The following is a 45,683-nucleotide window of genomic DNA, read 5'->3' on the forward strand; positions in this document are numbered from 1 at the left end:
AAATGGTCAAAACCGATCCATAGTTGGAGAGCTGCCATGAATCGGTTTATAATAGAGTTTGAAGACCGCTTGAAAAAACATCTGTAAAAATGGTAATTACACAGAATTATTTACAGGGTCTTGAAAATAAATGGTGTTACTTGAGTTTTAATAACCAATTCATTGCATTAGCGCTTTAGCGATAATATCTTTAGCCACATTGAATGTTGGTGTTTCATCCAGTTCAAAAATCCTTTTCATATGTTTAGCAACATCTTGTAACTCAGTATCAGTGGCTTCTATTAACTCTTTTTCAGAAAAGCTTTTGCCAAAAATCGCAATAAGCATTTCGTAACTATCTTGGTGACGGCATTCTATTTCTTCATCAAAATCTGCAATGGCTGTGTTATTCCATTTGCTATACTTTCTAAAAAGTAATTATTATTTGTCATTACTACACGCATCAAATTTGTAATTAAAGGTTAAAAATATCTGCTTCAATTAGGAGTTAAAATAAGAGCTAAGTGATAGGTTAAGTTTTATACTCTGTTGGTTTTGTCGATATTAAGCTATATTTCGTTCATAATATTAAAATCATACCCCATTTGATTGGTTAAATCGGTTTAGATTTAACGCAAATAGATTTAAAAACGGAGAAATAAAAATGCATATATTTAAACTAGCTGGTGGTTTATTAGCTATTGCACTTTTGAATGGTTGTTCAGATGCGTCAATTGCATCAAATAACTTATCAAAAGCTGCAGACCAATTTGAAATTGATAGACGTGTTGTGTTTTACAACGGTATTAATGGTGAATACATGCTTGAGCTAGTTGGTAAATGTTCTATTAGTGATTTAAATAGACAGCTTGAAGTCACTTGTAAAACAGGTCCAAAGGAATATAAAAAACATTTCCTTGGGTTATCTGACAACGTAACTTATTTTGCTGAGCAAATTGATGGTGTTGGTGTGAGTACTTACCACAACCGAATCATTTGGAAGCCACAAACAATTATTCCTAATATCGACGTTGAAGGTTCAGCAAAAGATTTAACAGAAACATTAACAAAATAGATACTGTTGAAGGTAAGCTTCTTTGATAAGAAATAAGCCTTTGAGATAAATACCCAAGCAGTTAAATGCTTGGGTATTTTTTATAGATTGGAATACTTATTTAGAAACGTTATTACGGCCTTTGTTTTTCGCTCGATATAACGCTTGATCGGCACCTTTTAGCACCTCACTAAACTCTTGTTTGTTTTTTCTACTCGCAACACCAATAGAGATGGTAACTCTTACTTGTTTGGTGCCCATTCTTACTGAATCTTTACGATCTTGTTTGTTACTTCGTACCGGGTTTCTGATCGTAACCGCATAATCAGCGATGGTTTGACGAACGGTTTCCAGCGCTTCTATTACTTGGTCATGATTTTTACGAGGGAATACCACTGTGAACTCTTCTCCACCGTAACGGAAAGCTTTACCACCACCTTTTACTTCACCTATACGTGCTGCGACTAATTTAAGTACTTGGTCACCTATATCATGTCCAAAAGTATCATTAAATTTTTTGAAGTGATCAATATCTAACATGGCTACTGTGTATTTTCGACCTAAAGATAATGCTAATTGGTTGAGTGCTCTACGTGAAGGTAAGCCTGTTAAATCATCACGGTAAGCTAAGAAATAAGAGTCAACAATCACTACTAATAAATAATATAAAGCAAAAATAAAGTAATTAATTTCCCATGGAAAACTGATGTAGTAATAATGCTCAGCGATAAACAATAAACAAGTGTTCAGTAATGCAGCAGAAAAACTTGAAGCTTGTGTAATACTTCTACAGAACAAAATGAGCAAAACAACAGAGCAGGGGATGACGGTTAATAAATAATGTAACCAAGGCGCTAAAAATTGAAAACTTCCTAATTCACCTTGTTTAGTAAGATTTAATACCCAAGCATCAAAGTGTAACCAGCCGTAAGCTAAACCTGCGATAACCGCTAAAACAACTAGCCTATGTAATCCATGTATAGATAATAAACCACGATCTTTAAGAAAAGAGAGCCCAACCAATAGAAATAAGTTATTTAAGACAACCCACGTTTCATTTTGAACAAGCCATTGTGACCAAGGTAAGGCAAATTTTTCACTGAGAGAAAGAACAAGAAGCACGCCTGCTAAAAGAGTGATACGGCTATGATTGAAATAAGCGGCAAAGATAGCGGTGACGACTAGTGTGATAGGTAATAGCATATCAATCACAGAAAGCCATGGCGTCCATACTTGAGGGAAGTAATTTAATAAAGTAAAACAGAGGCTTGCCATTAACAAACTAAATGTTGTGGTCTTGACCCCTTTAAAAAATTGCAACAAATTCTATCCCACCTAATCAATATTTAACTAACTTTTGAATGAGCCATTTATTTGCTTCAATTCGTTAACTTGTTGCCTAATATACCTTATTTTAAAAATAAATAAGGAGTATTTTTAAGTACTCTGATTTATATCATAAGTACAACAAGGCTTTTATAGAGAGGTTACTTTATTAAACCTCTTGCTAATAATTCCTGCTCAAAGGCGAATGCATTTTTAACATCATCTAAGAATACATCGTAATGACTCTTCTGATTAAAGTTAAATAAAATATAATATTCCGAAGGACCTAGTTGCACATTCGTGTTAAATCCAAAACAATTGTGTTGGCTTTCATAAGTAATCCATAATTTTTGTCCTTCCTCTTCAAAAGGTGGTGGTGTCCATTGCTCAGGCTTTTGTGTATAGAGAGTATACTTGACACCTAATTCATCCAAGAGGCTAAGGTAGTCTTGTTTATTGGTACGTTTAAGTACACAGAGTAACTCATAGCCATCATTATAATGTCCACCTCTGGGATCTTTAATATAGAAAACTTTGCATTTTTTCATTGTATTGATGAACTCGGGGTTATCGTAATCAGTTTTTTCTGACATGTTTATTCCTTTAATATTACTGGTGAAATTATGTGCTTATTGATTTGTTTCTTGATTAGCTAAATACAAATAAGGCGCATAGAGAAGGCTAATAATAAAACAATAAAAAAGAGGCAATAAAGAAACGGCAATGCTTGGTAATATTATTTGAAGGTCATTTCCTACATAGCTAAAAGTTAAAATGATGCCGTATAGAAAAGTTAAGCCTCCACTAAACCAACAAACTTTTAAGCTTACCGCTAACGTTTGATTTACTGCTATATTTTTATGCATAAATAAAACGCCAATAGTAGGTAGCAATACACTTATTAGTGATACTGGGTCGATAAAAATCAAGAAGTCATCTAACACTAATAAATTGAAAATAATATAAAGACAAATGAATGGATAAACAAATAAAGTTAATTTTTTCAAAGGTGATCCTTATTTTTAATTACAATTTTTTTCTAGCGTTAAAGTCATAAACAGGCTATTCGGATCTTCTTTGTAATCGGAAAAAGGACCACAAAAGCTGAACCCGTGTTTTTGATATAAAGCATGAGCAGGTTCGAAATAAGCCATCGAACCTGTTTCTAAACTTAATGTTTGATAACCACTTAAAGTGGCATTTTCAATGAGATATTTAAGTAGCCTAGAAGCAACGCCTTGCTTTTTATAGTTGCTAGCGGTTCGCATTGATTTTATTTCTGCGTGGGCTTTATTTAACGCTTTATAAGCGGCACATCCAGCTAACTGATTACCTTCCCAAATTGTCCAAAATTTAACGCTAGGATCTTTTAGGGCAGTTAAATCAAGTGCATGTTTACTTTCTGGTGGCGAGGTGGCTTGCATATCACTTAAATGCTCTTCTAATAGAGCGATGATTTCTGGGCCTGATAAATCATCTAATTTAATGGTAAACATGACACTTTCCTTATTAAAGCCCATTAAAGGCATTCGCTTGCAGGTGATGAATAATAACTGAGTGTAAGTCATTCATTAAATTGATAACAGGGCTATTTTTTTGATCTAATAATACCCAGCCATCAGTACCCATCATCTCAATGGAAGTGATTTCAACAGTAAAATTTTTTTCCTTTGTTGGTTCGAATAAGCCTACAATTTTGAATATACCTTGCGCGCAATTAAGGCGGCTAATAGTAAATGGTTTCATTATTTCTCACTATTAAATTGAGCTTTCCCATTCCAAAAGCATTTCTTTCTTACGTGAAGCTATCTTTGGCCATAAGGTGAGTAGACTGTCATGAGTGTAATAAAGGGCGACGAGTTCTTGAGAAGACAAGGCTTTATAAGATTTACTAATGGCATTGCTTGATGAAACAAAGTAAACCACAATTTCGTCGGGTTCTCCTTCATATTGTTCCATAATGGCTTTCATTTTTTGATTGATTTCTACAAGGGGAAATATTGATAAGTCATCGCATACAACATACATTTCATCTGTATCTTCATAACCTTCTGCAACTTGTTGGCAGTTGTCATTGGCAAAAGCAGAAAAAGAAAAGCTTAATAAAATAAATAAGAAAATAGTCTTCATACTGGTTTCCTTGTGATTTATTTGTGCATTTTTAGCAATATGTTTTTTTATTATTATTTTGTAGTAATAAGATAGTCGCTCAAATTAGGGAAATAATAAAGTACTTCTACACCAGCTATTTTAGCTTGATCAAATAATGCTGCATATTTTTTATCAATGAAATCAGCTGGCTGAACAGATTTTATGCCAGAGTGTAACACGGCAAATAAAAGCACGCTGCGATGGCCTTGTTGTTTCATTTCAATTAATTCGCGTAAATGTTTTTGTCCGCGAGTGGTCACTGCATCAGGGAAATAGCCGTTGTTTGCCTGTTCTCGCTCATCTAATAAAGTGCAACTTTTTACTTCAATATAGCAATCAACTTTATGTTCATCTGTTAATAAAAAATCGATTCGACTGTTTTCTTCTCCGTATTTCACTTCCGCTTTACAGTGTTCATAACCTAATAATTCAGGGATTTGTTGTTGTGCAATAGCTTCTGCCACCAGTGAGTTTGCCTTGGCTGTATTCACACAAATCCAGTGTCCTTGCTGTGTGATTGTGAATTCCCAAGTATATTGATATTTGCGTTTTTTATTGTCAGAAGTACTGTAAAGGACTGTATCACCAGCTTCTGCACAGCCAGTCATTGCGCCTGTATTTGCACAATAGATAGTGGTCTCTGTGCCATCTTCTAATACAACATCGGCTAAAAATCGTTTATAACGCTTAATCAATACTGCTTTTTTTAAGGGAGTTTGGAATATCATCTTTCACTTCTTATTGGTGATTAACTATTTGGCAACACTTTAGTAACAATTTGCTCTTTACTATTTAAATGATAACCATTATCATTAATTGGGTTGGATAAATGGAGAACAAAATGACTATTCAAATTGAAATAGACCAAGATAAATTAACGCATTTATTTGAGCAAGGTGTTTTATGTGCCGCTGATTTTCGCTGTTTGAATAGCGAGTCAAAAAAGCAAGTGACTCAACTTTGTTTAACAAATTGCTCTAAGCATTTACAAACGATACCTTGTGCTGTTCCTATTGCGATTTATAAACAAGCACATTAATTTATCTCGTATTAAAGTGAGATTTTTCCTGAAAAATTTTCAATTAGAAAATCTACAAATGAACGTGTTTTTTGCGCGAGATATTTACGGTGCGGATACACTGCATACATAGAGAATGATTGCATTCGATATTCAGGCAATACAAGTTGTAATGAGCCGTTGTTCAGCGCATCTTCAACAATATATTTAGGCACTAACGCAATTCCTACTCCCGCTAAGGCAAACTCTTTTACAGAACGAGGGCTGTTTACAGAAACATTTGAGTTGATACTCATCACCCCTTGCAAACCTCTTTCATCCATAAATGGCCATTGTTTACCTATTTTAAAATTACTATCCACGATACAGTTATGTTGCTTTATATCATCGGGATATTTCGGCATACCATGTTGAGCGAGATAATCTGGTGATGCGCATAGAACAAGTGGAAAAGTATTAATTTTTTTAGAAACTAACGTTGAATCATCAACTGTGCCAATGCGAATAACAAGGTCAATACCTTCTTCTAACATATCTACTTTACGATCGGAAAGTTGCAATTCAACTTGCAAATTTGGATAGTGAGCTAAAAACTCTGGTAACGCTTTTGCAAGGCAAGTGTCACCAAAGGTTAAAGAAGCGCTAACACGTAACAAACCACTAGGATCGGCTTCCGCGCCTGAGACTTTATCAGTTAGTTGTGTAATACTTTCAACTAATGGCATCGCATCTTGGTAATAAATGTTACCCGCTTCGGTTAATGCCAAGCGTCTTGTCGAACGGTTAAACAATCGGACGCCTAATTGCTTTTCTACTTGAGCAACATACTTGCTGACTAGGGCTTTAGAGAGTCCTAAACGCTCACCCGCAGCAGTGAAAGAGCCAGTCTGTACAACGGCTATCACCGCTTTTAAGCCATCAAAGGTATCCATTTCATTTAATCCATTGTCAATACATTGTTGATAATGTCTCTATATTACCTCTATTTATCGACTATGCAATACGCATAATTATTAAGTTTTTAGGTGTTCAGTATCCTGTTGTTTTAAAATAACTTTTTATTTTCGCTATTATTAGCGTTTTAGCGTGGAATTGTCTGTTTAAATTTCGAACTATTTGTGTGTTGTGTATTTAATCAAACTTTAAAAAGTAATGCTGCTTAGGAATGAATAATCTACTGAGTAACTGCATGCTATTTATACTGCATTTCAAATACAAATCACGTAAACTACGCGCTTATTTTTTAAGCCACATACTAGGTGAATCATGATACGTCTTAACCAAGTTAAATTACCACTGGATCACGAACAAAGTGAACTGCAGCAGTCTGTATTAACAAAGCTTAATATTACTGAACAGCAATTGGTTAATATTCATATATTCAAACGTGGTTATGATGCGCGTAAGAAAAATAATATTACGTTAATTTATACATTAGATGTGACCTTAACGGATGTAGATGAAGCTGCATTGTTAAAAAGCTTAGAAGCCGATCAAAACGTACGAGTTTCTCCAGATACTGACTATCAATATGTCGCAACGGCTCCTGAAAACTTAACTGAACGCCCGATTGTGATTGGAATGGGGCCTTGTGGTTTGTTTGTCGCATTGATTTTAGCGCAAATGGGATTCAAGCCTATTGTATTAGAGCGTGGTAAATCGGTACATGAGCGTGCAAAAGATACCTTCCGTTTTTGGCGAACTAGTGAGTTAAATACAGAATCTAATGTGCAATTTGGTGAAGGTGGCGCAGGGACTTTCTCCGACGGTAAATTATATAGCCAAGTGAAAGATCCTGGTTTTAAAGGCTTAAAAGTAAAACAAGAATTTGTTGCTGCGGGTGCGCCAGCTGAAATCATTTACGTAAGTAAACCGCATATTGGTACTTATAAGCTAGTGACCATGGTTGAGAAAATGCGTCGTAAAATTATTGAACTTGGCGGTGAGATCCGTTTTGAAACGCGCGTTGAAGAAATTAATATGGAAGAGGTTGATGGTCATAAACAAGTGACAGGCGTAACCTTAAAAGGTGGCGAAGTGATTAACTCTCGTTACGTAACCGCAGCTATCGGTCACAGTGCGCGTGATACTTTCCAAATGTTATATGACAAAGGCGTACATATGGACGCACAATCATTCTCTATTGGTTTCCGTATTGAACATAAACAAGAGATGATTGACCAAGCGCGTTTTGGTAAAAATGCAGGGCATCCCATTTTAGGTGCAGCGGATTATAAACTGGTACATCATTGTGAGAATGGCCGTAGTGTTTATAGTTTCTGTATGTGTCCAGGTGGTGTGGTGGTGGCTGCAACGTCGGAAGAGCATGCGGTGGTAACAAACGGAATGAGCCAATATTCACGTAGCGAACGTAATGCAAACAGTGCAATTGTTGTTGGTATTTCACCTGAAGATTTTAACAATGACCCAATGCAAGGCGTTGCGTTACAACGTAAATTAGAGCGTAATGCTTATGTGATGGGCGGTAGTAACTATGATGCTCCTGCGCAAATGGTGGGAGACTTCTTAGCTGCAGGCCAAGGCAAGCCTTATGAGAATGTTGAACCTTCTTACAAACCTAACGTTAAAATGACTGACTTAAGTGATGCGTTACCACAATTTGCTATTGATGCGATTCGTGAAGCGCTCCCTGCTTTTGCCAAGAAAATTCGTGGGTTTGATAGCAAAGATGCCATGCTAACGGGTGTTGAAACGCGTACATCTTCGCCAATTCAAATTAAACGTGGTGCAGATTTCCAAAGTATCAACACCAAAGGTTTATATCCAGGTGGTGAAGGTGCGGGTTATGCAGGGGGGATTTTATCCGCTGGTATTGACGGTATTAAAATCGCAGAAGCAGTTGCGTTAAAAATGTTGGCTGATTATACCAATCACGATAAATAGCTTATCTATTTTACTGGCTAAAACAGCCCACTTCTTCGTTATAAATTTCGTAAAGGGAACAGCCATTTACGTCAATTTATACCTTGAATTGAACTGTTTTTTCTTCGCAAAATTTAGATAACATATTTAACGCAATTGGTATTAAACGCTTAACTTTTAGCTGTTATATAGATATATAAAATAAAAAAGGTGATCATTGCTTAAAAGCATTATCACCTTTTTTATTATCTGTTTTTTGGAATTAAAACTTAAACTTCAAGAATAGGGATCGGGCTTGTATTTTGTGAAGCGGCAAAGTCGATCAATTCTAATAATTTATCTTGAATTACCACTAGGTTTCTAGAGGCCACTGCTTCTTCTAACGGCTCATTGAGTGATAAACCATAACTGCGAAATCCTGATTTTGTAGGAATGGATAACGACATTGGAATGCCTTGCGCAACGCCTCCGCCAATTAACTCAATCGCTCTGTCTCTGATTAATACTTCTCTAGGGTTTTGGATAGGTTGAAAAATAATGCCATTTTCATCGGAACGCAGCATAATACCTGAACGGTCAGGTCGCCAGCTTTCATCTAATTGTCCCATAAAGCGCCATGCACAATACCATTCTTGGCAAACCGATGGTCTATGTTGATAAATTTTACAACCACCAGTTTCCATTAGATTTTCACAAGCTTGTTCAGCTGGCTTTTTGAAGTCTTTATCGTCAATTAGCAGCTCAACACAACAAGCTGTGCATTCGCCACATTCTCGGTTTGCGACTAAATGTGATTCGTTATCTTCACTCATACTAACTACTCATTTGTTCTTTATTGTTGGTTAAATCGTTAATTAGATACTTATTGACTATGCTGTTTTTGACGATGTAGTAATTTACTTTGGCTTTTACCCGTTGTTTGTTTCTTTTGTGCTGCATAGAGATTAAGCGTACTAAATACACCTTTTAATCTTGATGCGGTGTAATCCATCTCAATTTTAGGTAAAACACTTTCATGCATTTCTGGAAACAAAGCTTCAACGGCTTGAGACATTAATTCAAATAATCGTTTAAGGTTAATTTTATGGGTTTGTCCCGTTTGTTCAAATAACCAATCGGTGATCGCCATAAAATTTTCAAAGGGGTTGTCTTTTAAAATATGACCTAATGAATGTTTAAAACGGCCTGAATTACCAATCATATCCCAGTAACGTGCAAAACGATTCACCAACTGCATTGTTGCAAAATCAATTCTGTCTGTGCTTAAAATATTAAAGGGCGGTAATGGATTAAAACGTAAATCAAAGGCTTCAGTATGACGAATGATTGGGCTGCCTTTAAGACGTTTCAAAATACCCATTTGGATTTCATGCGGTTTACAAACATAAAGCTGATTAAAACTATCTTTAAAACTTTCAAAGGTTTCACCCGGTAAACCAAAAATTAAGTCAGCATGGATATGCGCCGTTGTATTTTCTTTTAACCAAATTAAATTATCTTTGGATTTAGGGTTGTTTTGTTTACGGCTAATGTTGGCTTGCACTTCTTGGTTAAAGGTTTGAATACCCACTTCAAACTGCAAACTACCTTCAGGGAACTGCGCTAACATTTCTTTGAGTTTACGTGGTAAATGATCGGGTACCACTTCAAAGTGCAAATACAAATCATCAGTCATTCTGTCTAAGAAAAACTGCATAATTTGTAATGACGTTTTAATGTCTAAATTAAAGGTTCTATCAATAAATTTAAAGTTACGCGCACCACGTTCATACAAAACTTCCATCTGCTTTAAGAAGGTAGTTAACTCGTAAGGGTTGGATTTAGTGTCTAAAGACGATAAACAAAATTCGCATTTGAAAGGACAACCACGAGACGCTTCAACATAGAGTAAGCGATTCTTTAAATCTTCATCGCTATAATATTGGTAAGGCATTTCAAGATCATCTAAATTAACAGGTTTAGACTTTGAAATTTTGTTCTCAGGCTCTTTATTATTAATTAGATCCTTACATAACTCATAGAAACTAATATCTGCTTCGCCCGTTAATACATAATCTGAAGTTTGTACTATTGCTTGTTGCTCTGATTCATAGCTCACTTCAGGACCGCCTAACACGACTTTAACTTCCGGTGCGATCACTTTTAAAAGGCTAACAACATTCGTCGTTTCAACGATATTCCAAATATAAACACCAAATCCAACGATGGTTGGTTTTGACGCTAAAATTTGCTCAACAATATCAATCGGCCACGTTTGAATTACAAATTCTTTAATCTCAGCAATAGGCTGCAATTCTTTTAAATTTGCATACAGGTAACGTAAGCCCAAACTTGAATGGATATATTTAGCATTGATGGTCGCTAACACAATTTTAGGTGGCAATGCTCCTTTGATAACAGGAGGCATAACAGTGGAAGCTGTTCCTGTTTCTTTGATATTCAGATCATCGTTTATTAGATCACTGTCTATCAGATTAATGTCTATAAGTTCATTGCCGAATTGTTGCATAACCGTTGAAGTCTTCAGTATTTGGAAAATATGTGCGAATAATACAGCAATCATTAAATTTATTCAGCGGATGTTTTTTCGCTATATCAAAAACAGCGAAGTAGGGTAGTTATTTTGAATGTGACATTATTAAGAGAGTCTTAAATGCCCGCTAAATATGCAGGGTATGGAACAAAAATCAATCTGCTAATGCCTTATTCTTAGTTTCTGGAGTTGATGAAACTGAAAGCCATAAAGATATGGTAGAACGATATAAACATAAAGTGTAACTTCTTGGAATACAGAGATTGCAGAGTAGCTAGGCTATATAATGATGTTAATATACTTGCTCCCTACACGTTTATTGATTTAAAAGTCAGGCATCTCCTAGACTGATTAAGGAACCCCAATGTTTGCAGTTATCTTTAAAGCAAAACCTGGTATTCAAGATGAAGAATACGGTAAAACAGTCGCTAGAATGCGTGAACTCGCATTTGAAAAATACGGCTGTCTCGATTTTATTGCCGTCACTGAAGGTGACCAAGAAATTGCCATTTCTTATTGGGAAACCGAAGAAGCGATTAGACAGTGGAAAAGCGATTCAGAACATTCACTCGCGCAAGATGCTGGTCGTAAGAAATGGTATGAGTCGTACACTGTTCAGGTTGTAGAAATTAAACGTGAGTATAAATTTAATGAATAGAACCTGCTTCCTTTAATCATTTCTGAAAGATGTTATTTAGTTGTCAGAATCTATAATTCAGCTACCTTAAATTAAAGAAAGATAATTTCACTGCCACTTCAATTTTATAATAAGGTCTTTATAAGCGACTTCTTCATTGATCATTTTTATAATGTAAATTAGGGAAATAACATGATTAAAAAAGTATTAATAGCTTCAACAATGTTAACTGCAACCGTTTGTGCTACAACGGTTAATGCATCGGAGGCACTTCATCAAGCTATGTCAGCAGCAATGGGGGAAGCAATAGAAGATGCTCGTTATTTGCAAGTGTTAGCGAATTATGGAATGCCTGTTCCTGATTTTAATAATGATAAATCTCTCGTTAATTCAACTGATTATAAATATCCAACCAGTATTGAAAAAGGCTCGTTATTGCAACGTGTGCTTGATACTGAAACCTTACGACTGGGATGGATCGCCGTTGGTTCACCTTGGTCTATGCCGGGTAAAGATAATGAGCCGATTGGCCTTTCTGTTGAATATTGGGCTATTATTCAAGATAAATTAAACGCTCACTACAATAAAAATATTAAACTGGATTGGGTTGAGTACACCAGTAAAGTCGGTAATAACGATATGTATAAGTGGTTAGCCACTGATAACGATCAAGATTGCGTTAAGCTCAATACGGGGTCAATTGAAAATTGTTACGATATTATCGGCGGCGCTTATGCCATTAATGCTCGTCGTAAAGCACTTTCTTATATGTCGCCTGCTTACTACCCTTTAAATATGTCTGTTGTACGGACGCGCACACCTTTTAAAGATCCCACTATGAAATTGAATTCCGCCGAAGAGATTCTGGCTGCGATAGCTGATCCTAAGTCAGGATTGATTATTGCGGGTTATGAAGATACTGGTGAGCATTCAATTATGAATGGCTGGAAAAAGAAATACGGTAATACTTTTACTATGAATTTCCGTACTCCTCAATCTAATGTACTTGAATACGCAGAAACGGCTGGCGCTCATTTTGTGATGGGAACTAATGCTCGTCTTGCTGTCACACGACAAAACACACCTGAGTTCTGCGCTGAGTGTGAATTTATCCCAAATATACTAGTGTTTGGTGGTGTGGGGTTTGCAACAAGCCTTCCTGAAAATAATAAGTAAATTTTGAACAAGCCACCGTATTAGCTTATGTTAATGCGGTTTAAACTCTTTTAAATGTAGAAATACTTGTGTGCTATAAATCCTATGAATAAATTAAAATCTATTCTATTGCTGATTTCAGCTTGTTTCTGTTTTCAATCTTTTGCTGCTGAAATTCCAAGTAGTGCGAGATCGGAAAGGGCGATTGCACGTGTTGAATTACCTTTAAAACAAGCTTTGTCTGCATTAGATTTAGAATACGGCGCCCCTATTTTCATTCGTATTTTTAAAGATCCCGGTGTTCTAGAGGTTTGGGTTGAATCTAAAAATGGGCTATATGTTCATTTTAAAGATTACGATATTTGTTATTTTTCTGGAAATTTAGGGCCGAAAATACGAGAAGGTGATAATCAAAGTCCTGAAGGTTTTTATTTTGTAAATGCTAGGCGTTTAAATCCGTGGAGCAGTTATCACCTTGCGTTTAATTTAGGTTATCCAAATCGATACGATCGTTTTCACGGCCGCACGGGTAGCGCATTAATGGTTCACGGTAATTGTGTTTCAATTGGTTGTTACGCAATCACGGATGATTATGTTGATGAAATATATGCATTGGCTGCTGCGGCCTTAAAGTCTGGTCAACCTTTTTTTAGAGTCCATTCATTCCCCTTTAAGCTTGATGATAAAACGCTAGCAAAACATAAAAGCAATCAATGGTACCCATTTTGGTTAAACCTTAAAGAAGGTTACGATTATTTTAATGAACATAAACAACCTCCTAATGTTGAGGTGATTAATGGGAAGTATATTTTTGGTGAAAAATAACAATTATTTAAAATTATAGTGTTTTTCTCACGTTGTGTTTATTTCTTATAGTAAAAGCAACAATACCAGTGATCATGTTTAAATCAATCGCCCCCATTTCAAGCGTATTAATGCTATCTATATCTAATCCTTCAAGCCAATAACGGCCTTGATGATCAATTTCAATTATTTCTTTTACAATTAATCCGTAAGTAGGGTGTTTTACTTTAACTATTTTTCCTCGTTTTAATAAACGAGAAAAAATTAGATGATGAAAAATAAGATAGCTGCCGTGTGGAATATGAGGAGACATACTTTTTCCGACAACTTTATTAATACTTAACAAAAATTAAGCGCCTTTTAAATCAGGATAAACAACGTCTTGTTGAGGAGGATAAGGGCAAGTCGCAGTGTAAGTTTTGACGCCTTTCGTTTCCCAAAATATTTCAGCAAAACGATTCACTTTTTCTAGTAAAGCTAAGCTTATTTCTTTATCTATGGTTTGTTTTGCCTTTGAACTTAACAACATAATTGAATGCGTTAATTCATGTAACTCAGGAAATGCGGCTAACTGTGGCGCTTTGATATAATCCCCCCAAATGGTTGTGATTTCTTGTTTGACTTTAATACCATGCTCTTCTTTTTGAGCAATTAAACGCTGTAATTCTGACATACTTGTAAGGTCTATTATGTCTGCTGTTTGTAATTCTTTTAGCTCATTGATCAGATCAACCATTCGAATAATGGTTAGTACGGCAATCTGTGCAGCACTTGGATCATAGATTTTACAAGGAATATCACAGTGTGCAGATACCGTGTTGAATGCGTTTTTTTTATCTAAATATTGCATCATAGTATGTAACATTCTATTTCCCCTTGGATGGTGATTTTTTGTTTTTCATTACATTCATAATGATGTAGCCCACTAATATAATGGGAGCTAGCCATATTGCATGAATTAAAAAAGACCAATTAGAATGATGGTCATGTCCGGCATGTGCAAAGGCACTTAAGGGTGTTGCACTCAAAAAAACTAACGCGCATTTTTGTTTTAAATTTTTGAACATTATTTACCTCTAAATTAATGTAATGAATGACCTAATTGGTCATAAGTATTGAGTTGCTCTACAACTTGGTTGATAAATTTAAATTCACTAGGATGGTTTTTAGCAAATTCTAAGAGTGGTGGAAGTGTCATTTTTAATGCTGAACTAGCTGTTAATTGCATTTCCTGTGATGCTTTTGGATTACAAGAAAGAGCTAACATTTGTTTGAATGGTTTAACTAAAGCATCACGGCTAAGTTTGATTAGCCCCTGTTGCTCGTAAGTTGTAGCAACATTATGATAACCGCATATCCAACCTTGAATGACTTGTTGTATATCAGCATTTTCAGTCGTTATTGAATTTTCTAATAGGGTGATTGCTTTGTTGTAATAACCTAATGCATCGCACCATTTTTGATGGGTAAATAAGTGATTACCTTGATTCATAAATTGTTGCCATGCTGCCATTTTTTAACCTTTTATTTTTGATTAAATCTTAATGATATTTATTATCATTTAATTATCTGCATTAAGGTTTGATTTGTAAAGTGTTATTTCAGTTCATTTCTTTATTTTTTCAGCAATGCGCTTTATAAGGATATTAAAATTAACTATAGAGTTAACATAAATTAATGTATTTTAGGGTTAATTATAGAAAGAGGAAAAAACATGGAACGCAAAAAATCACTGATTAAACAATTAAAAGAACAGGTTGATGAGATGGTTCCATTAGCTATCAATGGTGAAAATATTGGTTCAATGATTTTTTGGTTCGATAATTATGGTGCTTTTATTACATTTGCTAAATGGAAACTTGAGGAGTTCCCATGGAGTTTTCCCTATGAAAATAATATTGATTTGTCCGAATTTGATGTGTTTGATTATGATGAAATGAAGTTAATCTGTGAAGCTGTAGAAGCATTTTATGAAGAATTAAAAACTGATACTGCTTTCTTATCGTTACCATTACGAGAAGGATTTCAATTTTGTTATTTTGACAATATGGTTGGAGAGCCTTTAAATGGAGTTAAAGATGAATTTGATTATAGCTTAGAGCAAGCAACGGCAGTGGTGCTTGATTATCTTAATAAGAGTATTATTGAACATGCATTAACGAAGTTGGAAGAGGTTACGTTTTCTAGTGAAGCGATGAAGACCACTTTGATTTTTTCAGGAGAGGAGCAATATGAGGTTTCTTCATATTTAGATTTAGATATCGGTTTTGCTTTCACTCGCTTAATGAAATCTGCAGAGAATAATTTCTTTATGCTCTGCGAAAAAATAATAAACTCATCTATGTTTGAAAAAGTAGCTAAAGCGGATGAGGTTAAATTTAAAATATTTCTTGGCGCAGAAGAGTTTTATCAAGTTAATTATCAAACAGAAACTGAAAAGCTTGTTAAGCTTGATTGATTTAAACTCATTCTAATTTTAACTTTAGATTGCAATAGAGAGAAGGAATAAAGATGAAAATAGTATTCTTAGATGCATTAACCATGGGCGATAGTGATCTTTCTGTTTTTGATCATCTTGGCGAATTAAGTGTTTTTCAAACCACCAATGCTGATCAAACGGCCGAAAGGCTAACTGGGCAAGATGTTGTGATCACTAATAAAGTGTTGATCACTGCGCAACATATGAAAGATAACCCACAGTTAAAGTTGATTTGTATTGCTGCAACTGGGACTAATAATGTTGATTTAATCGCGGCAGAGAAAGCAGGGATCACCGTTAAAAATGTATCGGGTTATTCTACTGAAAGCGTTGCGCAATCTACCTTCTCTTTGTTATTTCAATTAATGCATCAAAGTCGTTATTACGATAATTATATTAGTCAAAAGCAATGGTGTGATAGCCCTGTTTTTACACATATTGAACGTCCTTTTTTTGAACTTAAAGGCAAACGTTGGGGCATCATTGGTTTTGGCGAAATAGGGCAACGAGTTGCTGAGCTTGCTAATGCATTTGGTTGCGATGTTTGTTATCACTCTACTTCTGGGAAGAATACACAACAAAGTATTCCTCAAATAAGCCTAGAAAGTTTATTAAGTGAATGTGATGTTATTTCTATTCATGCGCCATTAAATGCACAAACAGAAAATTTAATCGCGATGAAAGAATTGAAGTTATTAAAATCGGGCGCGGTGATCATGAATTTAGGCCGTGGCGGTATTATTGATGAACAAGCCATGGCTGAAGCCTTGGATAAGCAGGACTTTTATCATGCAACGGATGTATTAGCGGAAGAGCCTATGTTGGCTGAACATCCTTATTTATCAATAAAAGCATCGCATCGACTTGTTGTGACACCTCATACCGCTTGGGCAAGTGTAGAAGCGCGCCAATGTTTATTAGAAAAAGTGGTGCAGAATATTGTGAGTTTCTCTGAGTAATTCGTTTTTACTTGAGCGCTTTTATAAAGAAAAACCCCGCTTTATCGTCATAAAGCGGGGTTTTTAATTTTTATCTTTAACGACTTAAATTAACCTGGAAAGAAAATCAGTTTCATCAAGAACAATACCGCTAAGAACCAAACGCTTGCGCTTAATTCTTTTGCTTTACCACTTGCTACTTTGATTGCTGCATAAGCAATAAAACCGATTGCAATACCGTTTGCGATTGAGAATGTTAATGGCATCATGATCGCTACAATTACAACCGGTGCTGCTTCTGTAATATCATCCCAGTTGATGCTTTTTAGTCCGCCAACCATTAGTACTGCAACATATAATAACGCGCCTGCTGTAGCGTAAGCTGGAACCATACCTGCTAACGGTGCAAAGAAAAGGGCTAATAGAAATAACACGCCAACCACAACGGCTGTTAAACCAGTACGACCACCTTCAGCAACACCTGACACACTTTCGATATAACTTGTTGTTGTCGATGTACCTAATACTGAACCTGCAATTGAAGCGCCACTATCCGCTAATAGAGCACGGTTTAAACGAGGTAGGTTGCCCTCTTTATCTAATAATTTTGCTTTATCTGCAACGGCGATTAATGTGCCTGATGTATCGAACAAATCTACAAATAGGAATGCGAAGATAATGCTGATCATACCTACGTTAAAAGCACCAGCTATATCCATTTGCATAAAAGTAGGTGCAATGCTTGGAGGCATAGAAACGATACCTGCATAATGAACGTCACCCATGATTAAACCGATAACAGTTACGCCTAGAATCGCGATCATCACGCCACCTTTAACACGGTAATGTGCTAACGCGATTATTGCGATAAAACCTAAACAAGCTAATGCTGCTGGTAATGCGGTTAAGTCGCCTAAGCTAACTAATGTTGCTGGGTTAGCAACGACAATTCCCGCATTTTTAAGAGCGATTAATGCTAGGAATAAACCAATACCCGCTGCAATCCCTTTACGCATTGGTAATGGAATTGAGTTGATTATCCACTCGCGTATTTTAAATAAGCTTAATAGTGTGAAACAAACACCCGATAGGAAAACAGCACCTAATGCGACTTGCCAGCTATAACCAAGGTGTAAAACAACTGTGTATGAAAAGAAAGCGTTTAAGCCCATGCCTGGCGCTAGTGCAACAGGGTAGTTAGCGTAGAAGCCCATAATAAAACAACCGATTGCAGCTGCTAAACAAGTTGCTACAAAAACAGCGCCAGAATCCATACCGGTAGCAGATAACATTGATGGATTAACAAAAATGATATACGCCATGGTTAAGAAGGTAGTAAAGCCTGCAACAATTTCTGTTTTCACATTACTGTTGTTTGCGCTTAGTTTAAATAATTTTTCTAACATAATTTTTCCATTAGTAGAATAAGTTGTGGTGGTTTGTTTTGACTGGTGAGTGTTTTACGAGTCAGCATAAAATGGGTGCAAGTATAAAAATAATTACTTGGATTAGCTAGTACCAAAACAAGATTAACTTTAGTCGACTAGTTTCAGATCAAAAAAAACTGGCCGAAACCAGTTTAGATTTATTTAATGAAGCTAAAACTTATTTGATATCTTTAGTCGATTCAGTTTTGATCACGGTATCAAAACGTATACCTTGATCATTAATGTCTAAGTTCATATTCATATTCATGTTGTAGTCTAATAACATCATCAGATCTTCTGGTACGTCTTCTCCAGATGCGTTTATAACATCTATAAGAGGAGTAAAGATTCGTTCGATATCAAAAGATGTTTGGTAAAGACCATTTGCTGAAAGCTTTTCAGTTGCTAACTTTTCAGCGGCTTGTTTACCTAAGTCACCATTAAAAATAACTAAATGATTACCTTTTATTGCTACTTGAGGATTGATGTTTAATGCTGGGTCAATAGGTACTATTTCATTTAATGAAACTGTTTCACCACCTGTTGTTAATTGTACTTGTTGTAATTCAGGAGAGAACATTTTCAGTGAATTGAAAATTGTTTCAGGACTATCGGCATGAAGTGCCACTACTGCTTGTAAAGATTCTAATTGTGGCTCTCCGTTTAGATCTTCACTTACTTCATAATCAAATAAACCAGCACTTATCCCTTTCACACCAGCAGCCATATTAGTTGCCATACCTAGCATGCCAATAGATTGTCCAGCTTCACTGATTTGAGCTTGCATTATACTTAAAGGTTCACATTGGTAAGTAGGTGTTTGTAAGTCATTCCAAATAGCGGTTAATGAACTTGATAACTGACTCACATCTAATCCAAGAGAAACCGATGCAATATTGTTTTCAAAGTCTTGAGCATAACTAGGAATAAAACCACGTAATGATTTTAAGGCGCTTAATATTACTTGGCTCTTACTCTCGATCACATAAGATAGCCCAATAGTCGCTTCTTCTGCTGTTACATCCATTTGTGTATAACCAAAGGAAGTACGTGGCCAGTTGTGAGCGATTGAAGTAAATTCAGCCTGACATACTTGGTTTTGTAGCATGGCAAATGGTTGGCTGTTGCTTTGCTCTGAAAGAGTGGTTAATTGCTCTGCAAGCAGGCTGTTTTTTACGCCAGTGATCCCTTCAATGATCGCCACGTGATTAAGGAAACCGACACCTTGTTGAGAGAATTTATGTTTTTTAACTATATCTGAAACGGTACCTGCATCGGCTAATGAATGTTCTGGTTTGTCAAAACCCAGAGCGATAGCTAATAATTTTTCTGAGCCTAATAGCTCAGTGTTTAAGGTGATGGTTAAGAATCCATCTTTTTGAGCAATAATAAGGTCAAGTGGTGTTTCTTCTTCTGGCGAGGTCACACGATAAATACGATAAGCCATTTCACCGAACATACCGTCTTCGTGTGAAAACCCTGTTTCGAGCTCGTGTTTATCTAACAAATCCCAGATAGCTTGTGGGTTTGCAATTTCAATTTTTGCAACGGGTAATAAACCTAATGTGTATACATAGCTTCGAACTGTTTCGCCTAGACCAAACGTTTTAATCATTTGCTCTGGATCTGTCGTTAAAGCTTGGTATTCGGTGAGCAAGCTAAACAAAAATTTCTTAGCAGGAGTAGCATCTTCTGCTGTGCCATATAAGTTTTCTAATTGTTGAATATCTTCTGCTGTGGAGTAATTTTCGGCAAGAGCAAGATAGTCTCTAATTGGCTCTGGTTTTAAAGCACCTGCGAATAAAACAGTATCAGCGGGAACATAATCTAATACATTGTAAGCTTGTTCATATTGCTGATATAGATAAGCAGCTGCACCAATAGAGGCGACTGCCGCTGGGATTAATAGTTTTTTCACAGTTAAAACTCCATGAGTTGTATGTTAATAAGTTTGTTAATCTAGCAACAATAAAAGTGATATTCCATTGTTATTTATTGTTATATTTATTTTTTTATAAAATAGTTAACCCATTTTATATAGGACTTTAACAGTTAAATAAAAAAGGAATATCGGTGTCATTTTATTTTTTTGGGTAGCGTAAATCTTTTAAATTAAAGCCTAATACAATATCTTTTTTTAAACACACAAGTTGTTTAGCGAGCAGGGCATCTTCTTTGTGTTGTTGTACTTTTAGTAAACGTTTATCGTCTTTTTCTTCACTGTTTAGTATATTTTCTAAGCTTTGATATTGCTGCAATAAGGCGAGAGCTCCTTTATTACCAACGCCTTCTACACCCTTTATATGGCTACTGCTAATGCCAGTAATACCCCAATAATCGGTCATTTGATCTATTTTTAAACCTAATTTATGTTCGATAAATCGGTTATCCATATGTAAGGATTGAAAGTAATCGTAGATAGTGGTGTAGGCATTTAATAGCTGATAAAACCCTTTGTCTGTTGACACTATCACGCAACGCTGTTGTCGCTCAGTGACTTTAAATGCCAATGTGGCAATGAGGTCGTCGGCTTCATCTTGTTCCGTGATTAAAGATTCGATTCCCATTTCATAAAAAGCATCTTGTATTTGCGGTAAGTAAGCTTTTAGTTCTGGGGGGATTGGTTTTCGACCTAATTTATAATCAGTTAATAGTTGATGTCGCCAACTCTCTACATGACTATCAAATACACATATTACATGACTTGGATTATGTGCTCTCAGCATTTTTTGTAATGCATTACAGGCTGTGTTGTTAGTTGCACTTAAAGCAAACTGGCTATTTTTATTTTGTTTTTCTTGTACCGCATAGATGCGACGGATCAGGTTCATCGCATCTATGATAAGTAATGAAGCACTCATGTTAGGCTTTAATCTTATAACAAGGAGTGTAAGTGCTTCCCGGTAACTTCATGCGCCCTTGATCGATAAAGCTAGTTAATAGTTTATCTACTCGTTGCATCAAGTCTTTTTCGCCTGTTAATAAGAAAGGTCCATTTTCTTGTATTGATTGAATGCCTTCATCTTTAATATTACCGCCAACGACACCTGAGAATACGCGTCTTAAATTCGACGCTAATTTTTCTTTTGGCTGGTCGCGATGTAATTCTAAATTAGCCATATTTTCATGGTTAGGTACAAAAGGAGCTTGGAAGTCAGAATCAATTCTCAATGACCAATTAAATGAATATGCATCACCTATAGCTTTACGATACTCTTTCACTCTGGTCATTGATTTTTTAATAAGCTGTGCCACAAGAGGGGCATCATCAATAATAATTTGATAGTGTTCTTGTGCTTCTGGTCCTAAGGTATTGGCAATAAATTCATCAATCGCTTTAAAGTAATCTGCACTACTTGCTGGGCCCGTTAATACGATAGGTAAAGGTTGGTTCTTATTATCTGGATGCATCATTATGCCGAGAATATATAGCAACTCTTCGGCTGTTCCTGGCCCACCAGGGAAAATAATAATACTATGCGTAAAGCGAACAAAAGCTTCTAAGCGTTTTTCAATATCGGGTAATATGACTAACTCATTAACGATTGGGTTAGGTGGCTCAGCAGCAATAATGCCTGGTTCAGTTAAACCAATGTAGCGTTTGTCATTAAATCGTTGTTTTGCATGACCAACCGCAGCACCTTTCATTGGACCTTCCATTGCGCCAGGACCACAACCTGTACAAATGTTAAGTTCGCGTAAACCTAATTGGTTACCGACTTCTCGAGTATAAGCAAATTCAACATCACTGATCGAATGTCCGCCCCAGCACACGACCATATTTGGATCGAGTCCGGCTCGTAATATGTTTGCATTTCTAAGAATTGAGAAAACTAAACTTGTCGTTTTTCCGCTATCAAGTTGTGCTGGTGCAAGTTCTTGTAAGTGAGTATTTACATAGAGTAAATCTCTTAAAACAGAAAATAAATGCTCTTGCATTCCCTTGATTAATTGACCATCAATGTAAGCATCTTCAGGTGGGTTTAATAACTCTAAAATTACGCCACGCTCTTGATGCAATACATTGATATCAAAGTCTTTATATTTTTCTAGAATAGCTTTACTGCTATCAGTGTGGCTACCTGAATTGAGTACAGCAAGAGAGCAACTTCTAAATAATTGATAAATTTCCGAAGAGGCACTGTGTTTAAGTTGGTTTACTTCTAATTGAGAAAGTAGCGCCATACTACCGACTGGGCTAATATGTGAAATCATGGCTTCTCCTTGTAAGTGTTTCTTTAGATTAACCGAGTTAGTCTAATATGCTATTTATAAATACACTTTTTTAGTTAAACAATGACATTAATAACGCATTATTTTAAATAACTGTGGCTTTATATCAGCGATGTCCTGTTATTTATCGATGCGACCTATAAAGTTCACTTGGTTTTTTCCATTATTTTTAGCATGGTACAGGGCCTTATCTGCACGGCCAAATGCATCATCAATATCATCATTAATTGAATATTGAGTAAATCCAATAGAAACGGTAACAGTAAGGGCTTCTTTTTTAAATTTAAAGGGAATAGTTTCAATAAGTTTACATAACTTTTCTAACACTTGTGTTGCTTGCTTTTGTGAGGTGTCGGGCAATAGCAAGGTAAATTCTTCTCCACCAAAGCGTGCGATAAAATCGGTATTGCGAATTGATTTTTGTAACGTTTGAGCGATCACATTAAGCACTTTATCGCCTGCTAAATGGCCATATGTATCATTAATTTTTTTAAAGGAATCAATATCAATAACCGCCATAATCAATGAGTTTTGGTGACGTTTAAAACGACTGACTTCAATTTCAAGTCGTTCACTCCATGCTGCTCGGTTAGGTATTTTAGTTAAGAAATCAATATGCATTTGTTTTCTTTGTTGTTTAAGCGTTTGTTGATAGCTTTTTGTTTCATTTTGCAGCTCTTTAATCTGCCTAACCATCCCTTGAAATTTATGGCGGAATTGTTGTTTATTTCTTTGATCTTTTTCTTTCAGCAGGTTTTGTAAGTTATTAGCATAATCTGTGACCGTTTTACGTAAACTGTCTAGATCCTTTGCACTTTGACTATTTTCTTTTAATCGTATCGCCTGTTCTTGAATGCTTGAAAATGCGTCATCTTGTTCTTTAAACTCTACTTTTGCCATTTTTGCTGTTTTTGAAAAGTTTAAATAAAACTCAGTTAAACTATCATTTAAAGAATACATAAAATGGCGCGAAGCGCGACGTTCCTCGCGTGTACTTTCTATTATTATGTTAATAATACTTAAGCAATAATGTGGCAGCGCTGACGGATTCATTTGATTACTTAATATAACCCGTATTTTTTCAAGTTTTTTAGCGTGAGTTTTATTAACATCTAATTCAAGGATTAATTGCTGTAATTCGGCATTCAGTGACTCTATATTAGGCTGTTCTGGATGCGTTTCAGTCTCACTGTTTTTATTTAATTCTATGACTGCTCGCTGATAAATTTTGATCAGTGTTTTTAACTCAATATGATGTTCTTTAAGCGTATAAGGTTTGCTTTGTTGTTGCATACCTTTCACTTTATCAATCAGATCTGTGGATAAACCTTGTAGACGAAGAAGTTGAAGTTGTGATTGGTTAACCACTAAACGGCCTTCTGACAAGCTTTCTTCTAAGTCATTTGGAATAAGTTCAAGTTGCTGATTACATTCATCAAATAACTCAATATCTGTCCCTTCAGATGGACTTGATTGCAGCTTTTTTAAAAATCTTAACTGATATTTATCAAAAGAGGGGTCCTGTCGATAGTTACGCTTTAATAATTGTTGTAATAATTTAATTAACGCAAGGGATGACGCCATGTACCGAATCCTTTTTATTCTTATGATTGACCTTGGAACATGGTCATTGTTTTTTTATTTGTTTAACTCAGGCCATTTGATAGGTATTCCAGAGTGACTCGATTTTAATTTTACAATACCATTTCGAATCCCGGCTTGACCTAACAACCATAAATCGCCATCAAAGAAGGCTGGTTGAATCTTTTCAATCGCATATAGTTCTAACCAGCTACTTTCATTTGCTTTTTTACGCAACTGGCAAGCACCAAATAAAGCTAAACTCGTTAGATTAAGCATTCGTTCTGGAGAAATGGCTCTAGAAACATTATTTAAAAATGGAAATGCAACGACACCACTTGAGATTTCTCTGTTAAGACCATGAGTTTCAGCAAAGGTTTGAAAAAATTCTGCAATATGTTGAGCAAACTGCTGGGCATCGCCATGATGCTCTTGTTCTGAAATAAAGAGTAACTGATTGTCTCGTACTTGGGTAACGTGTGTATTAGGCGAGAAAAACTGAATTAATGTTTCGCCTAATGTTTTTTCTAATTTTTCAGCTCTAAATAGGCCTTTAGATTCATTTAAGTCATCTAAAAAAGGAATGTGCACCAAGGCATAAAATAAAGGGTGTCCTTGATATTCTAAGTCGTTATTTTTTATTTGAGCTTGGTGTAAAGATAAAAAAGAACGAGGATGAAACTGCATCTTTTTCCGCGTGATTCTTTCTCGTTTAATCAGTCGTTTATAACGGAATAAAATAAAGAAAATCGCTAGTAAAGCAAATAAGAAAAAAGTAATTGCCCAGTAAGCGACATCTTGGAATAAATTGTTTTTAAGTAACAACTGATTGTTGGCTGTTTCTAGTTGAATTTTTTGTTGAGTTTGTTCAATTAATTGGAATTGCTCATCAATTTTTAATTGTTGAAGGGTAAATATTTTTTCCTTAATTGTATTTTGTAATGAATGGAAGCTTTTGAAATAGAAATTCGCTTTTTGATGATCGCCAGATAATTCATAACCTAATGCTAACATTTCAAAAGCCGCGACTCTTAGTTCTGGGAATTTGTTTTTAGCGAGTATAAGCACTTCTTCTAATTGTAAAATTGCTAAACCAGTCTCTTTATTGCGAATATTCAATTGCGCTAATAAAAGAATGCTTTCCGTTTCTTGCTCTAATTTATTTAATCGTTGGAATTGTCTACGTGCATTTTGCAGATATTTTTGAGCAAAACGTGTGTTTTTTTCTAATTCATCAGGGAAAGAAGAGTAACTTCTGCCTAGTTCTAAGTAAATATTGGCAACCAATGTTCGATTCTTTTTTTCTACTAAATCAAGTGCATTAAACAAATAAATTAATGCTTGGTTATATTCTTTATTTTGACGCTTTAAAACGGCAAGTTTTAATAAACCATCTGCTTGTTGTACGTAGTTTTCGGAGTGTAATAATAAGTCAACGCGTTGAGTGGCAAAGTGAATCGCTTGTTTATAACGATGTTTCTGTTGGTACAATGCCGATAAGCTTCCTTTCACTAAACTACTTAACTTGGTTAAAGCGAGTCTATCTGCGATTGAGTTTGCAGCTTGGAAATAAGTGATCGCTAATTGATGCTGGTTTATTTGGTCGTAATAATGCGCGTAATAATAAGCTAACCATGCATTTAATTCTGGATCTTTTATTTCTTTAATATTTTCACGGGCTCTTGTTAACGCTGTATTCGCGAGTTGATATTGATTGCTTTCTAGCGCCAGTTTTACAATGCCTAAATTTAACGTATTAATTAAATTTTTTGAGTCAAAGTTTTTGCTTTTTTGAATGATAGAGAGCGAATTATTAAGCATGTTTATGAGCAATTCATTACTTAATTGTGGTCGCTCTGACTCAGGGATATTATTTGCAATTAACGTTAAAGTGCGAATTTCATCGGAAGTGACACTAGGTGTTTTTAGTAACGGCATCAATAACGCTAAGCTATGCTCGTAATCTTCTAATTCGAAGTAACAGGTGGCCAATAATTGTGTTGATGCGTTATTGGGCGATGCTTTTCGTGACGTTGATGATTGCTGCTCTGTATCAAATGCATCCGCTAAGGTAACTGGGGGAGGTGTGCTATTGGTTGCTGCGGAAATTAATTTAACTTCTTCAATAAATGTAGTGGTTGTTTTAATGCACGATAAAGGTTGAAGCTGACGCATTTTGTAACTGTTTTTTAATTTAGCTGGTATCACTGCATCAATTAATTCAATCGCGGATACAGGTTGGCTGGTAGTCAGCAATAAACTACTTAAAAATAAACTACTTAAAAAAACGCTATTGGGCGTTAATTTATTGCTTAAAATTTTTGAAAAAAGAACCATTAAAAATCCTTATTTTTAAATTTACTCGTTGATAGTATTTTATTAAACAATGATTATTGTCGTAATAAACGAGTATTAGAAATTGTTAATGATTTCTCTGTGCTGCGCATTGGGTTTATATCTAATCCTCCTCGGCGTGTATACCTTGCGTAAACGGTTAATGATGTTAATGAGGCGTAAGTCATTAAATCACAAAAGATTCGTTCTACGCATTGTTCATGGAATTCATTATGCTGACGGAATGAAATTAAATATTTTAGTAACTTTTCATGATCTAAGCGTTTACCTGTGTAACTGATTTCTATACTTGCCCAATCCGGTTGACTTGTAATCAAACAATTTGATTTTAATAAATGTGAATAGACAGTTTCAGTAACCGTCTCTGTCGCACTTACTCCTTCTAATATTGAAGGTGATAAATGGTATTCAGAAACTTCAATATCTAATTCGTCTAAATTGATACCATTAAATGAGCCTAATTGATCATTTATATTATCTAATGTTGCATTTAAACTCACTTCAACGGGCTTCTTCGCACAGGCGGAAAGATCCGCTATTAATGTACTTTGTACCGCCTCAACACTTTCAAAGTGACTTTGATTAAAACTATTTAGATATAATTTGAATGATTTAGATTCTATTAAAAACTCACTATCAAAAGGTACCTTAACAACGCCTGTTGCTACCATAGGTTTGCCTTTTTTGTTTAACCAAGAAAGCTCATAAATATTCCATAGGTCGACACCGTAGAAAGGTAAATTGCTGGCTTCTAGATCTAATTCATTTCTATTTAAACTACGCGGGACACTTTGCAATAATGAGTTGTCATAGTGACATTTGTACTCGGTGACTTGACCAAGGGATAATCCTTTTAAGGCGTCATCTTGGTTATATAAAGTAGAATTAGGCATGAAATTTCTCATTTAAAAGGGAATATTCGCTAGAAAAACAAGACAAGGCTTTGCGAATCATTACAATGTACACATTGTAACTAAAAAGAAGAATTTTTTCGAGTATGAATAAAGAGATCCAAACACAACTATTTGCATTATATCAACGACATCAACAATTATGTGAGTCTACAACTCAAAGTTTACCTCTTGTTGATTTTGATCCTGAATGGATTTCTCCTTGCCAAGTAGGGGGTGTTGTTGATGATAAAATTCAATGGCAAGCAGCTAAGCGAGATGAAAAAGTAGATTTTAGTAATATAGAAGCGGCATTAGAAGTCACTTTACATCCATCCATTGAAGCACTTTTTTGTACTGCTTACAGTGAGCATATTGCCTGTGAATTTGAAGGTCATCCTATTGAACTTATCCAAGTGTGGAATGAACAAGACTTTCAAATGTTACAAGAAAATATGATTGCACATTTTATGATGCAAAAACGCCTTAAAAAACCAGCTTCCATGTTCATTGCGAGTTGCAGTGATGAAATGCAGGTGATTTCTATTTTGAATGAAACAGGGCAAGTACAACTTGAAACCTTAGGTAAAAAACAAGAAGCAGTCTTAGCCGAGTCATTGGCTGAATTTTTGCAAAAGTTAACACCAATAGTTATGCCAAATTAAAGTGTCATTAACTGTTAATTAACGTTTTTTCATTCTAATTTTTAATTGAAATCAGGTTGTCATGTTTTATAAATTCTTTCTTTCTATTCCAATTAGCTTACGCTTTATGGTGTTGTCGGCTTTTTCTTTTGCTTTGATGACGGCTTGCGTGAAGTTAGTCAGTACTCACAACATCCCTGTGCTTGAGATTGTTGCCGCGCGTGGTTTGGTTTCGTTAATTATTAGTTATTTGGATATTAAACGTAAAAAGATACCTGTTTGGGGAAGTAATAAAATATTATTGATTGCTCGCGGAACCGTAGGTACTTTCGCTCTAATGTGTGTTTACTATGCAGTCACAACTTTGCCTTTGGCTGAAGCGACTTTACTTCAATACATGTATCCCGTATTTACTGCGCTTCTTGCTTTCTTGTTTTTAAAAGAAAAGGTGCAACGCTCAACGTTAATTTGTATTGGTTTGTGTTTACTAGGCTTATTGGCCATGGTGAAACCTAATTTATCTTTTGATGGCGAAGTTGTTTTACCTTGGTTAAGTGTCTTTGTCGCGCTTATTGGTGCGCTAGGAAGTGGTACCGCTTATGTGATTGTTAAAAAGTTAAGTAAGCTGGAAGATAGTTCTGTGATTATCTTTTATTTTCCATTAATTGCTTTACCGTTATCACTTCTTTTATTGGGTGATAATTTTGTTATGCCTGATGCCGAAGCATTAGTTTTACTTTTATTTGTAGGCTTGTTTACTCAAGTTGGTCAAGTGGGATTAACCAAAGCAATGCAAACGGAAGTGGCAGCTAAAGTGAGTGCTTTTTCTTATGTCCAAGTTATTTTCTCTGCCATATTAGGCGTACTATTTTTTAATGAAATCCCTTCTGTTTGGACCTTTATTGGTGGCTCTTTAATTATATTAGGCGCCTTAATTAATGTGTTTGGCAGCAATAGCAACCATAAAAAATAACCAGTGATGCAGATAGGGCTATTTGATTTGTCTTATCTGCCTTTAATTGCATCGCCATGAAAATCTATTTCACACATCCTGAGTTGAATAAAAAAGAAACAATGCTTATCTATTTATTTTTGTATAGTATTAGGCAAGTTCATTGTTTCTGCATTACGCAGTTTCTTAAACTCAGTATCATTTAATTTGCTCAAACAACCTATTAGAAAACTTAATTATATAAATGAAAATACCTAAAAGAATCCAACCTTTAGTTGATGATGGCATCGTCGACAAAGTGCTACGTCAGTTAATGAGTGGCAAAGAAGCGACTGTTTATGTTGTACAATGTGGCGATGAAGTTCGTTGTGCAAAAGTATATAAAGAGGCCAGTAAACGTAGTTTTAAAAATGCGGTTTTATATAACGAAGGTCGTAAAGTCCGTAACGGACGAAGTGCGCGTGCGATGCAAAAAGGGTCAAAGTTTGGTCGCGAACAACAGGAAGAGATTTGGCAAAATACTGAGGTTGATACACTGTATAAGTTTGCCGATGCAGGTATTCGCGTCCCTACACCTTACGGTTGTTTTGGTGGTGTATTAGTGATGGAATTGATCACTGATGCGGAAGGATTCGCCGCACCTCGTTTAAATGACGTGACGATGGATGAAGATAAAGCATTAACTGACCATGCTAAAATGATGGATTATGTGGTGCGCATGTTAAGTGTCGGTGTGATCCATGGTGATTTATCTGAGTTTAATGTGTTGGTTGATGAACATGGTCCTGTGATCATCGATTTACCGCAAGCAGTTGATGCTGCAGGAAATAATAATGCCAAAGACATGTTATTAAGAGATGTTAATAATATGAGGCAGTATTACGCTCAGTTTGCTCCTAGTTTAGCGAATACACGTTACGGCGATGAAATCTGGTCTATTTTTGAAGCAGGTGAATTAACAGCTAAAACTGTCTTAACAGGTAAGTTTGTGGATTCTGAAGTGAGTGCCGATGTGGATATGGTACTACATGAAATTAATGCTGCCCGTGAAGAAGAATTAGACCGTTTAGATAGAATGGCTGATCCTGAATAATTTTTTAAACGTATACCAACCTTATTCATCTCCGATTAATACTCGTGACTATCTAAGCATCAATGTCAGTTGATGCTTAAACGAGTAGATTAAACATTATCTATTAGGGTGAACTAAACGTATTAGATTGCGGTCTTTAAGAAACACTCTTTTTATTTCATAGGTTTTATATGATCACTAAAATTAAACAATTATTAAATTCCTTTATTGTTGAAGAAAGTCCTGAATATGACAATACTTTAGCGATTGTTTGTTTATTGTGTGAAGTTTGTATTGCTGATGAAAATCACGCAGCGGAAGAGGAGCTTGCAATAATACACACGCTTCAGAAGTTAGTGCATATAGATCAAGCAAAAGCTGCTGAGCTATTGAAAGCCGCTATGCAAGAAGTCAAAACAAGTAACTCTGTGTTTGACTTTACCTCGAAATTAACAGATTTAGACTATGAAATGCGCATTGCTTTAATCAAGGCAATGTGGGAAGTGGCTTATGCTGATGGTGAATTAGATTTAATGGAAGAAGCGCTAATTCGTAAAGTAGCTGCTTTAATTTATGTTAATCACAGCGACTTTATACGCACCAAATTAGCTGTTATCCCTGAGAACGTTTAAGCGTCTATACAATATTAACGAGTATTTACTGCTAGAGTACTTTTTTAAACATTAGGTCTGTTTGTATATCGCCACCCATATCAAAATCATGCGCACCAAATTGTTCGAAGCCCATCTTTTTGTAAAAAGCGAGTGCGGGGAAGTTACTCTCCCAAACGCCTAACCAAAGATATTTTTTATCTTGTTGGATCGCTCGATCAATGGAGAAATTCATCATTTGCTTGCCTAAACCTTGAGATAGAAAAGCCTTTAATATGTAAATTTTTTCAACTTCTAATGCTGTCGAGTCCATTACATCTGTTTGCGCATCATCAATGTTTAATTTTAAAAAGCCAGCTGGCGTCATTTGTTGCTTATCTGCTTTTGAATAGATGAAATAAAATTCAGAGTGAGGTTCTTGTAATTGAGCCGATAACTTTTCAATATTTAATGATTCTTGAAAGTACTTCTGCAATAGTGCTTCACTATTTGTATCTGAAAAAGTTTCATAGTAAGTTTCAATGGCTAAATTACGTAACGTCTCAACTTGCTCTAGACTGCATTTTTTAATATTACTGTTGGCCATACTATTTTCCAATTTTATGCTGATTTTAATTATGAGATTATTGGATTGTATCTAATAAGTAATTGAACTGTATAGCATCAATTTACATTTTGTATTGTATAAATAAAAATAATTAAGGAACATTATGACGCTTGTTTTTGATGGCCCAGAACAAGGCCCTTTGTTTATTTTTGCACATGGTGCTGGTGCACCATTAACGTCGGATTTTATGCAAAAAGTCAGCAAAGGTTTGGCTGAAAAAGGGATCCGTGTTGCGCGCTTTAATTTTAATTATATGCAACAGCGTGTCGATACGGGAAGTCGCCGTCCACCTGAACGTGCACCGCATTTAATTAAGCAGTTTCTTGAATTGATTCAGTCGTTCGATCAACCTCTGGTGATTGGCGGGAAATCCATGGGAGGGCGGATGGCAAGCTTAGTTGCCGCTGAATCCGATCCTGAAAGTATTAAAAATGTAAAAGGAGTCGCTTGCTTAGGCTATCCTTTCCATCCTCAAGGTAAACCTGAAAAGTTGCGAATTGAGCATCTGCCTCATATTGTTCAACCTTTAGCGATTATCCAAGGTTCTCGAGATAAACTCGGTGATTATGATGATGTCGTGAGTTATTCATTACCTTCAACTATTAAGTGGTGTTGGTTAAAAGACGGTGACCATGACTTTAAGCCTAGAGTTAAAAGTGGTCTAACACATGAACAGCATATTCAATCCTGTATTGAGTATCTTGCTGTTTATATCAAAGAGTGTCTCGCTTAATTTTTATTAAAACTACCTACAATTAATCTACTTTTTTGTTTGTTATAAGTATTTCAGTGTAATTTTTAAGTTAATTCGTTTATTTTCATTGAATAACGCTTAATTTGTAAAAGAAGTGTGGATGTATTGTCGATTATTTTTTAAAATCACAGTTCGGCCGACAGATACATAATAACGCATAGGCTTTCATTATTTTTCGCAAAGCATTTAGATACAAGAAGGGATTTACATGTCAATTGATATCAAACCGTTAGCGGTTTCAGAGCGCAACGCGTGTCCAGAAGAATTTAGTTTTGGTGAAGTATTTGCAGACCATATGTTTACACAGTCATATGATGTAGATTCAAAATGGACAAATGCGGAAATCAAGCCTTATCAATCATTGCAACTAGATCCGTCTGCATCGGTTTTACATTATGGCCAAGAAATTTTCGAAGGTCTAAAAGCCTACCGTAATGAAAAAGGCGAAATTAATTTATTCCGTCCTCGTGAAAACTTTAAACGTTTTAATCGTTCTGCTGCGCGTATGGTGATGCCTGAAGTTGATATTGAGTTTCATCTGAAAGCATTAATCGAATTATTGAAAATTGATAATAAATGGGTCCCTGAAAAAAATGGAACCTCTTTATATATTCGTCCCACTATGATCGCAACCGGTGCAAAACTAGGTTTAGGTGCAAGTGATAAATATTTACACTTTATCATTACAGGTCCCGCAGGCGCTTACTTTAAAGATGGCTTTGCGCCTGTTTCCGTTTACGTTGCTGATAAATACCGCCGAGCAGTTGTTGGTGGTGTTGGTGAAGCTAAGACGGGCGGTAACTACGCGGCTAGTTTATATATGTCTGAAGACGTGGCTGCAAAAGGTTACTCACAAGTACTTTGGTTAGACGCAATACACGGTAAATATATCGAAGAAGTAGGCGCAATGAATATTTGTTTCGTTTACGGTGACCATATTGTGACACCTAAATTGAGCGGTAGTATTTTACCGGGAATTACGCGTGACTCGATTCTACAATTGGCGCCAACATTAGGTTATACCATTGCAGAAGAGCAATTGGATATCGAAGTTATTTTAGCTGATATTAAAAGTGGAAAAATCACTGAAGCATTTGGTTGTGGAACTGCAGCAGTTATTTCTCCTGTTGGTCAATTATGCTGGAAAGATGAAGATTATTTCATTAATGATAATAAAGCAGGCGAAGTTTCTCGTAATTTATACGATGAATTAACTGGGATTCAATATGGCTTACGTGAAGATAAGTTCGGTTGGATTGAAAAAGTTAACCTTTAACTTTAAGGTTTATTCAGATGTAACAAAAGGCGCATTTAGCGCCTTTTTTGTTTTTAGCTTTTTAACTTTAAGTTTCTTAATTTTAACCTTATAAATTACCAAAGGTACTATCTACACTATTACATATCATTTCTCTTACCCATTGGTGTCCCGGCTCATCGTTATTACGTTGATGCCAGATCAAGACATAGGCCATTTCAGAAAAAGCAAAAGGTAAGGGGATCTGCTTTAGTGGATATAACTTTTGCGCATGGGCGACAAAGCTTGAGGGTAATGTGAAAATTAAATCACTATGAGCACAAAGGCTAGCACCGCCATAAAAATCTGGCAGAGTACTTAAAATGTTACGTTGTTTACCTTGCTTCTCTAGAAAGTAATCTAATGCCCACCATTTATTACCTTCGCATACTATTTGTATATGCTTTTGTTGCAGGTAACTGTCAAGGTTCCATGTTCCATCTTCTACTGCCTGTAAAATAGGGTGGTTCTCATGCACTAAACAGGTTTGATGATCATTAAATAATACTGAATGTTCAATGCCATCGGGTAATTTTTGAGTATCTAAGCGTTGATCCTCATAAAAGTCTAATGCACTAATACCAAAGTCCATTTTTCCTTGTTGTAGTGCCTGCATAGATCCTTTTTTCCAGCTTAATATATCAAGATGCAGGTTTTTAGCTTGTTGTAGTAATGGTCCGATAAAGCAGGGTAATAAGGTTGCATAAGCACTTTCTAACATACTAATTGAGAAATGCCTGTCACTACTTTCTGGGTCAAAGCTAGGGGCTTGAGTCAGATGATATAAATTCTGTAATAGCGCTGGTAACTTTTGTTGTAGTAATAAAGCATGCGTTGTTGGTTTTAAACCATGTGCGGTCCTGCTAAATAAAGGGTCTTGTAAACTTGACCGTAACCGATTGAGGCTTTTACTTAATGCTGATTGGCTCAAGTTTAAGCGAGAGGCTGCTCGTGTCACGCTTTCTTCTTCTAACAAAACTTGCAAAACAACTAATAAGTTTAAGTCGATGCGCATCAGTTTATCAATATTCATAGATATTCCTGTAGGGAAATTAAGATCTGAATTAATACCATTTCTGTTCATATCATAGCTGATTTACACTGCGTTTGTTATTTACCTGTGCAGTTTATTTTTATAGCTGTTCAGTTTTACTCAGTTCAGTTTATTCTTCAAAATGAGATTGTTATGACCCGCAAGTTATTACCTGTTTTAATGATTATGGTGGTATTAAGCCCACTGGCTATTGATATTTACTTACCTTCTATGCCTGAAATGGCGGCGGAGTTTTCAGTTTCTGACACACAAGTGCAATCCACATTAGTGTTATTTATTCTGGCTATGGGAATTGGGCAAATATTGATAGGTCCTTTAGCTGATCGTTTTGGTCGTCGACCTATCGCTTTATTTGGTATTTTACTTTATATCGCAAGTAGTTTATTTGCCGCGATGGTGGTGGATTTTCAATACTTACAACTCGCTCGAGTACTACAAGGCATTGCTGCCTGTGCAACTTCGATTGTTGTGTTTAGTGCTGTAAGAGATAGTTTTAACATGCAACAAAGTGCTCATTATTATAGTTATTTAAATGGCGTTATTTGTGTTATTCCTGCTTTAGCACCGACGCTAGGTGGTTTCTTAGCATTACAATTTGGTTGGCGATCGACTTTTATATTTATGATGTTGTTTGCTATTTTGGTGTTATTCATTGTGATATTTAAATTACCCGAAACACGACCAAGTAATACAAAAAGTAGTGGTGCTTTATATCGTTGGGCTCGTTACCAACCAGTGTTGAATAATACTAATTTTGTTTTTTATGCAGTAGTTTGTATGATCTCAATGGCCTCGATCGTGACTTATGTTTCTTACGCACCGAGTTGGGTTATTAAGCATTTAGGTCTATCGGAGTTAACCTTTAGTTATTTATTTGGTTTAAATGCACTGATTAATATCGCTGCTTGTTTTATCGCACCTAAAGTGATTAAAAAAATGGGTAATCGTAAAACCATTTTATTGGCTCTTTGGTTAATGATACTTTCTGCTTTACTTCAATTAGCTGTGCAACAATTACCTGTGGCTAATGCATTATTAGCTGGGCTTTATTTTATGTTACCAATGTTAGCATTATGCATTGGTTTTGCTTTGATATTGGGTCCTGCAACATCGTTAGCGTTAGATGCATTCGCAGAGCGTGCGGGCACAGCCAGTGCAATGTTAGGTTGTATTCAAATGGCAGGTGCAGCTGTGTTAGCGGGCTTATTGCAACAAACTGATTTTGCAGCTCCCTATGCGACTTCTTTAATGATTGGTGGTGGCGCTGTTATTTTATTAGCTGTGATGTATTTACCTAGTTGTAAACATTGGCATCAACCATTGTCGAACTAATATAAAAGAATATTAGTTAATCTCTTTTTATAGCCTGATATAATGAGACTATTTTTTGTTAAATGGATTTAATATGAATATCTCATTATTTAAAGCTTCTTTGTTAAGTACTTCTCTTCTTTTAGCTGCTTGCGTGACTTCATCACCGACAGGGCGTAATCAAGTTTTGTTATTTGGTGGGGCTGAAATGTCACAGCTAGGCGTGCAATCATTTGAAGAAATGAAAAAAACACAAACCATTAATAAAGATCCTAAAACAAATGCTTATGTGCAATGTGTTAGTACAAGTATTACTTCTACATTAGGTAAACAACCAGATTTCGAACAGTGGGAAGTTGTTGTGTTTGATAGTGACCAAGTGAATGCTTTTGCTTTACCTGGTGGCAAGATTGGCGTTTATACGGGCTTATTAAAAGTTGCTAAAAATGCAGATCAGCTCGCTGCTGTAATAGGCCATGAAATTGCTCACGTACAAGCAAACCATTCCAATGAAAGGTTATCGACAAGTAAATTAGCAGGTTATGGCACGCAACTAGGGCAAGTTGCTTTACAAAGTACCGAGTACCAAGAGATTGGAATGACTGCATTAGGTTTAGGCGTACAATACGGTGTGATTATGCCTTATGGTCGAGCTCAAGAATCTGAGTCAGATATATTAGGTTTACATTTAATGCATGAGGCTGGATTTGATGCGACACAAAGTGTTGAGTTGTGGAAAAACATGGCTGTTGCTGCTGGTGGAAGTGAGCCGTTAGAGTTTCTATCAACTCATCCTTCCAATGAAACCCGCATTAATAACCTACAAAATGAGTTTAATAAATTAACTAAGAATAATAAAACTAAACCTTTATGCTCTTTATGATTTAAGCAAGTTGCCCCTAAAAACTATTACCATTCAAATTATAACTCTCAGCCATGGGAGTTATAATTTTCGTGCAACGCTTCGATATAAATAACCTTCACAGAATATGGGAGATAGGTTTCTAACCACTGCGGCGAGTGAGGCGATAACTAATACTGAAAAAATTAATCGTCCCCAAAATATAGTATTAAAATCTGCACCGATTAATAAAATAAGTAAGGTGTCTTCGATTAAGCTGTGTAATAAATTTAATAACATGATCGAAGTAAAAACATCTCGAGGGGCAACATGTCCTTTTTGAGCTTCATTAATTAATAAACCTCCACCGAATGACAATCCTAACGTTGCACCAATAATAGTAATATTTGTTGCTTCTTTACTGATACCTAGTAAATACAAAAAAGGTTTCAGTAGTATTGCCATTAATTTTTCAATGCCTAATAGTTTTAGTATTTTTAAAGAGAATAATAAGATTGAAATGGCTAAAAACACCATGAATAAGTTTTCTATTTGTCCTATTGCCCAAACCAAATAAGTACTTTTTTCGGTTACTTCAGGAGACCAAAACATTTGTGCAGGTTGGTTTAACATATCGGTTGTTTGATAAGTTAAATGTAATATCCATGCTAATAATAAACTGCCACCTATTCTTAACAACAAAGTAACCCATAAACTAACGCCTGCTTTTTTCGCAATAGTTGCTTCAATCGGGAGGGAATGTGCTAACAACATCATACTACCTAAAATAGATGCTTGTGCAACGGTGAGCGTGACATCAATGCTCACTAGAACAATTAATCCACCATAGATATTAGTTAATAGGGTGGTTGCCCAGACTAATCCCATACTGTCGGGTAAGCCGACTAGTTCCATCAAGGGACCTAGCAATTCACTTAATAAAACGATGCCACCTAATTCTTCAATGATCTTAATTAATATTAAAATCGGGATCATTATTTTAAATAATGTAAAAGTGACATTAAAAATATCGATGATTAATTCTCTAAAAAAATGAGTAATAGATGAATAGTATTTTATTAACATTTGTCTTCCCTTGAATTTTATTTACTATAGGATATCCAATAATGATTAATATATATTTTGAAGTTAGTTGTTTTTGTTTGTTTATATTTCTTAATTTATTTTTTAAAGAAATTTTTAGCTGTAATTTTTGCCACTGGAGAAATAATGGAAATCGATAGAATTGACCGTGCCATTTTAATGCGATTGCAAAAAAATAATCGTATTAAAAATATTGAGCTTGCGGAAAAAGTCGGCTTGTCTGCGCCGGCCTGTCTAAAGCGTGTTAAACGATTACGCGAATCTGGTATTATCGCCAGCGATGTCTCGATTATAGATCCACATTTAGCGGGTAATAAAATGACGATCATCGTTTCTATTGAGATGGAACGAGATAGGGTGGATATTTATGATAAATTTAAGAAATCAATGCTTGAACAAAATGAAGTTACACAATGTTATCAAATATCAGGGCGTTATGATTTTATGCTAATTATTTGCGTACAGGATATTCAAGCTTATGAAGTTTTTGTTGAACGAGTATTTCATACTGATTTAAATATAAGGAAGTTCTATACATCAATCTCATTACGCACTATAAAACATAATACTGCAATTGAATTGTAGCAATAAAAAAGCCGAATCAATTGATTCGGCTTTTAATTAACTTATTAATCTAGTTAAGCTATTTGTCAAACTACAGGTTAGTTAAAATTGCATCAACAGAGGCTTTTGCATCACCTAGTAGCATGTCAGAGTTTTCGTTAAAGAATAATGGGTTTTGTACACCAGCGTAACCAGCGCCCATTGAACGTTTAAATACAACGACTTTTTCTGCTTCCCAAACATTGAGTACTGGCATACCTGAAATAGGTGTACCCGGCTCATTTGCCGCAGGGTTAACCGTATCATTTGCACCAATTACTAATACCACATCAGTTTCTGGGAAATCTTCGTTGATTTCATCCATTTCTAATACGATATCGTAAGGTACTTTTGCTTCAGCTAATAGTACATTCATGTGACCTGGTAAGCGACCAGCAACAGGGTGAATACCAAAGCGTACATTTTTACCTTTATCACGTAGGCGTTTTGTAATCTCTGCCACTGGATATTGTGCTTGAGCAACCGCCATACCGTAACCCGGTACGATAATAATATTTTTCGCTGCTTTAAGTGCTTCAGCTACTTCTTGAGCGCTAGTTTCAGTATGCTCACCGTATTCTTGGTCTCCTGCTGATGCACTGCTTTCATTACCGAAGCCGCCTAAAATTACACTAACAAATGAACGGTTCATTGCTTTACACATAATGTAAGAAAGAATCGCACCACTTGAACCTACTAATGCACCTGTGATGATTAATAGATCGTTCGCTAGCATGAAACCTGTTGCAGCTGCAGCCCAACCTGAGTATGAATTAAGCATTGAAACAACAACTGGCATATCTGCACCACCAATTGAAGCTACTAAATGCCAGCCAAATACTAATGCAATAGCCGTCATAATGATAAGTGCAGTAAGCCCTAAATCACCACTAACAAATGCAACAAGTAAGAATGCTGAAGAAGCGATTGCAGCGATGTTGATCCAGTTTTTACCTGGTAAAGACAATGCCGCACTGTTGATTTTTCCGCTTAATTTACAGAAGGCAACAATAGACCCTGTAAATGTTACTGCACCGATAAAGATGCCTAGGAATACTTCAACATCGTGAATTGTTTTTGCAGTACCGGCTAAGTCACTGTGATTTAAGAATGAGTTAAATCCGATAAAAGCGGCTGCTAAGCCAACAAAACTATGTAAAACAGCGATTAATTCAGGCATTGAAGTCATTTCAACTTTTAATGCTAAACGAACACCGATAGCGGCACCCACTGCCATTGCAATAGTGATGTAGCCTAAGCCTGATACTTGTGAACTGGCAATCGTCGCTGCGATCGCAATGATCATACCTATAATGCCAAATAAGTTACCTTTACGTGCACTTTCTTGGCTGCTTAAGCCATTAAGGCTGGCAATAAATAGGATGGCTGCGATGATATAAGCAGCAGTAATTAATCCTTGAGACATGATTATTTATCCTTCTGGAACATTTTCAACATACGGTGTGTTACGGTAAAACCGCCCACTATGTTGATGGTTGCAATTAATATCGCAATCGTTGAAAGAACGGTAACAATAAGATTGTCACTGCCGACCTGTAGCAATGCACCAATAATGATAATGCCACTGATAGCGTTAGTTACACTCATTAATGGTGTGTGTAGTGAATGTGCTACATTCCATACAACGCCATAACCAACAATACATGCCAACATGAATACAGTGAAGTGAGCTAGGAAGTCTGTTGGTGCTACATTTGCTAACCAACCAAATAAACCTGCCGCAACAATTGCTGAAACTGGTTTGATCCATTTGTTAGGCGCTTTTTCTTCAACAACAACTTCTTCTTTTTCTTCAACTTTTGCAGTAGGCGCTGCACTTACGCTAATTGCTGGTGGTGGCCAAGAAATTTCACCTTCTTTAACAACCGTTGCACCGCGGATAACTTCATCTTCAAAGTCGATATCGATTTGACCATCTTTGTTTTTACAAAGTAGCTTCATCAAGTTAACTAAGTTTGTTGCATATAGTTGGCTTGATTGTGTTGGCAAACGGCTTGGCAAGTCAGTATAACCAATAATTTTCACACCGTTATCTGTTGTAAAGATTTCATCTTTAACAGTTAACGCTGCGTTACCGCCTGCTGCAGCTGCTAAATCAACAATCACACTGCCTGATTTCATTGATTTGATCATTGCTTCAGAAATGATTTTCGGTGCAGGTTTACCTGGAATTAATGCTGTTGTGATGATGATATCAACATCTTTAGCTTGTTCAGCCATCATTTCAGCTTGTGCTTGCTGGTAACCTTCGCTCATTGTTTTAGCGTAACCAGTTGCACTTACTTCCGTTTCTTCTTCAGTGTAATTCACTTCAAGAAACTCAGCGCCCATACTTTCGATTTGTTCTTTTACTTCAGGGCGAGTATCGAATGCACGAACAATCGCACCTAAACTACCTGCTGCACCTAATGCCGCAAGACCAGCAACACCAGCACCAACAATTAATACTTTAGCTGGTGGAACTTTACCTGCTGCTGTAATTTGACCTGTAAAGAAACGACCAAATTGATTAGCTGCTTCAATCACTGCACGGTAACCTGCAATATTCGCCATTGAGCTTAATGCATCTAATGCTTGAGCTCGTGAAGTACGAGGAACACTATCCATCGCGATCACACTAATCTTTTTAGCTTCTAATTGTTTTAATAGCTCAGGGTTTTGGGCTGGCCAAATAAAGCTGACTAGGGTTGCGCCTTCTTTGATAAGCTCAATTTCAGCTTCAGTGGGTGCATTTACTTTAAAAATTATGTCAGATTGCAGTACCTTTTTAGCACTTGTGCTAATTTTAGCGCCTGCGTCTTTGTAATTCTCGTCAGAAAAGCTTGCTGCTGTTCCCGCATTTTTTTCTACAAGAAAAGTAAAACCTTGTTTAATCAATAGCTCAACAGTATTTGGTGTTGCGGCTACGCGGTTTTCATTTTCTTGGATCTCTTTAGGTATACCTATCTGCATAGTAAGTCCATGATCGCTTATTGTTATATTGAGTTATAAAAGGTGAAGTTTACGTTTAATTTAAAAAGGTCAGATAGATCTAGATCATTCCCAACCTTTATTTATTACTTAGTACAAAAAGTTAATATAAAGTCCATTCATATCATTTTTTGTAAAATGTTATGGATTGCTGTAGACAACACCCGACACCGGCGTAAATATTAGTGAAAAAATGTGACTTCGGCTACCTTTTTAAGGCATTTAAACCTCTTTTTATGCAACATTAAGGTTACTTAATATAACCATTAATAATAAGGGAGCTTGTTTGTTGATTTTATGTTAACAAAAAGTGTCTTATGTGTTCATTTGGTAATAAACTTGTTTCATTTAAATGAAAGGAGCGGTGCATTCAAAAGTGATGCGTTCTTCGGTTGATGGATGAGTTAATGTAATGCTCGCCGCATGTAAATCTAATCTATCGGGGGATATTTTTTTCCCGAATTCGCTAGCATAAAATTCATCACCTACTATTGGATGTCCTATTTGTTGCATATGAACTCGTAGTTGATGAGTTCTTCCGGTGAGAGGCGTTAACTTAACTAATGTCGTTTGCTTCTCACGCTTAACGACTTCCCATTCAGTTTGTGAAGATTTTCCTTGTTCGAAGTCGACAATTTGACGTGGCCTATTTTCCCAATCACAACGTAGTGGGAGATCAATCAACCCTTCGTTTTCCTTAATTACCCCTTCTACACGGGCAAAGTAAGTTTTATCGATCACTTTTTGTTGAAATTGACGGCCCATATGACTTTGTGCGGATTTTCGTAAGGCTAAAATAATAATGCCAGAAGTTGCCATATCTAAACGATGTACAACACAAGCTTCTGGCCAAACACGAAGAATACGCGTTGTTAAACTATCTTTATGCCAAGCATCTCTTCCTGGAACGCTTAATAATCCAGAAGGTTTATTTAAAACAACAATATCTTGATCTCGATATATAATATCTAAGTAAGGTGTCATTGGTGGGTTATAAACAAAGTTTGGCATTGAAATTCACTATTATTGTTAAGCGCTAAGTTATGGCTATCAAGCAATAAAACTTGATAGCGATAAAGTTACGAGTGTGTTGATACGATGAAGCGAACTGCATCTAATTTTAATTGGGTATTATCGAGTATTTGTTCAAAATTAGCTTGTTGTTCGCGTAGATATTCTATTTCATCTTCTCGAATATTTGGATTAACTGCTTTTAGTGCTAATAAACGTGCTCTTTCTTGTTGCAATGTATGCTGCATCGTTTGTTTTGCTTCATCGAGAACATCAGACATTAATGTTTGAGCTGTCGGTAATGATTGTTTAATAAGCTGATGAATGAGTGCTTGAGAAGCATTTGCTACTTTTCGACTTATATGACGATTAATAGGAGTTAATTGACGATCAAAGCTATCAAAAGTGACATTCTCACCTAAGTTCTTAGCATTTTTATCTAATAATAAACGAATTGGAGTCGTTGGTAAGAATCGGCTTAATTGCGCATTATCTGTATTCAATGCTTCCACAACATAGATTAATTCTAAGAAAGTAGAGCCTGCAGGTAATGAATTGTTTTTCAAAACCGCGACTGAAGTGGTACCAGTATCAGAGCTTAATACAATATCTAATCCATTACTAATGAGTGGGTGTTCCCAAGTTAAGTAATGAACATCATCACGACTTAATGCTGTTTTACGGTTGAAAGTCACAGTCATTCCATCTTCAGGTAAGCCTGGGTATTCTGAAGCGAGCATATGATCCGTTGGTTTTAGAATTAAGCAATGTTCACTGCTGTCTTCTTGTTGCACTCCTAATACATCAAACATTTGCAACGCAAAGCTTGTAAAGTGCGGCAATTGGTCGACCTCTGTGATGTCATCAAGTAAATTACTGTTTTGTAAAACACCACTTGAATTTATTTCTAATAATTTGTCACGGCCTTGTTCTAAATGCGATTTTAATTCGTTATTTAGTTTAGCGGTACGTTGGATCAATTTTTCTAATTGTTGGTCATTGTTTTCGCCAGTGGCCAATAACTGAATTAATTCATCTTTAACTGCTTCGTAAACAGTATGGCCCGTTGGAGTTGTTTGCGTGAAAGCCGACAAACCTTGTTCATACCACTGTTGTAAGAATGCTTGCGACGTGCCTTTTAGGTAAGGTGTGTAAAGTTGAATATCACTGCGTTGACCAATCCTATCTAATCGACCAATACGTTGTTCTAATAAATCAGGGTTAATAGGTAGATCAAATAAAACTAAGTGATGAGCGAATTGGAAGTTACGACCCTCTGAGCCAATCTCAGAACAAACCATGACTTGAGCGCCATCTTCAATTTGAGCAAAATAAGCGGCAGCTTTATCACGTTCAATAAGTGAAAGCCCTTCATGAAAAACAGCGGCTTTGATGGCCTCTCTTGTACGTAAAGCTTCTTCAATAGCTAAAGCGGTTTGTGCTTGTGCTGCAATGATTAATATTTTTTCATTCTTATTTTGTAGAATTAAATCGATTAACCAAGCAATACGCGGATCAAAGGCGCACCATGAGTTATCAGTAGACGCTTCAAACGCTTGATAAATTTGTTCTGGATACAATGCTGTAAAAGCTTGCTCGGCAACATCACCCACAGGCATCATTTTAGATACTTTGATTGCTGTTTTGTATTGATCAGGTAAATCTAGCGCCACTGATTTTAATAGCCGTTTTGGAAAGCCTTTGATAGCAGCACGTGTATTTCTAAATAATAAACGGCCAGTACCGTGTCTATCTAATAAGCCTCGAATCAATTCTTGTTGTGCTGATTGTTGTTCTTTGTCATCAACGGTAATGTCAGCCAAAACATTTAATAATGGCTCAACATCTTGCTCTGATAGTAATTCAGTAATGCTATTTTTAGCGTCATCATCTAAGAATTTTCCATCAAGTAATTGGTTAACAGCTTCAACAACTGGTTTATAACCAGCTTCTTCAGTCACAAACGCTTGGTAATCATAAAAGCGGTTTGGATCTAATAAACGTAAACGGGCAAAATGACTTTCATGACCTAGTTGATCAGGTGTTGCCGTTAATAACAATACGCCAGGAATAGAGTTAGCTAATTTTTCAACTGCATTATATTGTGCGCTTGGTTTTTCTTTATCCCAGATTAAGTGATGAGCTTCATCTACAATTAACAAATCCCAAGTTGCGAGCAGGGCATTCTTTAAATGTTTTTGTTTACGTAATAAATCAATACTGCAAAGTACTAACTGTTCAGTATCAAAAGGATTGACTGCATCTAAATAAGCTTCTTCACAACGAGATTCATCAAAGATACTGAAATGGAGATTAAAACGGCGCAGCATTTCAACTAACCATTGATGTTGTAAATTCTCTGGTAGCACAATTAACACTCGCTTGGCGCGGCCAGTAATTAATTGTTGGTGGATAATTAACCCTGCTTCAATTGTTTTACCCAAGCCTACTTCGTCGGCTAATAAAATACGTGGAGCATGGCGCTGGCCAACTTCTTCTGCGATATAAAATTGGTGAGGAATTAAATCAACACGAGGACCTAACAAACCACGTAAATGAGAACGTTGTTGTTCATGTTGGTTTACTAATGACTTATAACGTAAAACAAATCGGTCGAATTTATCAATTTGGCCCGCAAACAGTTTATCTTGTGGTTTATTGAATTTGATAAAGTTGTTAAGGAACGTTTCTTTGAGCGTGGTGGCTTCACCAGTATCAACACGGGTACCTATATAAGTAATAATATTGTCGTTTTCTTCTATATCAGTCACTAACAAAGTCCAATCAGCATGGCTTAATACTTCGTCTCCAATATTAAAACGTACTCGAGTGACTGGCGCTTCTTGGATTGAATAAAGTCGTTGTTCACCTGAAGCTGCAAACAGTAACGTAAGCATACGTCCTTCAATTGCTACCACTGTACCTAAACCTAATTCTGATTCTGCGTCACTAATCCAACGCTGGCCTAACGAAAATGTCATAAAAACTCACTCATCACTTATAACTAAAATAAACTACACAATAGAAAAGCCGCGTATGGTACCTAAATCTGAATCAAACATACTAGTGATAAATTGAATAAATATGAGGAAAGTAAAAATATCTTATAGATGCAGGGAAAATAAAATTTGTTTGTTAATTGAGCAAACGAAAAATAATCATAATAAAACACTTGCCAATGTTTTAAGGATCCCTATAATGCGCATCCACGGAAACGGGAACAACGTTAAGTTAACTCGATTCTGAGAATAAAAAGAAAGCTAAAAAGCTTTGACATTATTCGAAAGGCGCGTAGTATACGCCGCCTAGCCGAAAGGCACGCTCTTTAACAATTTAATCAAACAATCTGTGTGAGCACTTATTGTTGATGTGATTTCAAAAAAATCAAAGT

45 protein-coding genes are annotated in these 45,683 nt (G+C 35.9%); 17 read left to right on the forward strand and 28 right to left on the reverse strand.

All coding sequences use genetic code 11. The features are described 5' to 3' along the window. Positions 1-159: 159 nt before the first annotated feature. Complete coding sequence (locus E2R67_RS16675; protein WP_166739391.1) at positions 160-327, reverse strand: hypothetical protein; 168 nt, start codon at positions 325-327, stop codon at positions 160-162. Between the two features lie 316 nt (positions 328-643). Between E2R67_RS16675 and E2R67_RS13065 the strand changes: the two genes are divergently transcribed. Further along, positions 644-1,054 carry a beta-sandwich lipoprotein gene (locus E2R67_RS13065; RefSeq protein WP_134291404.1) on the forward strand — a complete coding sequence of 137 codons (411 nt, stop codon included), beginning with the start codon at positions 644-646 and terminating at the stop codon, positions 1,052-1,054. A 96-nt stretch (positions 1,055-1,150) separates the two neighbouring features. Here the strand turns inward: E2R67_RS13065 and E2R67_RS13070 are convergent, their stop codons facing one another. The 7 genes from E2R67_RS13070 to sfsA form a co-directional block, all read right to left on the reverse strand. After that, complete coding sequence (locus E2R67_RS13070) at positions 1,151-2,308, reverse strand: GGDEF domain-containing protein (protein ID WP_243837023.1); 1,158 nt, start codon at positions 2,306-2,308, stop codon at positions 1,151-1,153. A 212-nt stretch (positions 2,309-2,520) separates the two neighbouring features. Next, positions 2,521-2,952 (reverse strand): hypothetical protein, encoded by a 432-nt coding sequence (locus E2R67_RS13075; protein ID WP_134291405.1) that lies wholly within the window; start codon positions 2,950-2,952, stop codon positions 2,521-2,523. Positions 2,953-2,988: 36 nt separating this feature from the next. Continuing rightward, the gene (locus E2R67_RS13080) at positions 2,989-3,366 is read right to left on the reverse strand and encodes a hypothetical protein (RefSeq protein WP_134291406.1); all 378 of its coding nucleotides are present in this window, start codon (positions 3,364-3,366) and stop codon (positions 2,989-2,991) included. 15 nt (positions 3,367-3,381) lie between these two features. Continuing rightward, entirely contained in the window at positions 3,382-3,855 is a 474-nt protein-coding gene (locus E2R67_RS13085; RefSeq protein WP_166739392.1) for a GNAT family N-acetyltransferase, read from the reverse strand. A 13-nt stretch (positions 3,856-3,868) separates the two neighbouring features. After that, positions 3,869-4,105, reverse strand: a complete 237-nt coding sequence (locus tag E2R67_RS13090) for a hypothetical protein (protein WP_134291408.1) — start codon at positions 4,103-4,105, stop codon at positions 3,869-3,871. Positions 4,106-4,117: 12 nt separating this feature from the next. Further along, positions 4,118-4,489, reverse strand: coding sequence for a hypothetical protein (locus E2R67_RS13095; protein WP_134291409.1), 372 nt, complete (start codon positions 4,487-4,489; stop codon positions 4,118-4,120). A gap of 53 nt (positions 4,490-4,542) precedes the next feature. Beyond that, the gene (sfsA, locus tag E2R67_RS13100) at positions 4,543-5,238 is read right to left on the reverse strand and encodes a DNA/RNA nuclease SfsA (RefSeq protein ID WP_134291410.1); all 696 of its coding nucleotides are present in this window, start codon (positions 5,236-5,238) and stop codon (positions 4,543-4,545) included. Positions 5,239-5,351: 113 nt separating this feature from the next. Between sfsA and E2R67_RS13105 the strand changes: the two genes are divergently transcribed. After that, on the forward strand, positions 5,352-5,549 hold the full coding sequence (locus E2R67_RS13105) for a hypothetical protein (RefSeq protein WP_166739390.1): 198 nt from the start codon (positions 5,352-5,354) through the stop codon (positions 5,547-5,549). 11 nt (positions 5,550-5,560) lie between these two features. On the opposite strand, the gene E2R67_RS13110 is transcribed toward E2R67_RS13105, so the two are convergent. Next, positions 5,561-6,460, reverse strand: a complete 900-nt coding sequence (locus tag E2R67_RS13110; protein ID WP_134291412.1) for a LysR family transcriptional regulator — start codon at positions 6,458-6,460, stop codon at positions 5,561-5,563. 334 nt (positions 6,461-6,794) lie between these two features. On the opposite strand from E2R67_RS13110, the gene E2R67_RS13115 reads away from it, so the two are divergent. Continuing rightward, on the forward strand, positions 6,795-8,432 hold the full coding sequence (locus E2R67_RS13115; RefSeq protein WP_134291413.1) for an NAD(P)/FAD-dependent oxidoreductase: 1,638 nt from the start codon (positions 6,795-6,797) through the stop codon (positions 8,430-8,432). 248 nt (positions 8,433-8,680) lie between these two features. On the opposite strand, the gene E2R67_RS13120 is transcribed toward E2R67_RS13115, so the two are convergent. Further along, on the reverse strand, positions 8,681-9,223 hold the full coding sequence (locus E2R67_RS13120) for a YkgJ family cysteine cluster protein (RefSeq protein ID WP_134291414.1): 543 nt from the start codon (positions 9,221-9,223) through the stop codon (positions 8,681-8,683). A gap of 50 nt (positions 9,224-9,273) precedes the next feature. Further along, positions 9,274-10,974: a B12-binding domain-containing radical SAM protein gene (locus E2R67_RS13125; RefSeq protein ID WP_243837024.1), complete on the reverse strand. Its 1,701-nt coding sequence runs from the start codon at positions 10,972-10,974 to the stop codon at positions 9,274-9,276. 334 nt (positions 10,975-11,308) lie between these two features. On the opposite strand from E2R67_RS13125, the gene E2R67_RS13130 reads away from it, so the two are divergent. The 3 genes from E2R67_RS13130 (at position 11,309) to E2R67_RS13140 (ending at position 13,561) form a co-directional block, all read left to right on the forward strand. Beyond that, positions 11,309-11,602 carry an antibiotic biosynthesis monooxygenase family protein gene (locus E2R67_RS13130; RefSeq protein WP_134291415.1) on the forward strand — a complete coding sequence of 98 codons (294 nt, stop codon included), beginning with the start codon at positions 11,309-11,311 and terminating at the stop codon, positions 11,600-11,602. A 171-nt stretch (positions 11,603-11,773) separates the two neighbouring features. Next, a complete protein-coding gene (locus E2R67_RS13135) occupies positions 11,774-12,757 on the forward strand; it encodes a hypothetical protein (protein WP_134291416.1) in 984 nt (327 codons plus the stop codon). A gap of 84 nt (positions 12,758-12,841) precedes the next feature. After that, positions 12,842-13,561, forward strand: a complete 720-nt coding sequence (locus E2R67_RS13140; RefSeq protein ID WP_134291417.1) for a L,D-transpeptidase family protein — start codon at positions 12,842-12,844, stop codon at positions 13,559-13,561. 13 nt (positions 13,562-13,574) lie between these two features. On the opposite strand, the gene E2R67_RS13145 is transcribed toward E2R67_RS13140, so the two are convergent. From E2R67_RS13145 to E2R67_RS13160, 3 genes are all read right to left on the reverse strand, one after another. Next, complete coding sequence (locus E2R67_RS13145; RefSeq protein ID WP_134291418.1) at positions 13,575-13,886, reverse strand: S24 family peptidase; 312 nt, start codon at positions 13,884-13,886, stop codon at positions 13,575-13,577. Between the two features lie 3 nt (positions 13,887-13,889). Continuing rightward, positions 13,890-14,405 (reverse strand): superoxide dismutase, Ni, encoded by a 516-nt coding sequence (gene sodN / locus E2R67_RS13150; RefSeq protein ID WP_134291419.1) that lies wholly within the window; start codon positions 14,403-14,405, stop codon positions 13,890-13,892. Between the two features lie 216 nt (positions 14,406-14,621). After that, complete coding sequence (locus E2R67_RS13160; protein ID WP_134291421.1) at positions 14,622-15,053, reverse strand: DUF2753 family protein; 432 nt, start codon at positions 15,051-15,053, stop codon at positions 14,622-14,624. 201 nt (positions 15,054-15,254) lie between these two features. Here E2R67_RS13160 and E2R67_RS13165 point away from each other — a divergent pair, with 201 nt between their 5' ends. After that, entirely contained in the window at positions 15,255-15,998 is a 744-nt protein-coding gene (locus E2R67_RS13165; protein ID WP_134291422.1) for a hypothetical protein, read from the forward strand. 53 nt (positions 15,999-16,051) lie between these two features. Next, positions 16,052-16,978: a D-2-hydroxyacid dehydrogenase gene (locus E2R67_RS13170; RefSeq protein WP_134291423.1), complete on the forward strand. Its 927-nt coding sequence runs from the start codon at positions 16,052-16,054 to the stop codon at positions 16,976-16,978. A gap of 89 nt (positions 16,979-17,067) precedes the next feature. Here the strand turns inward: E2R67_RS13170 and E2R67_RS13175 are convergent, their stop codons facing one another. The 7 genes from E2R67_RS13175 to queF all read right to left on the reverse strand — a co-directional run bounded on the left by E2R67_RS13175 (position 17,068) and on the right by queF (position 27,446). Further along, complete coding sequence (locus E2R67_RS13175) at positions 17,068-18,363, reverse strand: NCS2 family permease (RefSeq protein WP_134291424.1); 1,296 nt, start codon at positions 18,361-18,363, stop codon at positions 17,068-17,070. A gap of 199 nt (positions 18,364-18,562) precedes the next feature. After that, complete coding sequence (locus tag E2R67_RS13180; RefSeq protein ID WP_134291425.1) at positions 18,563-20,302, reverse strand: hypothetical protein; 1,740 nt, start codon at positions 20,300-20,302, stop codon at positions 18,563-18,565. Between the two features lie 163 nt (positions 20,303-20,465). Beyond that, positions 20,466-21,245 carry a flap endonuclease Xni gene (xni, locus tag E2R67_RS13185; protein ID WP_134291426.1) on the reverse strand — a complete coding sequence of 260 codons (780 nt, stop codon included), beginning with the start codon at positions 21,243-21,245 and terminating at the stop codon, positions 20,466-20,468. Between the two features lies 1 nt (position 21,246). Continuing rightward, a complete protein-coding gene (gene ppnN, locus E2R67_RS13190) occupies positions 21,247-22,599 on the reverse strand; it encodes a nucleotide 5'-monophosphate nucleosidase PpnN (RefSeq protein ID WP_134291427.1) in 1,353 nt (450 codons plus the stop codon). A 138-nt stretch (positions 22,600-22,737) separates the two neighbouring features. Then, positions 22,738-24,201 (reverse strand): GGDEF domain-containing protein, encoded by a 1,464-nt coding sequence (locus tag E2R67_RS13195; RefSeq protein ID WP_134291428.1) that lies wholly within the window; start codon positions 24,199-24,201, stop codon positions 22,738-22,740. A 54-nt stretch (positions 24,202-24,255) separates the two neighbouring features. Beyond that, positions 24,256-26,535 carry a GGDEF domain-containing protein gene (locus E2R67_RS13200; protein ID WP_134291429.1) on the reverse strand — a complete coding sequence of 760 codons (2,280 nt, stop codon included), beginning with the start codon at positions 26,533-26,535 and terminating at the stop codon, positions 24,256-24,258. Positions 26,536-26,588: 53 nt separating this feature from the next. After that, on the reverse strand, positions 26,589-27,446 hold the full coding sequence (gene queF / locus E2R67_RS13205) for an NADPH-dependent 7-cyano-7-deazaguanine reductase QueF (RefSeq protein WP_134291430.1): 858 nt from the start codon (positions 27,444-27,446) through the stop codon (positions 26,589-26,591). Positions 27,447-27,550: 104 nt separating this feature from the next. On the opposite strand from queF, the gene syd reads away from it, so the two are divergent. The 4 genes from syd (at position 27,551) to E2R67_RS13225 (ending at position 30,743) form a co-directional block, all read left to right on the forward strand. Further along, on the forward strand, positions 27,551-28,108 hold the full coding sequence (gene syd / locus E2R67_RS13210; RefSeq protein WP_134291431.1) for a SecY-interacting protein: 558 nt from the start codon (positions 27,551-27,553) through the stop codon (positions 28,106-28,108). Positions 28,109-28,169: 61 nt separating this feature from the next. After that, positions 28,170-29,060: a DMT family transporter gene (locus E2R67_RS13215; RefSeq protein WP_243837025.1), complete on the forward strand. Its 891-nt coding sequence runs from the start codon at positions 28,170-28,172 to the stop codon at positions 29,058-29,060. 223 nt (positions 29,061-29,283) lie between these two features. Then, positions 29,284-30,132 carry a PA4780 family RIO1-like protein kinase gene (locus tag E2R67_RS13220; RefSeq protein WP_134291432.1) on the forward strand — a complete coding sequence of 283 codons (849 nt, stop codon included), beginning with the start codon at positions 29,284-29,286 and terminating at the stop codon, positions 30,130-30,132. A gap of 170 nt (positions 30,133-30,302) precedes the next feature. Next, a complete protein-coding gene (locus E2R67_RS13225; RefSeq protein WP_134291433.1) occupies positions 30,303-30,743 on the forward strand; it encodes a tellurite resistance TerB family protein in 441 nt (146 codons plus the stop codon). Between the two features lie 31 nt (positions 30,744-30,774). On the opposite strand, the gene E2R67_RS13230 is transcribed toward E2R67_RS13225, so the two are convergent. Next, positions 30,775-31,308, reverse strand: coding sequence for a GNAT family N-acetyltransferase (locus tag E2R67_RS13230; protein WP_134291434.1), 534 nt, complete (start codon positions 31,306-31,308; stop codon positions 30,775-30,777). Between the two features lie 124 nt (positions 31,309-31,432). Here E2R67_RS13230 and E2R67_RS13235 point away from each other — a divergent pair, with 124 nt between their 5' ends. Both E2R67_RS13235 and E2R67_RS13240 read left to right on the forward strand, forming a co-directional pair. Next, on the forward strand, positions 31,433-32,062 hold the full coding sequence (locus tag E2R67_RS13235) for an alpha/beta family hydrolase (protein WP_134291435.1): 630 nt from the start codon (positions 31,433-31,435) through the stop codon (positions 32,060-32,062). A 229-nt stretch (positions 32,063-32,291) separates the two neighbouring features. Then, positions 32,292-33,359, forward strand: a complete 1,068-nt coding sequence (locus E2R67_RS13240) for a branched-chain amino acid aminotransferase (protein ID WP_134291436.1) — start codon at positions 32,292-32,294, stop codon at positions 33,357-33,359. An 88-nt stretch (positions 33,360-33,447) separates the two neighbouring features. Here E2R67_RS13240 and E2R67_RS13245 read toward each other — a convergent pair whose 3' ends face one another. After that, positions 33,448-34,410 carry a LysR family transcriptional regulator gene (locus E2R67_RS13245; protein WP_134291437.1) on the reverse strand — a complete coding sequence of 321 codons (963 nt, stop codon included), beginning with the start codon at positions 34,408-34,410 and terminating at the stop codon, positions 33,448-33,450. A gap of 153 nt (positions 34,411-34,563) precedes the next feature. On the opposite strand from E2R67_RS13245, the gene E2R67_RS13250 reads away from it, so the two are divergent. Both E2R67_RS13250 and E2R67_RS13255 read left to right on the forward strand, forming a co-directional pair. Then, a complete protein-coding gene (locus tag E2R67_RS13250; RefSeq protein WP_134291438.1) occupies positions 34,564-35,763 on the forward strand; it encodes a multidrug effflux MFS transporter in 1,200 nt (399 codons plus the stop codon). Positions 35,764-35,836: 73 nt separating this feature from the next. Beyond that, entirely contained in the window at positions 35,837-36,625 is a 789-nt protein-coding gene (locus E2R67_RS13255; protein WP_134291439.1) for a M48 family metallopeptidase, read from the forward strand. A gap of 60 nt (positions 36,626-36,685) precedes the next feature. Here E2R67_RS13255 and E2R67_RS13260 read toward each other — a convergent pair whose 3' ends face one another. Beyond that, a complete protein-coding gene (locus E2R67_RS13260; protein ID WP_134291440.1) occupies positions 36,686-37,669 on the reverse strand; it encodes a hypothetical protein in 984 nt (327 codons plus the stop codon). Positions 37,670-37,813: 144 nt separating this feature from the next. Here E2R67_RS13260 and E2R67_RS13265 point away from each other — a divergent pair, with 144 nt between their 5' ends. Then, positions 37,814-38,272 carry an Lrp/AsnC family transcriptional regulator gene (locus E2R67_RS13265; protein ID WP_134291441.1) on the forward strand — a complete coding sequence of 153 codons (459 nt, stop codon included), beginning with the start codon at positions 37,814-37,816 and terminating at the stop codon, positions 38,270-38,272. A gap of 70 nt (positions 38,273-38,342) precedes the next feature. On the opposite strand, the gene pntB is transcribed toward E2R67_RS13265, so the two are convergent. The 4 genes from pntB to rapA form a co-directional block, all read right to left on the reverse strand. Further along, the gene (gene pntB / locus E2R67_RS13270) at positions 38,343-39,716 is read right to left on the reverse strand and encodes a Re/Si-specific NAD(P)(+) transhydrogenase subunit beta (RefSeq protein WP_134291442.1); all 1,374 of its coding nucleotides are present in this window, start codon (positions 39,714-39,716) and stop codon (positions 38,343-38,345) included. Between the two features lie 2 nt (positions 39,717-39,718). Further along, positions 39,719-41,263, reverse strand: a complete 1,545-nt coding sequence (locus E2R67_RS13275) for a Re/Si-specific NAD(P)(+) transhydrogenase subunit alpha (RefSeq protein WP_134291443.1) — start codon at positions 41,261-41,263, stop codon at positions 39,719-39,721. 366 nt (positions 41,264-41,629) lie between these two features. Then, entirely contained in the window at positions 41,630-42,292 is a 663-nt protein-coding gene (locus E2R67_RS13280) for an RluA family pseudouridine synthase (protein ID WP_134291444.1), read from the reverse strand. Between the two features lie 68 nt (positions 42,293-42,360). After that, on the reverse strand, positions 42,361-45,273 hold the full coding sequence (gene rapA / locus E2R67_RS13285) for an RNA polymerase-associated protein RapA (RefSeq protein ID WP_134291445.1): 2,913 nt from the start codon (positions 45,271-45,273) through the stop codon (positions 42,361-42,363). Positions 45,274-45,683: the final 410 nt, after the last annotated feature.

Origin of the sequence: Psychromonas algicola (assembly GCF_004378355.1) — a bacterium.
Classification (GTDB): Bacteria; Pseudomonadota; Gammaproteobacteria; order Enterobacterales; family Psychromonadaceae; genus Psychromonas.

Coding starts and splice junctions, on each gene's coding strand:
- E2R67_RS16675 (WP_166739391.1), bottom strand. CDS start 327: ATGCTTATTGCGATTTTTGGCAAAAGCTTTTCTGAAAAAGAGTTAATA.
- E2R67_RS13065 (WP_134291404.1), top strand. CDS start 644: ATGCATATATTTAAACTAGCTGGTGGTTTATTAGCTATTGCACTTTTG.
- E2R67_RS13070 (WP_243837023.1), bottom strand. CDS start 2,308: ATGGCAAGCCTCTGTTTTACTTTATTAAATTACTTCCCTCAAGTATGG.
- E2R67_RS13075 (WP_134291405.1), bottom strand. CDS start 2,952: ATGTCAGAAAAAACTGATTACGATAACCCCGAGTTCATCAATACAATG.
- E2R67_RS13085 (WP_166739392.1), bottom strand. CDS start 3,855: ATGTTTACCATTAAATTAGATGATTTATCAGGCCCAGAAATCATCGCT.
- E2R67_RS13090 (WP_134291408.1), bottom strand. CDS start 4,105: ATGAAACCATTTACTATTAGCCGCCTTAATTGCGCGCAAGGTATATTC.
- E2R67_RS13095 (WP_134291409.1), bottom strand. CDS start 4,489: ATGAAGACTATTTTCTTATTTATTTTATTAAGCTTTTCTTTTTCTGCT.
- sfsA (WP_134291410.1), bottom strand. CDS start 5,238: ATGATATTCCAAACTCCCTTAAAAAAAGCAGTATTGATTAAGCGTTAT.
- E2R67_RS13105 (WP_166739390.1), top strand. CDS start 5,352: ATGACTATTCAAATTGAAATAGACCAAGATAAATTAACGCATTTATTT.
- E2R67_RS13110 (WP_134291412.1), bottom strand. CDS start 6,460: ATGGATACCTTTGATGGCTTAAAAGCGGTGATAGCCGTTGTACAGACT.
- E2R67_RS13115 (WP_134291413.1), top strand. CDS start 6,795: ATGATACGTCTTAACCAAGTTAAATTACCACTGGATCACGAACAAAGT.
- E2R67_RS13120 (WP_134291414.1), bottom strand. CDS start 9,223: ATGAGTGAAGATAACGAATCACATTTAGTCGCAAACCGAGAATGTGGC.
- E2R67_RS13125 (WP_243837024.1), bottom strand. CDS start 10,974: ATGATTGCTGTATTATTCGCACATATTTTCCAAATACTGAAGACTTCA.
- E2R67_RS13130 (WP_134291415.1), top strand. CDS start 11,309: ATGTTTGCAGTTATCTTTAAAGCAAAACCTGGTATTCAAGATGAAGAA.
- E2R67_RS13135 (WP_134291416.1), top strand. CDS start 11,774: ATGATTAAAAAAGTATTAATAGCTTCAACAATGTTAACTGCAACCGTT.
- E2R67_RS13140 (WP_134291417.1), top strand. CDS start 12,842: ATGAATAAATTAAAATCTATTCTATTGCTGATTTCAGCTTGTTTCTGT.
- sodN (WP_134291419.1), bottom strand. CDS start 14,405: ATGTTACATACTATGATGCAATATTTAGATAAAAAAAACGCATTCAAC.
- E2R67_RS13160 (WP_134291421.1), bottom strand. CDS start 15,053: ATGGCAGCATGGCAACAATTTATGAATCAAGGTAATCACTTATTTACC.
- E2R67_RS13165 (WP_134291422.1), top strand. CDS start 15,255: ATGGAACGCAAAAAATCACTGATTAAACAATTAAAAGAACAGGTTGAT.
- E2R67_RS13170 (WP_134291423.1), top strand. CDS start 16,052: ATGAAAATAGTATTCTTAGATGCATTAACCATGGGCGATAGTGATCTT.
- E2R67_RS13175 (WP_134291424.1), bottom strand. CDS start 18,363: ATGTTAGAAAAATTATTTAAACTAAGCGCAAACAACAGTAATGTGAAA.
- xni (WP_134291426.1), bottom strand. CDS start 21,245: ATGAGTGCTTCATTACTTATCATAGATGCGATGAACCTGATCCGTCGC.
- ppnN (WP_134291427.1), bottom strand. CDS start 22,599: ATGATTTCACATATTAGCCCAGTCGGTAGTATGGCGCTACTTTCTCAA.
- E2R67_RS13195 (WP_134291428.1), bottom strand. CDS start 24,201: ATGGCGTCATCCCTTGCGTTAATTAAATTATTACAACAATTATTAAAG.
- E2R67_RS13200 (WP_134291429.1), bottom strand. CDS start 26,535: ATGGTTCTTTTTTCAAAAATTTTAAGCAATAAATTAACGCCCAATAGC.
- queF (WP_134291430.1), bottom strand. CDS start 27,446: ATGCCTAATTCTACTTTATATAACCAAGATGACGCCTTAAAAGGATTA.
- syd (WP_134291431.1), top strand. CDS start 27,551: ATGAATAAAGAGATCCAAACACAACTATTTGCATTATATCAACGACAT.
- E2R67_RS13215 (WP_243837025.1), top strand. CDS start 28,170: ATGTTTTATAAATTCTTTCTTTCTATTCCAATTAGCTTACGCTTTATG.
- E2R67_RS13220 (WP_134291432.1), top strand. CDS start 29,284: ATGAAAATACCTAAAAGAATCCAACCTTTAGTTGATGATGGCATCGTC.
- E2R67_RS13225 (WP_134291433.1), top strand. CDS start 30,303: ATGATCACTAAAATTAAACAATTATTAAATTCCTTTATTGTTGAAGAA.
- E2R67_RS13230 (WP_134291434.1), bottom strand. CDS start 31,308: ATGGCCAACAGTAATATTAAAAAATGCAGTCTAGAGCAAGTTGAGACG.
- E2R67_RS13235 (WP_134291435.1), top strand. CDS start 31,433: ATGACGCTTGTTTTTGATGGCCCAGAACAAGGCCCTTTGTTTATTTTT.
- E2R67_RS13240 (WP_134291436.1), top strand. CDS start 32,292: ATGTCAATTGATATCAAACCGTTAGCGGTTTCAGAGCGCAACGCGTGT.
- E2R67_RS13245 (WP_134291437.1), bottom strand. CDS start 34,410: ATGAATATTGATAAACTGATGCGCATCGACTTAAACTTATTAGTTGTT.
- E2R67_RS13250 (WP_134291438.1), top strand. CDS start 34,564: ATGACCCGCAAGTTATTACCTGTTTTAATGATTATGGTGGTATTAAGC.
- E2R67_RS13255 (WP_134291439.1), top strand. CDS start 35,837: ATGAATATCTCATTATTTAAAGCTTCTTTGTTAAGTACTTCTCTTCTT.
- E2R67_RS13260 (WP_134291440.1), bottom strand. CDS start 37,669: ATGTTAATAAAATACTATTCATCTATTACTCATTTTTTTAGAGAATTA.
- E2R67_RS13265 (WP_134291441.1), top strand. CDS start 37,814: ATGGAAATCGATAGAATTGACCGTGCCATTTTAATGCGATTGCAAAAA.
- pntB (WP_134291442.1), bottom strand. CDS start 39,716: ATGTCTCAAGGATTAATTACTGCTGCTTATATCATCGCAGCCATCCTA.
- E2R67_RS13275 (WP_134291443.1), bottom strand. CDS start 41,263: ATGCAGATAGGTATACCTAAAGAGATCCAAGAAAATGAAAACCGCGTA.
- E2R67_RS13280 (WP_134291444.1), bottom strand. CDS start 42,292: ATGCCAAACTTTGTTTATAACCCACCAATGACACCTTACTTAGATATT.
- rapA (WP_134291445.1), bottom strand. CDS start 45,273: ATGACATTTTCGTTAGGCCAGCGTTGGATTAGTGACGCAGAATCAGAA.